Consider the following 57,671-nt stretch of genomic DNA (forward strand, 5'->3'; position numbering starts at 1 on the left):
TTGGTTTAGGGTGTCGTAACGTTTCAAAACTTTTTGTACCAAAAGGTTATAAATTTGATGGTTTCTTTGAAGCAATTTTCAAATATCAGGACGTTATTCATTATGAAAAATACGCTAATAATTATGATTATAATAAAGCTGTATTCTTAATGAGTAATTTCAAATTATTAGACAATGGTTTTCTAACTATTAAAGAAGATCCGAGTTATGCATCGCCTATTTCGAGTGTTTTTTATGAATTCTACGACAATATCGAAGATTTACAAACCCGTCTTGAAGCTGATGCTGAGCAAATTCAATGCATCGTTAGCAATGATTTAGTTAAAAATAGCACTTCTTTTGGGCAAACCCAAAATCCTCGTTTGTGGGATTATGCAGATAACGTAGATACTATAACGTTTTTGTTAACAACAAAGTAAAAAAATGTTCAATTATTTCGAATAATTTATCGCTTTTTCGGGTCCTATTGCCGAAATTTGCGTCTTTAAAATTTTCGACTATTAACAACAACCATGAAAAAACACAACTACAGCGCAGGACCAAGTATCTTACCTCAAGAAGTTTTTGAGAAAGCATCAAAAGCAATTTTAGATTTTAATGATTCAGGACTTTCTATTCTGGAAATTTCGCACCGAAGCAAAGATTTCGTTGCAGTTATGGATGAAGCGCGATCCCTTGCTTTAGAATTATTAGGCCTTGAAGGAAAAGGATATCAAGCCTTATTTTTACAAGGTGGAGCAAGTACAGCATTCTTAATGGCTCCGTATAATTTATTGAAAGAAGGCGGAAAAGCTGCTTACCTAGATTCCGGAACCTGGGCAACTGCTGCTATAAAAGAAGCAAAAAACTTTGGAGAAACTGTTGTTGTAGCTTCTTCAAAAGAAGAAAATTACAACCATATTCCAAAAGGTTACACAATTCCTAGTGATGCTGATTATTTTCACTGCACTAGTAACAATACTATTTTTGGAACTCAAATGAAAGATTTCCCAGCAACTAATGTTCCAGTTGTTTGCGATATGAGTTCTGATATTTTTTCACGTGATTTAGATTTCTCTAAATTTGATTTAATCTATGCCGGAGCTCAAAAAAATATGGGGCCTGCAGGAACTACTTTAGTAGTTGTTAAGGAAGAAATCTTAGAGAAATCAGGAAGAACTATTCCAAGTATGTTAGATTACGCTAAACATATTAAAGCAGAAAGTATGTACAATACTCCTCCTGTTTTTGCAGTTTATGTTTCGTTATTGACTTTACAATGGATCAAAGCTAAAGGCGGAGTTGCTGCTGTTGAGAAATTAAACGACGCAAAAGCCGATTTACTTTATGCTGAAATCGACAGAAACCCATTATTCAAAGGTGCTGCAGCGGTTGAAGATCGTTCTAAAATGAATGTTACTTTCTTATTAAACAACGCTGATCATACAGCTACGTTTGACGCTTTATGGAAAGAAGCAGGAATTTCAGGATTGCCAGGACACCGTTCTGTGGGTGGTTACAGAGCTTCTATTTACAACGCTATGCCTATCGAAAGTGTTCAGGTATTGGTTGATGTAATGAAAGCTTTGGAATCTAAAGTTTAGTTTTCAGTTTTCAGTCTCAGTTTTCAGTAAACGTGAGACTAAAAACTGAGACTGAGTACTAAAGTCCTAGCCCCGATAGAAGTGGAAATCCTTTTTTGTTTTTCCTTTAAAAACAAAAAAGATTGCAACGAATAGTGGGATTAGCTCCAAAACAAAAAAAAAGAAAAAATTATAATATATGTTTATCATCTGATCTATACGATTAACCGATTAAACAAATAAACACATAAACTATAATGAAAGTATTAGCAAATGACGGAATTTCTAAAAGTGGAATTCTAGCCTTAGAAAAAGGTGGATTTGAAGTTATAACTACAAAAGTAGCTCAGGAACAAGTGGCTAATTTTGTGAATGAAAATAATGTTGACGTAGTTTTAGTTCGTTCTGCAACTAAAGTTCGTAAAGATATTATCGATGCTTGCCCGGGACTTAAAATTATTGGTCGTGGTGGTGTTGGTATGGATAATATCGATGTTGATTATGCAAAAAGCAAAGGAATTCACGTAATTAATACGCCGGCTTCATCATCAGAATCTGTTGCTGAATTGGTATTTGGACACTTGTTTTCTGGTGTTCGTTTCTTACATGATTCAAACAGAAATATGCCTCTTGAAGGGGATTCAAACTTTGATGGTTTGAAAAAAGCTTACGCAAACGGAACTGAATTAAGAGGCAAAACTTTAGGTATTGTTGGTATTGGTCGTATCGGGCAAGCTACAGCAAAAATGGCTCTTGGTTTAGGTATGAAAGTTATCGCTGCAGATAGTTTTATTCCGCAAGTAGATGTAAAAGTTGAGTTTTTTGATGGTCAGTCTATCACAACTACAATTGTTTCTCAATCATTAGAATCTTTATTTAAAGAAGCTGATTTTATTACATTACACGTTCCTGCTCAGGATGGTTACATCATTGGAGAAAAAGAATTGGCGATCATGAAAGATGGTGTTGGAATCGTAAACTGTGCTCGTGGTGGTGTTATTGACGAAGTTGCTTTAGTAAAAGCTTTAGACTCAGGAAAAGTTGCTTTTGCTGGTTTAGACGTTTTTGAAAGCGAGCCAAAACCAGAAATGGCGATCTTAATGCATACTAAAATTTCGTTGACTCCACACATTGGAGCTGCAACTGGAGAAGCACAAGACAGAATTGGAACAGAATTAGCGTCACAAATTATTACTTTGTTGAGCTAAGAAACAATAGATTAAATTTGATTAAAGGGATTTACTACGTACCTGTAGTAAATCCCTTTCTTTTTCATACTTTCGCAAGCTCTTAAAAGTATGATATGAATATGAACAAAAAAAGTTCTAGACGTAAGTGGATCATTCGACTGATTCTATTCACAATTGTAATTACTTTATGTTGTACCTCTATCTTTGGTAATATATTTTCGCTTATTATCGAAAAAGAATATTTTATTCCTGAGCAATCTTCCATTTTTACTTTTAATGAAACTGTTGGCAATGAAGGCTCAAGCGATGTTTGGAGATATGGAGAAGATTATAGCAACTATTATTTCAATCTGAGCACATTTAGTAATGATGTTCTGTTTTTTCCTAAAAAGAACATTGATAATTGTCCCGGATTTAATCCCGAAGACATTACTACTTGGTGCAAAGTAAGAGTGCCAAAATACTAAATCTTAACATTGGCTTTAATTTAAAGTCACATAAATAAAGTTTTGTATAATTTCTCGAATTTGTCGAACCGAGTAATTAAAAAATAGATTAACTTTAGAGGTATTTATTATTATTTTGTAGTAAATACCTTTCTTTTTTTAGTAATTTTGTCGTTTAATCTAAATCTAAAAATCATGTTTGAACAATTAACACAATTAGTACAACAATACGGAGGCGATGCTGTTGTGAACAACTCTGCTATTCCAAATGAGCACAATGAAGCTGTAATCAGCGAAACGAGTTCTTCAATTTTTGCAGGATTGCAAAAAATTGCTTCAGAAGGTGGTGGCGAACAACTTGCAAGTTTATTTAGCGGAACATCATCGATAGACAGTTCTAATCCGGTTGTGCAGCAAATAACACAACAAGTGACAGGAAATCTTGGAGAGAAATTTGGATTAAGCAGCGAAGCTTCTTCTGGTGTTGCAGCAAGCATGATTCCGCAGATTTTAAGTTCATTAGTAAACAAAGCCAAAGATCCAAATGACAGTAGTTTCAATATTTCGGATATTATTGGAGCTATTTCCGGAAACGGCGGACAAGCTTCGGGAATTATGGATACAATAAACAAATACGGAATGCAATTTGGTTTGGATCAAAACGCTGACGGAAAAGTAGATGTAGCAGACGCAATGGCGCTAACAAAAAGTGGCGGATTAAGCGGTTTGCTTGGGAAATTATTTGGAAAATAGGTTTCTTTTAAGACACTAAGGTTCTTAGGTACTAAGTCGCTAAGATTTTGAACCTTAAAATATAAATTATATTAAAAAAGCTATTTACTTAAATTGTAAATGGCTTTTTTTTATAAAAATCCAAAATGGCAAAGGTTTTGATATTCTAACTTTTAAATAAACTTAAATCTGTAAATCACGAATTACAAAGTGCTGTTAAATAACATTATAATTGGCTGATTTATTCGTAAATTTAAGCTTGAAACTAAAAAATCATGAAAAATTACGCTTATATAGTAGTTCTCTTATTTACGATTGTTGCGTGTTCGACGACTTCAAAAAATAATATTGCATCTAATAACAATCCTGGACATACTCCAAAAGTTGCGGTAAACGATACTGTGCGAATTGCCAATGATTCTCTTGAATACGAAGTTATTATTATTGACAATGGTTTTAGCACGTGGCTAGCTTCAACAGCACTTCCAAGAAATTATTATTCATTATCTTATCTGGAAATCAAAAATAGATTGTATGTAACTGAGTGGAATATCAGAGCTTCTCAACCCCAAAGATATAACCCGAATCTGTATGAAATGACGATCGATTACCGACCTGAAATTCATTACGGATATGAAGTAAATTACCTGATTTACAATTATATGATTTATTTTCAAAATACTTACAAACAAAAGCTTTCGGGTTACGTTCCAATGCGATAATCTTGCTATATTTGTAATTGTTATAAATAAAGCATGAATAGATTAAAGAAACGTTGGGGAATTACCTCAAATCTACAAGCCATTATCATTCTTATCGTTTTTGCCATTACTGGATCGGCATCTGCGTATTTGTCCAAACCTTTTTGCGTATGGCTTGGTATCACCAAAGAAGACTTTGGCGGTTGGTTTACTTTAATCCGTTTATTGATTATTTTTCCTATTTATCAGGTTTTATTAGTTGTAATAGGAACCATTTTCGGGCAATTTCGTTTTTTTTGGAATTTCGAAAAGAAAATGCTGAAAAATATGGGACTTGGATTTCTCTTCAAAAACTAAATATCCCTATCTGATTTCTGAAAGTAATACGTATAAATCCACGTTAATGTAAAAGACGGAATTATATCTGTAAAAGGCAATATCTCCTCAACAAAAGTCAAAATACCTGCCACTTTCCCTACTCGACCTTTATACATTCTGGTCATAATAAAAGCTGCAATTGGAGCCCAAATTATATCTCCAAATTCGGCAAATCCCAAAACAGAATAAGTTAACATTCCTATTCCGTCCAAAAGCAAACCTAGAATAAGTTTTCTGGTTCTTCCCTCACTTGTTATTCCTAAATCTTGCATCTTCTTCTATTTAGATATTATTCGAATTTAAACAGAATTAATTAAAGTAATTTATTTTTAAAGTTGTTTTTCTTGTTTAATTTCAACATCCTTAAAAGATTAACTTTAACTAATTTCCTTTTTTCTTTTTCTCCATTACTGCAAATAATACGCCAAAATTTCCATCAGTCTGAATCCAATTTTCTGACGGAACATATGCTCTTGACACAAATCCATCGAGATACAATGCATTTTTACATCCCAAGCTTTTAAAATAATTGGCGAAATCGTAGAAATTGATTTCTTTTTTAGACAATACAAATACTACTTTTCCGTCTGGTAAAATTCCAACTCCATTTCTAATATTCAAATTAGCCGACCCTTTCTTAAAATCAGGATGAATTTCACCATCAATCACCAACATTGGTCCGGATTGTGTCGCGTATTCTATTTTACCGTTATTTTTAAATTTTTCAGTTGTAGAAATTTCAGCCATTTTTCCGGTTGTTAAATAAAATACTCCGTTAGGTTTCAAATAGAAATTTCCTTCGGCTTTAGTTGTATCTAATGGAGATAAAACCTTCTTTTTTTCGATATAAAGACCTTGTGGAGAATTGTCCTTTTTATACATTCCTCCATTCATCGCAAAACTTAGTGATAAATTATTCTTTTCTGTCCAATTTTTCAGATTTAGAATACTTCCAAAATTTTGTCCGTTCTCATTTTTCCAATACAATTTCAAATCTTGCTTTTTAAGATCTACTTTATAGACTACAAATTGATCTTGAGTATATAGTTTTGCATTGACAAAAATTGCAAGCACAACTATTGCTAATACCAGAATTCCAAGTTTTAATTTCATTCTTTATATAGTTTATTATAAATCTAAAATAAAAAACCTAATAATCATTTATATCAATCTCTTCTTAAAATTCTGTTAGATGACATTTTTATATCGGGAGAATCTTTGTTTCTTTGTAGAAACAGTTTCAAAATGATACACGCAAAAAATATACATAAATTCTACGACCAACTTGAAGTTCTTAAAGGAGTTGATTTGCATATTAAAAAAGGAGAAATTGTTTCTATCGTTGGTGCTTCTGGTGCCGGAAAAACGACTTTATTACATATTTTAGGTACACTTGACAAACCTTCGAAAGCTGACACAGATAGTTCTTTGACTATAAATGGTCAAAATGTTTTGGGTTTCAATGATAAAGCGTTATCAAAATTCCGAAATTTAAATCTAGGTTTCATTTTTCAGTTTCACCAGCTTTTACCTGAGTTTACAGCTTTAGAAAATGTTTGTATTCCAGCTTATATTGCAGGAAAAAAACCGTCAGAAACAGAAGCTGAAGCTAAAAAATTATTGACTTTCTTAGGATTATCACATCGAATCGATCATAAACCAAACGAACTTTCCGGCGGAGAACAACAACGTGTTGCCGTTGCAAGAGCGCTAATTAATAAACCGGACGTTATTTTTGCCGATGAACCTTCCGGGAATCTCGACACACATTCTGCCGAAAATTTACATCAATTGTTCTTTCAGCTTCGTGACGAATTTGGACAGACTTTTGTCATCGTAACTCACAACGAAGAACTTGCAAATATGGCCGATAGAAAATTGGTAATGGTTGATGGTTTAATTAGTAATTAGGAGCTATTTCCTGCTATCCGCTCTATCTTTTCCTTGCTAAAGAAGCAAGAAAAAGGATGCCGCTTTTATCAGGGCTAGGCTTTACAATAATAATTACCTTTTATTAAATTATGACTAAAAAAGAACTTAAAGAATTTCTCGACGAAAAAGTCATTCAATATAACAATCAGGATTTCATTGAAAGTGATCCTGTACAAATTCCGCATTTATTTTCTCAAAAAGAAGACATTGAAATCGCAGGTTTCTTAAGCGCTACAATCGCTTGGGGAAATCGTAAAATGATTATCAAAAACTCTCATCAAATGATGGAATTAATGGGAAACACGCCTTACGATTTTGTCATGTCTCATTCTGATGAAGATTTAGAAAGACTAGAAAGCTTTGTTCATCGCACCTTTAACGGGAAAGATTTTGGAGGTTTCATAAAAGGTTTACAACACATTTACAAAAACCATAACGGTTTGGAAGCTGTTTTTGCTAAGAATCAGGAAAAAGATAGTTTGCAAAAAAGTATCAGCGAATTCAAAAAAATCTTTTTTGAAATTGATCATTTACCACGAACTCAAAAACACATTTCAGATCCTTTAAACAATTCTGCGGCAAAAAGAATCAATATGTATTTGCGATGGATGGTTCGTCAGGACACAAAAGGCGTTGATTTAGGAATCTGGAAAACCATTTCTCCTTCTGCATTATCTTGTCCGCTAGATGTGCATTCCGGAAATGTTGCCAGAAAATTAGATTTGCTTTCGCGAAAGCAAAATGACGGGAAAGCTTTGGCCGAATTAGATTTAAAATTGCGAGAAATGGATGCAAAAGATCCTGTTAAATATGATTTTGCCCTTTTTGGATTAGGAGTTTTTGAAGGATTTTAGCCTCAAAACCAATAGATTTCATTAGTTTTTTTGCTTTTTTTTTCGTAATATTACCATACAAAAGCCTTTTTGTATGGAACATTTTATTTTCGATTTAAAATATTACATCATTCCGTCTTTCTTAATTGTAACCTTATCTTTAGCTGTTATTCTAGTATTGAATAGAGTCTATTATCAATATAATTTGCCTTCCAGACATCTTATTATTCGCAAATCCGAAAAATTTCTGACCGAAATTACCTTATCGAGACCGGACAAAAATATTTTAAAATACAAAATCGCCAAATTCAAATCTGAAATCCCGATACATCGTACGTGGTGCAAAGAAATGCTCATTGACGATATGATCAGAATGAAAAGTAATCTAAAAGGACAAACTGCCAAAAATATTCTGATTATTTACAAACAACTCAATTTAAACCATTACTCAGCAAGTTTAATTAGGGATTTTAGAAAATATAAAAAGCGCGAAGGAATTTATCATTTTCAATCTTTGGGATACAAACCCGGAATTTCATTAATAAAAAAGTATTTACAACATCCCAATAAAGTTATTCGGTCCAATGCCAATATTGCTTATCTGGCTTTAACAAAAGGCGATTGGCAGGCAATTGATAATATTCCCGTTAAGGTTTCGATCATCACGACAATAAAAGTCATGGATGTTTTACATTCAGAAAAAATACCAATTCCGCCACAAATAGATCTTTGGATAGAATCAGAAAACCCTACTATTCTAAAGTTGGCGATTATGACAATGGTTTTTTATAATTACACCAACAAATCTGCCCAAATAATAAAGTTGCTTCATCATGAAGATAAAGCACTAAAAATCGATGTTATTACTGCAATTCAAGATCTATTTTTAGAAGAAGCCGAAGACGAATTGATTAAAATTTTCCCATCCGAATCTATCGAAATTCAAATAGAAGTTCTAGACGCTCTTTCTGTAGTAGGTTCGAAAAAAACGATTGCTTTTCTCAAAAATGAAATCGAAAAACAAGAGATAAAAGATATAAAATTAAAAATGGTATTTTGCCTAAACAAGCTTGATCCAAAAGGTCTTGACACTTTAGGCGCGCACGATCCTGACACGCAAAAAATGATTAATCACACTAGAAAATTACATCTATGATACATGATTTTCTATATTATCTTATTCGTGTTTATGATATTTTTGTAGCCTGTTTTTCGATTGGTTACATTTCATTTTATATATTTCTTTCTATTTTATCGTATTGGGCGATTATAAAACATTTAAAATATCAAAAATATCTCGAAGAAGAAGTTCTCATTCGGTCCAATCACATATTAGGCGTTTCTATTGTGGCTCCGGCGTTTAATGAAGGTGTAAACATCGTATATAATGTAAAATCACTTCTTTCGCTGACCTATCCAAAATTTGAAATCATTATCGTAAATGATGGAAGTTCTGATAATACACTCGAAAAATTAATAACCGAATTTGATCTCGTTAAAATTGACTTTTATTATCAGGAAAAAATCGTAACGCAACCTGTTCGCGGACATTATAAATCGACAAATCCGGTTTATTCAAGATTATTAATAGTAGACAAAATAAACGGAAAAAGTAAAGCCGACGCTTCAAATGCCGGAATAAATTCTTCGCAATATCCTTTGTTTTTATGCACTGATGTTGATTGTATTTTAAAAAGCAATACAATTTTAAAGCTTGCAAAACCGTTCATGGAAAACGAAACTCGTGTTATTGCAACCGGAGCAGGAATTAGAATTTCAAATTCATGCGACATCAAAGAAGGCTTTTTATATAAAGTACATTATCCTAAAGAATGGTATCCGCGTTTTCAGGAACTCGAATATGTACGATCTTTTTTATTTGGGCGAATGGCTTGGAGCCAAATAAACGGATTATTATTGGTCTCAGGCGGACTTGGAATGTTTGACAAAGATATAGTTATAAAAGCCGGCGGATATTGGCATCAGTCTTTAGGCGAAGACATGGAACTTATAACGCGCATGAGAAAATACATGCATGATACAAAAGAAAATTTTTTGATAAAATACATTCCGGAATCGCTTTGCTGGACAGAAGTTCCAAGCACGAGAGAAATATTCTTAAGGCAACGCATTCGTTGGGCACGAGGATTGGTTCAAACCTTGTATTTGCATCGAAAAATGTTTTTAAATCCAAAATATGGACGAACAGCATTCGTGGTTTTACCGTTCTTTTTTAGCTTTGAATTCTTGGTTCCAATTATCGAATTTACTGGTATAATTACCTTAATTGCAAGTTTTGTCTTTGGTATAATAAACTTTCAATTTCTATTTCTTATTAGTTTCTTAGTGTATCTTTTTTATTTGTCAATAACCATAATATCGATCTTAATTGACGAAATACTTTATAAGAGTTATGCCAGTTATAAAGAACTCATTACGCTTATTGGAATGGCAATTATTGAGCCTTTTGTCTATCATCCTATTACGATTTATGCTTCGCTAAAAGGATATTGGCATTTTTTTAGAAAAAAAGAACAAAAATGGGGCGTCATGGTTCGCAAAGGTTTTGAGTCACCCGCTAAAAAATAATTTGATTATGAAAAATAGTAAACTCTTAAATATAACCAAGCTGCTTTTTTGTTTGTTTTTACTTTCGAATCAAACTATTAAAGCACAAAAAATTGATACCGACAGTCTTTTAACGGTTGTAATAAAAGACATGAAAAGCGCACATCCTGATTATAAACTCAATATTCAAAGAGCTTTATTAGGAAAAAAACTTGCGCCGGATTATATAGATTTTTCTTTGGCGTTAGGTCGGAATTATGATTTAACAAAGCAAAAAGACAGCGCAAGATTCTACTACAACTATGTAATTGATAAAAACCCGAGATACGAAGACGCTTTTCTTTATCTGATAAACATGGATCTGGAAGATGAAAAATATGACGAAGCTCTAACCACAACTTACAAAGCAATTGATTTATATCCTGACAACAAAAATTTCAGACTTAAGAGAATTGAGCTTTATTCATTGCAAAATGATACCAAAAATGAAGCAAAATATCTTAAATCCATCAGGGCAAAATTCCCTCATGATCCGGACATAGAACAGCGACTTTTTGATTTATATTCTAAAACCAATATCGATCGCGTAGGCGCTTATTATAATCTGACCACAATTGATCGTGACGGAGTTGGTCCGTGGCATTTGTTCAGCGCAGATTATATGCATCAACGCACTTGGGGAAGTCTGATTGGCAGAGTTAGTTATGCCAAAAGACTTTCGTCAGATTTAGTTATGGCAAGCGGACTTCAGTTTGAGGCAGAATCTTATCTCTTTGCTAAAAAAAATAGTTACCAATATATTGATGTTGCTTACAGCAAAGACAGCGCTTTTCCGGAATGGAGATTGGGTTATTCGTATTTTCAGAATTTCAAAAAAGGCTGGGAAGCTGATCTGGGAGTTCGATATATTGTAATGCAGGATAATAGCGATTTAAAAACATTAAATATAGGAATAGGCAAATATTTTGGTTCTTATTGGCTAAATTTAAGATCATACATTCAAAAAGATAGTCCATCATTTATCTTAACGTCCCGTTATTATTACAAAACAAAATATGATTATGTGACTTTAATTGCAGGTTATGGAACTTCGCCAGACGATAGAACAAGAGCCGCAGAATATGATAGGAGAAAATCTTTAAACTCATATCGATTAAGTGCAGGATTTTATAAATTAATTCAGAACCACTATGTTTTTGGTTTTCTAATTACTGATAATGAACAGGAATACACCAAAAATAAATACCAAACCGAACTTGATTTTGCAGTTTTATTACAATATAAATTTTAAACATCATGAAGAAAAAGTATCACGTATATCTACAGTTTCTCTTTTTTTTCATGTTTACCTTCAATATGATGGCACAATCTGAAATCATTATAACCGAAAAAAACAAAATTATTGCTGCTTCTGAAAACACACAGCAAGCAGCAAAAATTTTGAAAACATATCTGGATAAAGCCTTCAAAAAATCTTTTGAAATTTCATCTGAAAATAAAAAAGACAATACTTCATCAGAAATATTTTTAGAAATTTCGAATACTGAAAAACTTAATCCAAATGAATTTATCCTAAAAAGTGACTCGAAATCAATTTATTTAATTGCTCAAAATCAAAAATACCTTCGTTATGCCGTTTACAGTTTACTTGAAATTTGGGAGTTTAGAAAGTTTACTTCCTCAGAAACTTATATTCCGAATTTAACGCAAGTTGCTTTTACAAAAAATACAAGCAAGATCGAAAAACCTTCTTTTGATTACAGAGCGATTTTTTATCCGGATTGTTATGATGAAGATTTTAGAGATTGGCACAAACTTGATTGGCAAGTTGATGATTTTGGTATTTGGGGACATTCTTTTAGCATGCTTGTTCCGGCAAAAGAATATTTTAAAACTAATCCGAAGCTTTTTGCTTTATACGAAGGGGAACGAAATACAGAATCATTATGTATGACAAATGATACAGTTGTCGATTTGGTTGAGAAAAAAATGGCGAAAATTATTGCTGAAACTCCAAATGCGCAATTCTATTCTATAAGTCAAAACGACGATGTTGTTTATTGTGAATGCACAGAATGCCGAAAAATAAACCAGAAATATGGCGGTCCTCAAGGTTCATTATATTACTTTTTAAATAAAATTGCCGCTCATTTCCCTAAAACAAAAATTACAACGCTCGCCTATCTTCACACGCTAAAACCGCCTGTAAATTTAAAAATTGAACCTAATATTTATACTATTTTCTGCCCAATTGAGCTAAACAGAGGAAAAGCACTTACGGCTCAAAACGCACCGACATTTGTAAAAACACTTGAAAACTGGAGCGCAACTTCTCCGCATTTATTTCTTTGGGATTATACCGTGCAATTTTCAAATTATATTTCGCCATTTCCGAATTTAGAACCTTTTCAGAGCAATTATAAACTCTTCAAAAAGAATAAAGTCAAAGGAATATTTGCTCAGGGATATGCAGATGTACCAGGAGATTTCTCAGAATTAAGACAATATCTTTTAGCCAAATTAATGTGGAATACTGACATTAATATCGAAGCTACAACTGCCGATTTTTTACGAGGTTTTTATGGCAAAGCCGCGCCATTTGTAAACAAGTACATAAATCTTTTGGCAGAATATCAAAATAAAAGCAATGCTAATTTAGACATTTATTCTGGTCCGGTTCAAGCCCGAAATACGTTTCTAACGCCCGAAGCAATGGATCAATATGATCAATTATTAGAGCAAGCTTCAAATGCTGTAGAAACAGATTCAGTTTTAAGTATGCGCATTCAAAAATTAAGATTAGCACTTGAATTTGCCTTTTTTGAGCAATCTAAGTTTTATGGAAAAAACCAACACGGAATGTTTGTCGTAAATAATAAAGGAGAAAAAATAGTTCGTGAAGGACTAAGTGAAAGAGTTTTGAAGTTCTCGAAATCCTGTAATGATTTTGGAATTTACGAACTGAGCGAAGGAGGACTTTCTCCTGATAATTATTATAAAGAATGGCTGGAAATCTGTAAAAACACTACAAATCACTTAGGCGAAGATTTAAAAGTAAATTTTATTACACAACCTTCAAATGAGTTTAAAGGAAAAGGAAGTTACAGTTTAGTGGATGGAAATCGAGGTTTTAAAGATTTCAATATCAACTGGATTGGCTGGTACGAAAACAATCCGGAATTTGAAATTGAAACAAAAAACTTAAACTTTAATACTTTAAAATTAAATTTCCTGAACGATCAGAGACATTGGATTTTTCTACCAAAAAAAATAAAAGTCTATGGTTTTAAGAATCAAAAATGGAATCTCTTACAAGAATTGAGTGGTGAAATTTTAACAGAAACCAACGAAATTACAACAAAATCATGGGAAACTAAAAATCAAGACTTTAGTAGTTTTGCCAAGATAAAAGTGATTGTAGAAAACCAAACAGAAATACCCGTTTGGAGAAAACGAAAAAACAAAAAGCCAATGGTAATGTTAGACGAAGTAGAATTGTATAAAAAATAAACTTTAGAAATGGACACCGGTGAAAAAAAAATTATGATTATTGAGAATGATGAAATGACAATTGAAATTCTAAAATTCATTTTCAAAAAAGAAGGCTATAAAATAAGTATCGCAAAAGATGGCATCAATGCCATAGAGCGCATGGCGACAATTATGCCGAATCTTGTTATAACAACGATAACAATTCCGTTAAAATCCGGACTGGAAATTATCAGTTATATCAAAAAAAATTTCAAGGACATTCGTGTTGTTGCACTTTCGTCACTTGGCGAAGAAGAAAATACTGTCGAAGAAGCTTTTGAATTGGGAGTTGATGATTTTATTGCTAAACCGTTTAATCCAAACGAACTTTTATTGCGAATAAAACGTTTTTTATAGCATTTAAAACTCTATTTTTGAGAAATACGAATGCCCCAAGCTTTCGTAATTTCTAAGAAGTATCGATTTTTCAGCTATTTATAGCTATCTTTGCACAAAATTTAATGCAAATGAGCACTTTCGAAAAATTCAATCTTCCAAAATCAGTACAAAAAGCAATCGACGAATTAGGATTTGTTACGCCTACTCCTATTCAGGAAAAATCTTTTTCAGTTATTATGTCTGGTCGGGATATGATGGGAATTGCGCAAACCGGTACCGGAAAAACATTTGCTTATTTATTACCCCTTTTAAAATTATACAAATTTACCCCAACCAATACGCCTAAAATTGTAATTCTGGTTCCAACTCGTGAATTAGTAGTTCAGGTTGTTGAAGAAGTTGAAAAACTTACCAAATACATGTCTGTTAAAACGCTTGGTATTTTTGGTGGAGTAAATATTAATACACAAAAAAAAGCTGTTTACGAAGGTGTTGACATTTTAGTTGGAACGCCTGGTAGAACAATGGACTTAGCTTTGGATGCGGTAATTCGTTTTGATGAAACTCAAAAATTAGTAATTGATGAGTTTGACGAAATGCTGAATCTTGGTTTCCGTACACAATTAACAGCGCTTTTAGCGATGATGAAAACCAAACGTCAAAACATTTTATTCTCTGCAACAATGACTGATGAAGTTGATGCTGTTTTGAATGACTTTTTTGATTTTCCTGAAGAAGTAACACTTGCTGCGTCAGGAACTCCGTTGGAAAACATTACTCAAATTACTTATAATGTTCCAAACTTTAATACTAAAGTAAATCTGTTGAAACATTTATTAGAAACAAACGAAAGCATGGAACGTGTTTTGGTTTTTGTAAATAATAAAAAGATCTCGGATATGCTTCATACCCGAATCGAAGAACATTTCGAAGGTCAGTTTGGAGTAATTCACTCGAATAAATCTCAGAATTATCGTTTGAGCACAATGGCTGAATTCCAGGAAGGAAATCTTCGCGGACTAATTACTACAGATATTATGGCGAGAGGTTTGGATATTTCGAATATCTCTCACGTTATTAACTTCGAACTTCCTGAATTTCCTGAGTTGTATATGCACCGAATTGGTCGTACAGGTCGTGCAGATGCTACAGGAACCGCAATTAGCTTTATCACGCCTCGTGAAGAAGAGTTTAAAGTTGAAGTTGAAGTTTTAATGAATCAGGAACTTGAAATAGCAGAATTTCCAGAAGAAGTAGAAATTTCATCTAAGCTAATTGAACCTGAAAAAGACAAACAACCAATTAAATTTTTAATGAAAAAGCAAACCCTAAAAGGTGAAGGTGCTTTTCATGAAAAAGATAAAAAGAATAAGAAAGTCAACTTAGGCGGGCCTTCAAAAACAAAAAAGAAAACCCACGGATCTGTCAATCGAAACATGTTGAAAACGAGAGATAAGAAAAGAAAAGATAAGGATAAATAGGTCTTTTTAAGGTTCTGAGGTACTAAGGTACTGAGATTCTAAGGCTAAAAAAAGCGGAATTAAGTTATTTCTTAATTCCGCTTTTTTTTAGCTTTTTTTATTTTAAACTTAGAACCTTAGCAACTTAGTACCTTAGAACCTTTAGATTAAATTTTCGTAAAAACCAACCCAACCGGAGAACACAATTCTATTTTTTTTCCGGTATCAGTTATTTTTCCTGTTGCTTTGTCTCTTTTGAATATTATAATATCGTTTGTGTATTGATGTCCTACTAAAAGATAATTTCCTATTGGATCAATCGCGAAATCTCTTGGACCTTTTCCTAAAGTACTAACCTGTTCAACTAAGTTAATCGCTCCATTTTTAAGTATTTTGTAAACTGAAATTGAATTTGCATCTACACGATCTGAAACATATAAAAAGTTTCCGTCAGGCGAAATTTTTATTGCAGCGGCACCAGTTCCTCCGGTAAAGCCTTTTGGTAAAATACTTGTTTCAGCAATCTTTTTTAAACTTCCTGATTTATCATAACTAAAAGTCGTCAAAGTAGCGTCTAATTCCTGAATCAAGTAAACAAATTTGCCGTCTTTGCTAAAAGTTAAATGTCTTGGACCACTTCCTGGTTTTACATCAACACTTCCTTTTAAAGTCAACATTTCGTTTGCCGAATTTGGATTGTATTTGTAGACAAAAACTTTATCCAAACCTAAATCATTAGACAAAACAAACTTTTTATCCGGTGAAAAAACAGCCATGTGTACGTGCGCTTTTTCCTGACGCGCAGCATTTGGTCCTTTTCCTTCATGCTGAATTAATTGTTGTACTTCGGTAATACTTCCATCTGTTTTTTTCTTAAAAACAACAAGGCTTCCACCAGAATAATTAGAAACAATTACATTTTTATCATCATTTATTATATGACAAGGATCAGCGCCTAAAGCATCGTTTTTATTTAAAAAACTAACTTTTCCTGATTTTGAATCATATTTAAAAGCACTTACCGCACTTTCCTTTCCGTTTTCGTTTACGGCATATATAAATTTATTATCTGCAGAAACCGATAAATAACTTGGACTAATTACATTTTCAGATGAATTCTTTAATTTAAAATTTCCTGTTGAAGCATCAAATTCATAAACGTAAATTCCGTTGCTTTGACAAGTATTCGTATAAGTTCCTACCAATAAATTGAATTTGTTCTGCGCTTGTAAGTTTGTAAAAGCAAAAACCGCAAAAAGCAGTATATATAATCTTCTCATATTTTTAATTTGTTTTTTTGAATATGCTAAAATACTCAATAATATCTTTCGCAAACCCATTATTTATTACAAAAGAATTCTCAAAAGTTACATTTTTCAAACTACTGGACTCAAAAAATTAAACCATATAAGTGATATAAGTCCATTTAACTTTTGCGCAAATAAAACTCTACTTATAATATCTTACATTACTTATATGGTTTAAATAATATTACCTGTAAGGTTTGACTAAAAATTTGTATTTTTGACCAGCATCTACAAAACGTAGTGAAATAAATCTAAGCCGGAATGCATTTTAAACACCCCGAGATTCTATACTTTCTGTTTTTATTGATTGTTCCAATTTTGGTACATTTATTTCAATTACGACGTTTCAAAATCTCGTATTTCACCAATGTTCGCTTCTTAAAAGAACTTGCTGTACAAACTCGAAAAAGTTCAAAAATCAAAAAAAGACTTTTATTAGCAACTCGTTTATTGTTGATAACGTGTATTATTTTGGCTTTTGCCCAACCTTTTTTTGAAGCCAAAGACAGTAAAAATGCTTCAAACGAAATGTATATCATTCTGGATAATTCGTTTAGTATGCAAGCCAAAGGAAAAAAAGGTGAATTATTAAAACGTGCGGTTCAGGAATTATTAGAAAACACGCCAGAAACTACACAATTCTCCTTGTTAACCAACACAGAAAATTACTGGAATACAGATATAAAATCTTCTAAAAGTGCTTTACAAAATCTAAATTATAGCGCAACTCCTTTTGAACTTCCGTCAATTATGGCGAAGATTAAAGCGCATAAATCGGCACATAAAAAAGATATTATTATTATTACAGATGCTATTGGTTTGGCTGAAAAAGATGTAAAAAATATTGATAGCGGTGAGAAACCATATTTTATCATTCCTGAAGCGGAACAAAAAAATAACATTGCAATTGACAGTGTTTTTATCAATCAGACTTTAGAAAATTTCTATGAAATAGGCGTTAATTTATCTGCTTATGGAGAAGATTTCAAACCCGTTTCGATGGCATTATATAATAAGGATAAATTAATTGCTAAAACGATTATCAAGTTTGACACGAAGAAAAAGAAAATCAATTTTACAATTCCAAAAGAAGCTTTTCATGGATATGTAACAATTGAAGATAATGGTTTGACTTATGATAACAAACTATATTTCAGCATTTCAAAAACTAAAAAAACGAATGTTATTAGTATAGGAGAACCTGAAAAAAGCAATTTCTTGTCCCGAATTTATACTTCACAAGAGTTTAATTACAACAATTATTCGATAAGTAATTTAGATTATAACAGTCTGGACAAACAAAATACAATTATCCTAAATGAATTGACTGAAATTCCTCAGGCATTGCAAACTACTTTAAAAGCTTTTGTTACCAAAGGTGGAAATCTGGTTGTAATTCCTTCTGAAAAAAGTTCGGTTTCAAATCTAAATACTTTTTTAGCCAATTTCGGAAAAGTCCAATTTGAATCTCTTGAAAATAAAAGCAAATTAATTACCAAAATAAACTTCGATCATCCTTTGTTTTCGGGTGTTTTTGAGAATAAAATTACCAATTTTCAATATCCAAAAACAACTAATTCATTTGTCATTTCGAGTCCATATCCGGCTGTTTTGTCTTATGAAGATCAAAGTGTATTTGTAACTGCGATTCAAAATCCAGTTTCAGGAATTACCATTTTTTCGGCACCAATAAATACGACAAATTCTAATTTTCAGCAATCTCCTTTAATTGTTCCTTTATTTTATAAAATGGGACAAAACAACCAAAAAACGGGTGTAAATGCCTTAACAATTGGCAACAATCAGCCTTATTTTGTGGATGTTTTATTGACAAAAGATGCTATTCTGGAAGTAAAAGGAAACGAAGATTCTTTTATTCCGATTCAGCAAATATTGAATAACAAAGTCAAATTAACGTTCAATGATTTCCCTGAAACAGCTGGAAATTACAGTATTTTTGATAAAAAAGAATGGGTTGAAAACCTGAGTTTCAACTACAAAAGAAGTGAAAGCGATTTAAGTCAAATCAACACAAATGTAGTTTCAGATTTTAAAACTGCTGATACTATTTCGACCATTTTTAATACACTACAAACTGAGCGAACAGACAGCCAAATTTGGAAATGGTTTGTTATCTTTGCACTGTTATTTTTAGCATTAGAAATGGCGATCATCAAATTTGTAAAGTAATTTTCGAGTTTACTTTTTAACCATTTTACTTTTTACAAAAATCATTTTACGATTTCAGTACAAAATAAATTTATCTACATATGAAAATAATCATCAGAAGCGCCAAAATTATCGATTCAAAAAGTCCGTTTCACAATCAGACAGTTGATCTTTTAATTTCAGATGGTTTAATAGAAAAAATAGGATCTTCACTTCCTGAAAACAAGGAAGCAACTGAGGTAAAATTTGATAATTTACATCTTTCACAAGGTTGGTTCGATAGCAGTGTTTCTCTTGGAGAACCAGGTTATGAAGACAGAGAAACAATCGCAAACGGATTAAATGTTGCCGCAAAAAGTGGTTTTACGGCAATTGCTTTACAACCCAACTCGTTCCCTATTATTGACAATCAATCGCAGGTAAATTTTGTAAAAAATAAAGCAAATGGCTTTGCAACCGAACTTTTCCCAATTGGAGCTTTAACAAAAGCCAGCGAAGGAAAAGATATGGCAGAATTATTTGACATGAAAAAAGCCGGAGCAGTTGCTTTTGGAGATTACAATAAAAGTATCGACAACGCTAATCTTTTAAAAATCGCTTTACAATATGTACAGGATTTTGATGGTTTAGTAATCACATATACACAAGATGCTAATCTAAAAGGAAATGGCGTTGCAAATGAAGGAATCGTTTCTACAAAATTAGGACTGAAAGGAATCCCAACTTTAGCAGAAGAATTACAAGTAGCGAGAAACTTATTTCTTTTAGAATATACCGGAGGAAAACTTCACATTCCGACAATTTCGACAGCAAAATCTGTTGAATTAATCAAAGAAGCAAAAGCAAAAGGATTAAATGTAACGACAAGTGTATCTGTACATCATTTGGTTTTAACCGATGAAAAATTAGAAGGTTTTGATACTCGTTTTAAAGTTACACCTCCGTTAAGAACTGAAAACGACAGACAAGCTTTATTAAACGGAGTTAAAGACGGAACAATTGATCTGATCACGTCTGATCATAACCCAATTGATATTGAATTCAAAAAAATGGAATTTGATACCGCAAAAAATGGAACTATTGGCTTAGAAAGTGCTTTTGGAGCTTTACTTACTGTTTTACCTCTTGAAACTATAATCGAAAAATTAACTTTAGGAAAAGCAATTTTCGGAATCGAAAACAACTCAATTGCCGAAGGTTTTAAAGCTAACTTCACTTTCTTTACTCCGGAAGGGAAATCAACTTTTACAAAAGAAAATATCCTTTCAAAATCTAAAAATTCTGCCTTTTTAGGAACTGAAATAAATGGTTCTGTCTACGGAATTTTAAACCAAAACCAACTTGTTACATCTAAATAATTAAAATGAATAATTCAATAGAAGAGGGAAAATCAATTGCAATTACCAGTTATATTTTGATTATTGGTGTTTTGATCGCGATGTCTATGAACTCTGAAAATAAAAATAGTTTTGCTTCTTTTCATATTCGCCAAGCTTTGGGATTGTCGCTTACTTTTATTTCTTTTGGAGCAATTATAAGCAACTTTGACAGCTTTATGATTACTTTTCCAATGTGGATTTGTATTTCTATATTATGGACTTATGGAATTTTTAGCGCTATTCAAGGGCAAATGAGACCTATTCCTTTAGTTGGAAATCTTTTTCAAAAATGGTTTAAAAGTATCGGATAGTAAAATTTTCCGTTTTTTAAATTCCAAAAAGAAATCCGTTAAAATCTGCGTTTTTGCTTGCAAATTCGTGTCATCCGTGTTCAAAATTTATACGCCGATAAAACGGATTCGCTAAAGCGAAAACGCGGATAAAAACAGATTTTATTATAACAATCTCAATAAGCTTTGTCAAAGTTTTAAACTTTGACAAAGCTGAAGACTTGAAACTGATACCGTCAACTTACATTTCACAACTCACATTTCACAAAATTCACAATTAAAAATGAATCTATCTTTAGAATATAAAATACAAGAACCAAAAGTTATCTTAGACAAAAATCCTGTTTTACTTTTATTACATGGATATGGCAGCAACGAAGAAGATTTGTTTTCGTTTGCAACTGAACTTCCAGATAATTATTATATCATTTCGGCAAGAGCACCTTATGATTTGCAATATGGAGCTTATGCTTGGTATGCGATCAATTTTGATGCTGATCAGAATAAATTTTCGGATAATGAACAAGCAAAAACTTCACGTGATTTAATCGCTACATTTATTGACGAACTGGTTTCTAATTATCCTATTGATGCTAATAACGTGACTTTAGTTGGCTTTAGCCAAGGTTCTATTTTGAGTTATTCTGTAGCGCTTTCTTATCCTGAAAAAGTTCAGAGAGTTGTGGCTATGAGCGGTTATTTTAATCACGAAATTATCAATGAAGGTTTTGAGAAAAATGATTTCAAAAACCTAAAATTCTTCGCATCGCATGGAACTGTAGATCAAGTAATTCCTATTGATTGGGCAAGAAAAACACCTGCAATTTTAGAAAAACTAAATATTCCTGTTACTTACAAAGAATATCCTGTTGGTCACGGTGTGGCTCCGCAAAACTTCTTTGATTTTAAGAATTGGCTGGCTTTATAGTATTCAGTTTTCAGTCGCAGTTTTCAGTTTGCATTTTCAAAAATTTCCAAAATTTAAAACTTTTAAAATTATGAATGTATCAAAACTTGATAATCCAGCATTAATATTAATAGATATTCAAAAAGGATTCAATAATATTGCGTATTGGGGCGGAGACCGAAATAATACAAATGCTGAAGAAAAAGCAGCAGAACTTCTTGAAATTTGGAGGGCTAAAAAATTACCTCTTTTTCATATTCAACATTGTTCTTCTATTCCAAATTCAATTTTGAACGAAGCAAATTCGGGAAATGAATTTCAGGATATTGTAAAACCTCTTGAGTTTGAAACTATCATCAAAAAGAACGTAAACAGTGCTTTTATCGGAACAAACTTAAAAGAGTTACTTGATGATGCAAAAATTACAACCGTTGTCATTGTAGGATTAACAACTGATCATTGCGTTTCTACAACTACAAGAATGGCAGGAAATTATGGTTATACTACTTATTTAATTTCTGATGCAACGGCAACTTTTAATAAAAAAGGTATAAATGGAGAGAATTTTTCTGCTGAAATGATTCACCAAACTACTTTAGCAAGTCTAAATGATGAATTTGCTCAGGTTGTTACTTCTGATTTTATCAAAAAAATCGTTTAAGCAATACAATATAAATCTTCTGATTTACTTTAGAAGATTCCCCCAAAAAAAAACCTAAAGATGAGAGAAATGCTTCTTACATCTTTAGGTCTTTTTTATTATTTTAAAAATTATAGAATTCTAAAATTATTGTCCGGTATAAATAATCTTACCTCCTTTTTTCAGGACATAACCTTTCCAGGGAATTAATTCATAATCGTCTTTTGTCCAGGAATCACCTTCTCCTTTTCTTTCTAAGATGATGGATTCTTTTTGCGTATCCAGAAAAAGTTCTGCTTTATTTCCGTCAAAAATTACGTAAGCAGCTGTTGTGTAAGATTTTCCGGTTTCTTCGGCGTGAGATAGTTTTGTACCTTCAAAAATACGAACACATTCTTTTTTAAGCGTTGACCACGTATAACCTGCCGAAGCTTTACATCCATGTGCGTCAGAATCTCCTCCAACAACAACTGGTTTTTCTTCTACTTTTTTATCCGGAGTTTTATTCTCTTCTGAAACTTTTTTTCCGCAAGAAAACGAAAGACCAACTAGAATGGAAAACAAAAATATCTTTTTCATAAGCTCTATTTTTTTATTTGATTATTCTAAAAACAGAACTTATTTGATTCTATTTTTGATATAACCAAGTCTGATTTACTTCAAAAGTAATCTTTTCATCTTGATCAACAAAATATTTTAACAAGACTTCTCCCCATAATTCGCCATTACTGTAATCTGCAATGATCCATCTGTGGTTTAAAATTTTTATTTTATTGATGATAAATTTGTTTGGACCTATTTTATCTTGTCCTGTATAAGGATTCCCATTTGGATTTGAATTCAGGTCTAATAATTTTTCGGTTACAACCGGAATCAATTTTTCGAATAAAATAACTTTCCCGCCTGAAGCACTATTATCAAAATAATTTTGTGCATTTTCATTGTGTTCTAACGAAAAATAATCTGCATCTGCCAGTTTTGTTGACACTAAATTGATACTATCTCTCAGCTTTTTGGTCGTTTTATCATATCTATCCTGCTCAAATTTTACTTCTCGGCTGTAAAACATATAAGTAAAAACATTCATTAATATCGCAAGGATAAAAAGGTAAAGCATTAAGGATTTTTTCATTTTTGTGTTATAATTAAATTGTAATTTCTAAATTGTCGTATGCCAGAAAAACGTTTTTAGGAAGTTGTTTCTGTACTTCTTCATGGAAACCTAAAACGTGGCTAATATGTGTTAAATAAGCAATTTCCGGCTGCACCAAATTTATAAAATCAAGTGCTTCCTGCAAATTAAAATGTGTATCGTGTGGTTCTACTCTTAAAGCATTTACAACCAAAACCTTAAGGTTTTTTAATTTCTCAACTTCTTCTTCTGCAATGGTCTTAACATCTGTTAAATAAGCAAAATCGTCTATGCGATATCCAAAAACCTGCAAATCTCCGTGCATTACATTTATAGGAATTGCCATTTTATCACCAACTGCAAATGGTTCGTTATTCACCACTTCAATGGTTTTAACACTTGGAGCGCCGGGATATTTGTTTACGGTTTCGAAAACATAATCAAAACGGCGTTTCAAATTATCAATTACCCTTTGATGTGCATAAACGGGGATTTCGCCCTGACGAAAATTAAACGGACGAATATCATCTAAACCTGCAGTATGGTCTGCATGTTCGTGTGTAAATAATATTGCATCTAATTTTTGACAGCCGCATGAGAGCATTTGCTGCCTGAAATCAGGACCGCAATCGATGACATATGAATGCTCGTTCCATGTAATCCAAATGGCTACTCTGAGCCTTTTATCCTTAGCATCAGTGCTTTTACAAACGGGATGATCGACTCCGATAATCGGAATACCTTGTGATGTACCAGTACCTAAAAAATATACCTTCAATTGAACTTATTTTTTTTACAAAAATAGGATTATTTCTCTTTCATTAGAAGCCTAATTTGCTAACTTTGTAACAAATCTATTTAAAATAAAATGGGTACAGAAATAAAACTCAAAGGTGACAAGGTCATCGAACAGATTCCTTCTATAAAAGACAAAGCTTTACGCATAAATTTAAACGAAAATATCTACGGAACATTTGCTGAAATTGGCGCTGGACAAGAAACAGTGAGACACTTTTTCAGATCCGGAGGTTCTTCCGGAACAATTGCAAAAGCGATGTCTGCCTATGACAAAGATTTTAGTGATGCGATTTACGGAATTGAAACTGACGGTCGCTACGTAACCGAAGAGCGTTTAAAAAAGATGCTGACTCTCGAAGGGCAGATCATCGAAGAACGTTTAAGCAGAGAAAAACATCCTACTAAACTTTTCTTTAGTTATGCCAATACGGTTGCAACTATAGATTTTGCAAAACAATTTAAAGGTCACGGTTGGGTTGGAATTCGATACCAAATTGAACCTGACGAGGCTTATAACGAAATTATCCTGCACATTCGTTTTAAAGAAACTGATGCAAGACTACAACAGGAAACGCTTGGAATTTTAGGTGTAAACTTAATTTATGGCGCTTTTTACAAATACAATGATCCTAAAAGATTACTACGCTATTTGTACGATCACTTGGATAAAGACCAATTAGAAATTGACACAATTAACTTCTCAGGACCTCGTTTTGCTGATGTTGATAACCGTTTAATGAGTTTACAATTGGTTAAAAACGGAATGACGGATGCCGTAATGTTTAACCCTGAAGGGAAAAATATTTTACCTGCTGCCATTTTATACAAAAAGAATCTTCTTGCTTTAAGAGGAAGTTTCCGTCCGGTTACGAAGGTAAACATGGACATGTACGAGAAATCGCTAAAAATGTTCCTTGACGAAAACAAGGTTGAAAAAGATAATACTTTGGTTGTTTTTGAAATTACACTTTCGAATTTACGTTCTGATGGTGAAATTGACGAACGCGATTTCATGGACAGAGCCGAATTACTTTGTTCGTTAGGTCAAACTGTTATGATCTCGAATTTCCAGGAGTATTATAAAGTTGTTGAATATTTTGCTAATTACACTAAGGCCAGAATGGGATTAGCAATGGGTGTAAACAACTTAGTAGATATTTTTGATGAGAAATATTATCGCCATTTAAGTGGTGGAATTCTGGAAGCTTTTGGAAAACTATTCTACAGAGATATGAAAGTTTTCTTGTATCCAATGTTAGATGAAAATGGAGTTCTAATGAATTCAACTAACTTAAAAGTACATCCTAGAATGAAAGAGTTATACAAATTCTTTAAATTCAATGGAAAAGTAGTTGATATTGCCGATTACGATCCGCATAATCTTGAAGTTTTCTCTCGCGAGGTTTTGAAAATGATCAATCAGGGAAAAACGGGTTGGGAACATATGCTTCCTTCCGGTATTGCCGAAATTATAAAAGAACATCACCTTTTTGGATATCATCCGCAGAAGGAATTAGAACAAAATACTTAGAAAGAAAGTCCCTTAATTGGGACTTTTTTTTGTTTTAGATTGAATGAAAATTTTACAGCAAAGTGCGCAAAGTTTTTTTGTTTTGGATTCTGGTTTGTAAAGAGAAAGTTCGCTAAGCTTTATGCTGATTAGGCTTAGCTGATTTTTTGGTGTGACAAATGGCACGCGGATTATACGGATTCGCTTTGCGAAAACGCGGATTTGTGCGGATTTTTCATCTTGTAAACTCAGGTTTTACGTTTTGATTTGAATAAAATTTTTACCGCAAAGTGCGCAAAGTTTTTTTTTGTTGTGGATTTTAGCTTGTAAAGGGAAAGTTCGCTAAGCTTTATGCTGACTAAGCTTTGCTGAGTTTCTGGTGTTATAAATAGTACGCGGATGACACGGATTCGCTTTGCGAAAACGCTGATTTGTACGGATTTTAATTGTTTTTACTTAAGTAACCATATAGTATGTCATTTCGAAGAATGAGAAATCTTCGCAAGAAACTCGACAAAGATTGGCGAGTTTGATTGTGGTAAATGGAACGCGGATGACACGGATTCGCTTTGCGAAGACGCGTATTTGTGCGGATTTTTTATTTAGCGAAGCCGGGTTGTATATTGCGAACTGGATCTAAATTTTACCGCAAAGTACGCAAAGTTTTTTGTTCTGGATTTCTGGTTAGTAAACACAAAGTTCGCAAAGCTTAATCAATACAAAGCTTTGCGAACTTTACAGTTTTATAAAATCACGCATAGAAAAAAACTTTGCGCACTTTGCGGTAAAATTACGCGTCAAGATTGTAACCTGAAACAAAAAACTATTTCAAGATTTGTGCTGCGTGTTCTTTTGTTTTTACTTTTTCAATAACCTCATCGATAATTCCGTTTTCGTTGATTACGAATGTTGTTCTGTGGATTCCGTCGTATTCTTTTCCCATGAATTTTTTAGGTCCCCAAACGCCAAATGCATTGATTACTGATTTGTCTTCGTCGGCTAATAATGGGAAAGGAAGTTCATATTTATCTTTGAATTTTTCTTGTGCTTTTTGACTATCGGCACTTACGCCAAGAAGCTCGTAATTATTGGCTTTGAAACGTTCAAAATTATCTCTTAAATCACAAGCTTCTGCCGTACAACCTGGTGTACTTGCTTTTGGATAAAAGAAAACTACTAGTTTTTTTCCAGCGTAATCTGCCAGTTTATGCGCTTTTCCTTCTTGATCTACTCCTGAAAAATTTGGTGCTTTATCACCTGCTTTTAATGTTGTCATATTGATATTTTAAATTTTAGATTGTTGATTTTAGATTTTAGATATCTTAAATTGGATTAAACTTGAGAGTTTAACTATAAAAATAATTCATAATTCATAATTCATAATTATCATGCCCCAGATTATCTCACTTAATATTTATTTTAATTGGTGTTCGATGAACATAAATGTTTGAAGTAAAAACCCCGGAGTTGTGGTAGTTTACATTTTTTGTATTTAAAAAGCGACCAGCGGAAGCTCTTTTAAATACTTAAAAATGTTACTAACACAATGAGGAGTTGTAACAGAAAGCTGGATTAGGCACATCATTAAAATTATGCTATTTTTACAGGATTAAAAATACGGAAATGAATAAAGAAGCTCGAGTAACATTTGTTATAAATACGTTAAAAGAACTCTACCCTACAATACCCGTTCCATTAGACCATAAAGATCCTTATACATTGTTGATTGCTGTTTTGCTTTCGGCGCAATGTACAGATGTTCGTGTGAATCAGATCACACCTTTACTTTTTGCAAAGGCTGATAATCCGTATGATATGATTAAAATGTCTGTGGAAGAAATTAAAGAAATCATTCGTCCTTGTGGTTTATCGCCTATGAAATCAAAGGGAATTCATGGTTTGTCGCATATTTTGATTGATAAACATAATGGTCAGGTTCCGCAGAGTTTTGAGGCGCTTGAAGAATTACCTGCTGTTGGACACAAAACGGCAAGTGTGGTGATGTCACAAGCTTTTGGCGTTCCTGCTTTTCCGGTTGATACGCATATTCACAGGTTAATGTACAGATGGAATCTTTCGAATGGAAAAAATGTTACACAAACTGAAAAAGATGCTAAAAGATTATTTCCAAGGGAATTATGGAACGATTTACATCTTCAGATTATTTGGTACGGACGTGAATATTCGCCTGCAAGAGGCTGGAGTCTGGACAAAGATATTATTACAAAAACGATTGGAAAAAAATCTATAATTGAAGAAGCTGCTAAAAAATAATTCTTAGCAGCTTCTTTTTATTTTTTACATACTACTTTTGAGTGTATTGTATTCATTTGTCATATCCAACGATCTGTAAACTCCTAATAGCGTTTTTGTTGCATCTGCATTTTTAGGCTCAATTGTAAGCACTTTTTTAAGATACGGAATCGCACTACGGGCAACATCATCTTTTCTGGCATTTAACTTATCGTATTTTTGCATTTCGGCAGCAGAAGTTCCCAACGTTGCAATTTCGTCAGATAAATCTTTTTTCATCTGCAACTTTAGATAAGCCATGTTGATGTAAGCATCAACATAATTAGGATCTAATTCTAAAACATAATTATAGGTTGACTCTGCTTTTGTGTAATCTTTCTTTTCCATATAAGAATATGCCAGATTGCTGTTAACTTCAATTTTTTTAGAAGGAACTGACTCTGTTCTTGGCTTTTCATATGCTCCTTGTAAAATAGCTGATTCTCTTGCTTTTGGCGAAACAAAAAGATCTTCTTCTTTTGTTTTTTTGTTTGTAGCAAGATACAGAACTCCTTTTCCTGAGAAATTGATCTTTTTTAAGGCTTCATAATACTTAATTGCTGAGTCATAATCTTTAGCATTTACCGAGGAAGCTGCAGCATTATAAAGGTTTAATGTATCTTTTTTATCAAATAAATAAACTTTATAACTTTTTTCTGCACTTTCCTTGAACTTATTGGCATTAAAATCAGCCATTGCTCCATTAACAAGACTCGATTTCATTTCTTTTAAAGCCATATTTGCCTTGACAGTAAATTTGAATTTTCCGGATTCATTTTCATACAAAAATACGTCCTGATAAGACTGCGATGCTAACGTAAAATTGTTTGCAGCATCTATATTTTTTACGGCTAAATCTTTTAATACATTTCCTTTTAAAAAATAAAAATCAGATTTATCTTCATCAGGCGCATTAAGGATAAGATATTCTGTTTTATTTAAAATTACTAAAGATTCTTCACTTTTTCCTTTATCAAATAAAGTTTGTGCCTCTTTAATCTGGTCTTTTTGAGCAAATGCTCCAATGTTTATCAATAGTAGGCATGATAACATTATTAGGTTATTTTTCATTTTTTTCGATTTTGCTGAGTGATTAGATAGTTTTGGAACAAATAATATTTAAGACGCAGAACAAAATCTCTCTTTTTTGTCTACAATAAATATTTCGTATAAAAACGCTATTAGTCTTTATACTTTTTTAGGTAACGTGGTCACGCTCAACAAATAAAACAAAATAAATTAGTGTAATTTTTCTTCATAGATCATCTGGTTATTGGTTAAAAATTTGGTTTTGGCTTTATTATTGGTATTTTATTATAAATTCAAACTTTTTAATACGAAAAATTCCTCAATTAAGCATTTTACTTGAATAAAAAATTATTTTTTAACCAAAATAAAACTAATTATTGAATAAATAAACAAAATGCAAACAAAATATTAAATTTTAACATATGCGCCATAAAAAAAGAACTTAATAATCAAGTAATCAAACCAATAGAGGATTGTTTTTCTTTTTAAATATTGTCAATTGTTTCAGTCATTGTAACGCGATCTGTTTATAATGATCTATCTCTCCCAAGGTTGAAACCTTGGGTTATGATTGAAATATGAATTTGTTTTGTTAGTAAAAGAGAAATATAGATTTGTTATTATTCAGATTAGCTTTTTTTTTATGCAAATCTCCAGTATTGAACAGAAAAATAAAAAAACGGATCAATACGAAAACCTGCGGAGCTATAAAAATTAAGGATGAATTTAACCGCAAAGGCGCAAAGTTTTTTTTATTATAGAGTACGCGCATTAAACGCAAAGTTCGCAAAGCTTTATCAATATAGCTTTGCGAACTTTGCGTTTATATAAAACCTTCGAAATAAAAAATCTTTGCGTGCTTTGCGGTTAAAATAATTAGTCAATACAAAATATTTTATGTTTCTCCACAGGTTTTTTTTTTGATACAAAAAAACCATAAGATTACTGCATAAAAAAAACTCACTACCTGTATTTGCATACAAATAGTGAGCTTTCAACCAAAACGACCATTTGGTTTTTCTTTCGAAATAAACATCCGACCAAAGTAGTGGGCTGTTTAATTAGCTATAATTTCAAAACTTTTATCTTCAATTTTCACAATTGTTAATGCTTGTGAATAACTAAGTAAAAAAGAAACAACTTCTTTTTTAGGTTTTAAATCTTTAGAAGCTAATGCCTTTTTCGAGTAAATTTTCGCCATACTATGAAAATGTTTTATAATAGTATAACGAGCTAATATTCAAAATAGTATTAGTTGGTCAAAATAATTTGATGTTTGTCGATTATTTTTCTCAAATTCATTAATGCATAACGCATTCTTCCTAATGCTGTATTAATACTAACATCTGTTAATTCTGAGATTTCTTTGAAGCTCATATCCTGATACATACGCATCACTAATACTTCTTTTTGATCATCAGGTAATTCTTCGATTAACTTTTTTAAGTCAATTTCGACCTGATCTACAATCATTTTACCTTCTATTGTCAATGAATCATCAGACATTATAGAAAAGATCGAAAACTCTTCTGTCTCTCTGTACATTGGCATTTTTTTGGTTTTACGAAAGTGATCTACAATTAAATTGTGAGATATACGCATTACCCAAGGCAAAAATTTACCTTCTTCGTTATAGGAATTACTTTTTAAGGTTTTGATTACCTTAATGAAAGTATCTTGAAAAATATCGTTTGAAATATCTCTATCAGCGATCTTAGAATATATAAAACCATATATTTTAGATTCGTGTCTCTTTATTAATGTTCCAAGTGCAGATTCGTTGCCTTCGACATAATTTTTTACCAATAGAGCGTCTGGAATATGCAGATCAGCCATAATACTACCTTTTTAGTTTTTGTATAAAATTTTTAAGTAATTTTTTCTAAAAAGTAGTTTTATTGTATAGGCGTATCTTTTTTTGAGTTATGTTAATATTGTGACCAAATTTAACAAATAAATGTTTTAAAAAGCAAATAAAAGAAATAATAATTAAAAGAAAACGTTAAGTTTTATAAAAGAAACTTAAATTTTGCTTTCAAATGGTTCAGAATGCGCAAAATCAGAGGTGTTTTTAACAGTTAAAAAACAGATGTAAATAACTTACATTTAAACACTTAAGCGTTTTACACCTGTTCTAAACTACAACATTTCAAACTATTATTTTATTATTGATAAACACGTACATAATCGATGTAATATTTCTGTGGAAGGACTTTATCATCCACTTCAGGACCTCCAAAATTTCCCCCTATGGCCAAATTTAGAATAATATAGAACGGTTTATCAAATGGCCAGGTATCTTCGTTTTTAACTTGCGGATTGAAGGTATAGACTAAACTTTTGTCTACAAAAAAATCAATTTTATCCTTTGTCCATTCAATTGCGTATACATGAAATCCTTCTTCTATTTTAGGAAAAGAGGTTCTTTTTGTATTAATTGTATTTCCATGACTGTCTTGTGTATGCAAAGTGGTATAAACCATATGTGGATCTCTGCCAATATATTCCAAGATGTCTATTTCTCCTGCTTTAGGCCATTTTACGGCATCAATATTGGCGCCCAACATCCAGAAAGCCGGCCATAAACCGTGACCAACTGGTAATTTTGCTCTGGCTTCTATTCGGCCGTATAAAAATTCTTTTTTACCTTTTGTGGTTATTTTTGTTGATGTGTATTTTTCACCTTCTTTTCGGGCTTCGATAACTAAATTTCCATCTTTGAATTCGTGATTTGTTTTGGTGTAAATCTGCCTTTCGTTATTTCCGAAACCACAAAGATCAGGACATCCATCTCCGATTTCAAAATTCCAATCTGATTCGTTTACTTCCTTTTTATTAAAATTTTCTTCCCAGACAAGCTTTCGTTTTACTTCCTGAGCAAAACCAAGACTGGTAATCAATAATAATACAATTACTTTTTGCATAATATCGTTTTTAAATTGCTAAAAATTAAGAAGGCCAGCCTTAAACTGACCTTCTTACTTCATTCTTACTAATTAATTGTATTCTATTGATATACTCGTACATAATCAACCTCCATCGAAGATTGTGTAAAAGCAGCATCAATATTACCGCCCAGATTACCTCCCATTGCGACATTCAAAATTAAGAAGAAGTCACTATTAAACGGAAGAGAACCGTCATTAGGAACTGAATGAATCATTGTGTCATCTACAAAAGTTTTGACTGATGATGCTGTCCAGATTGTTTTATAAACATGAAACTCTGTTGAAACATTTGGTATTGTTTTAGAGCCTGTATTTCCTTGTCCACCTGAATGTCCGGGATAATGAAGTGTGCTCAAAATAACATTTTGATTGTTTCCTACATGTTCCATCATATCTATTTCGCCACAGGCTGGCCAAGGTTTGGTTGCATAATTTTGTCCTAACATCCATAATGCTGGCCATGTTCCTGCTCCTATTGGAAGTTTAGCTTTTATCTCCAGTTTTCCATAAGTGAAGGAGAATTTACCATCTGTTTTTAATCGCGCCGAAGAATAATCTGCTCCGCCTGAAGCTTCTTTTTTAGCCGTGATTTTAAGGTTTCCGCCCTGAACGATTACATTCGTAGCCGAGTTGGTATAATTCTGTTTTTCATTATTTCCCCAACCGTTAGTTCCTTTTCCTAAATCATAAACCCATTTTGTTGCGTCCGGAGCTCCATCAACATTGAATTCATCAGAAAAAACCAGATTTGTAAAATCAGGATCAGGAGTTTGATTTGGCGGCGTTGTTGTAAAAGTATGATACCATGCCAATGAAGGATCTCCGCCCATAATAGCTCTAACAACCATTCTGTTTGCTGTAATAGATAATATCTCATAAGAACTTTGACCAATATAATACCCCATAAATCCTCCGTCAGAGAAGTTTAGCATTGTACCTCTGGTTTGTGTTGCATGATCTGGATTTTTGGTTACAACAGATTCTGAAGGACTTAATGAAACTGTTTTAACTCCCGTAGCATCATAAGTTAAACAAGCATCTCCAGATCCGCTTCCGCCTGCTACACTTTTGAATGATGCATTAAAGAATGTTGCTCCTCCGTTGTTTAATTCAAATTTCAATTGTCCATCGACAAGTGAGAACGTCAATACGTTTTCGTATAAACAACTACTTGTTGGTGATCCTGCTTTTTCAAAAGGTGTTGCAGAATAATAGTTTGGATAAAAGTTTTTAGCAGCATCTCCATCATTTTGTCCTACTCCTAAATGTCCAGGTTCTGAAGCTGACCAATACCATTTTTGAGAACTTCCGTTGGTCAGGAAGTGAACAGCTTCGTCGTCGCTAAAATTACTTAGCACAGTAACTTCTACCGTAGTATTTGACGCAACTCCTCCTTTTCCGTTTGCGATTATTGTTACTGTATAAGTGTTTACACCTGTTTTGGTAAAACGCTTAGTAAATACTCCGCTTGGAGAATTTTGTGAGGTTCCGTCGCTAAATACATATTTGTACGATACAGCATTATCTGCCGTTGCTACCAATTTTACCATTCCTGAACCGTCTCCGTCCGGAGCATCGGCAGCTTTTCCAATAATTTGAGCTGTTACTTTAAGATTCGATGGTGCTGACAAATCGCCAAATGCATAATCATCTTTCTGGCAACTTACTGTCAAGAATATTGACAGTAATGCTATTATATTTATAATTATCTTTTTACTCATGATTACGTTTTTTTAATTGGATTGTTTAATGTCATCAAAATAATAGGTTTTCCCCGTGCCGTTAACTCCAAAGTCAAAGAACACTACTAATCGCTGAAATTGATTGGCTGTTGTAGCTCCGGTGAAATCAAAAGTGAGCTCTTCCCATCCATTTGCAACAGTTGTGGTTGCGTCTATTTCTTTATTGATTGTACTGTCTGACATGTTTTCAAACTTCATTTTAACGACAATTCCAGCTTGTGGCGACCATACTTTCATTTTGATCTTTTTGAAAGTAGAAAAATTAAGCGGACTTGCTAATTCGATGAAAGATCCAGCCCAAACTTCAGAACCGCTTCCTTTTGTCAAAGCTCCTACTTTTGTAGAAGTATTGATTCCTGTTTTATCCGGATTATTGGCTACTACTGAATTTGCTCCTCCAAAATTGTTAAATGTATAAGTCAACACAGAAGACTCAAAAGTCAATGGCAATTTTACCGTTTCTACGCCTGCAGTCAATTCAATATCATCAAAATAATAATCCACTCCGGTTCCATTATTTCCAAAATCAAAAAACAATACCACTCTTTGATAATTCTTAGTATTATCTACTGCTGAGAAATCAAAAGTCAATTCTTCCCAACCGTTAGCGATTGTATTAGTTACATCAACTTCTGTATTAATATTAGAATCGGCTAAGTTTTCTAATTTCATTTTAACCACGATTCCTGCTTTTGGAGACCACGCTTTAATTTTGATTTTTTTCAATGTAGAAAAATCAATTGGTGTTCCTAATTCCAAAAATGAACCCGCCCAAACTTCAGAACCCGCACTTTTATTTAGTTTAGCTACTTTTGCGCTTGGATTATCTTCGTTTACACTTGGATTATTAGCCACAGTTGTAGTTGCTCCACCAAAATTATTAAAGGCATAATTAAGCGTTGCAGACTCAAAATCAACCGGTAATAAAATAGGATTAGAAATCGTAATTGATTCTTCGTAAGTTGTAGTTGCTACACCTCCGCTCAACGCTATTACTTTGACATTATACACACCTACATTTGCATACGTATGTTTAATAGTTTGACCTTCCATGAATTCTACAGGAACTTCGTCTGCAGTTTCTCCAAAATATACCTTAAAGAATGTTTCAAGATCTGCTTTTGCTGTAACTGAAGCTGATAAATTATCTCCGATTACATGCGCCAACGTTACTTTTAGATTCGTTGGAGCCAAAAACGAAACGGTTACTTCCTGATCTACTTCAGTTACTTTTCCGTTGATTCCCATTGCTTTAATTTTTGCATGGTAAACTCCTTCCGGATATGTATGTGTTACGGTTCCGCCAGACCCAAAATAATCCGATTCAGGAGTTCCGTCTCCATAATTTATTTTGTATTGCGTAACGCCTTCTCCTTTAGGCAAGAAAGTAACTTTACCACTATTATCCTGCGTTACGGTGGTCAAAGCAGATATGTTTTTCGGCGCGCTTACGCCATCTATATCAATATTGCTATTATCGTCATTTGAACAACCCAGAAGTATTGTCAAAACGAAAAGACTTATAATAAAATGTAATTTTTTCATAATAATGTTTTTTTAATATCCAGGGTTTTGCTTCCAATTTCCACTTGCGAATTGAATTTCTTCAATTGGCAGCGGAAATAACTCGTTTTTATTTGCTGTAAAACCTGGTATTTTTCCAACTGCTTTTCCAGTTCTTACTAAATCAAAGAAACGCTGTCCTTCTCCAAAAAGTTCCGATCTTCTCTCTGCCCAGATAAAATCTGTAAGTGCTGCTCCAGAAACTGATATATCATGATTGTTATCTCCAAAAGCACGTCTTCTAACCTCGTTTAAATAAGTTCTTGCTTTTGCATCGTCAATTCCGCCACGGTTATAAGCTTCTGCAGCCATTAATAAAACATCTGCATAACGAATTGCTCTGTAATTATTTGGGTTCGTTAAATTCAAATCTCCCTGAGCATTATCGCTTCTTTTTCTTGGCAAATATTTTCTGTTGAAATAACCGGTGTCTTCGTTTCCTTTTCCAAACGTAACTCCTTTTCCATTATCATAACTTTTATTTGCTGCTGCCCAAGCTTCAATATCAAGTATGGCAACATTTTTACGTTTATCACCTGCTTCAAAAGAATTTGCAGCTTCTGCAGTAGGAACATTAAAACTAAATCCTGAAGAAAAAAGTGGTCCTGAATAATTTCTTACTCCGCTAAAACCAACCGCTACGTTTCCTTCACTACATTGCAAACAAGTAAAACCTGCTCCTTCAACATCTGTATATTGTACTTCAAAAACAGATTCCGGTCCGTTTTCTCCAGCCATTTCAAACATTGAATCATAATCTGTAACCAAACTGTATTTTCCAGAAGTGATTACGTTATTAAGAGAAGCTGCGGCTTGTGCATATTTATTTTGATATAAATAAGCTTTTCCTAATAATGCTTCTGCTGCACCTTTTGTTACACGTCCTTTTTGAGATGCAATTGAAGATAAATTAGCGGTAGCAAAAATCAAATCAGCTTCTATAGAAGCATACACTTCTGCAACTGATGAGCGTGGTACTGTTTTTTCATCTCCAACTTTAAATCTCGCATCTCCTTTCATCGGGATTCCGCCAAACCATTTAACTAACTCAAACTGGTAATATGCTCTTAGAAAACGTGTTTCTGCAAGTAGCTGGGTTTTTCCCTCAAAATCGGTTTTATCTTTAAATTCAAGAATATAATTAGCTCTTTGAACTCCTGCAAACATCCAATTCCAGATATCTCTTAAATTGCTGTTTACCGGTGTATGAATCATATCGTCTACTTGCTGCCAGCCAATTACGTCTGTTGGACTTTCTCCTCCTGCCAAAGTATTATCAGAAGCAATTTCTCCTAATAAAGCATTTGCATAAGTAGATTGCAGCAAATCGTAAGCGGCAACTAAAGCGTCGTTATAATCTTCTTTTGAATTGAAATAATTTTCAGAATCAATAGAATATTTAGGCTTTGGACTTACAAATTCATCCGAACAAGAAATACTTATTGTCGAGAAAAGTGTAAGTGTTATAATGGATGTAATTAAATACTTTTTCATTTTTATTGAAATTAAAAATTAATGTTTAAACCCAATAAATAGGTTCTTGGAACTGGGTAAAACCCGTAATCAATTCCGGCACCAATTGGTGATTGAGAAACTCCATCTTTGTTTGTTGGTCCAAATGAAGCGCCTGGATCAAAACCTTTATATTTTGTAAAAGTGTATAGATTATTTACTCCTGTATAAAGTCTTAGTTTAGTAATTCCTGCTTTTTGAGTTACTTTAGGATCAAGTGTATATCCTAATTGTATGTTTTGAATTCTGAAATACGAAGCGTCTTCAACAAAATAATCAGAAAGTACATTGTTTGCAGTTGCTCCCGTCGTTACTCTTGGTACAGAATTACTTGTTCCCGGACCTGTCCATCTGTCTAAAACATAATCTAATCTATTAGCATCAGAAAGTACACGCTCGTAGTTACGAACCATATCATTGCCTATTGAAGCAAAGCTGTAAAGTGCAAAATCAAGGCTTTTATAACTCATCTGAATATTGAAACCCATTGTAGCATCTGGAATTGGATCTCCAATATTGGTTTTATCCTTAGTATCAATTACACCATCGCCATTTACATCGACAAAACGAATATCTCCCGGTGAAGCATTTGCTCCTAAAGCCAATTGCGATGGATGTGCATCAACTTCTGCCTGATTTTGAAAAATTCCGTCGGTTTTATAACCGTAGAAATATCCAATTGGTTGTCCGGCTTGCATGCGAGATGCTGCTGGCTGTCCAACTCCAAAACTACCAAGCTCGATAATTCCGGTTCCGTTGTTTACTTCTAATACTTCGTTCTTGATAAAAGTTACATTATAACCGACGCTCAAGCTAAAATTATCCCCAAATTTCTCTTTGTAATCTATTGCAAACTCAACTCCTGAATTTCTAACTGTACCAGCATTCAAAGTTGGAGCACTTGCGCCCGGAGCACCAACTCCTGTAATTCCCGAAACTGGAATATCCGGTATCAATAAATCTTTTCTGGTATCAATAAAATAATCTGCTACGATAGAAACTTTATCGTTTAATACTCTAAGGTCTAAACCAACATCAAACTTCTTTGCTTGTTCCCATTTCAACTTTGGATTAGGAATTTGTCCTGTTGCAACTCCGCTTACTAAATTGCCATCAAACACATAAGTAGCTTCTCCGTTTAAAAGGCTTAAGAAACCATTATTCGGGATTTGATCGTTTCCTAATGTACCATAACTGGCTCTTAATTTTAAGAAATTAAATGTTTTTGATTCTCCAAAGAAACCTTCGTCAGAAATTACCCAACCTCCGGTAAATGATGGAAAATATGCCACTTTATTATCCGGACCAAATTTTGTTGATGCGTCACGTCTAATCATTGCAGACAATAGATATTTTCCTTTATAATCGTATTGTGCTCTTCCAAAGTAAGAAAGTCTTCTTTGATCATAAACATAACCTCCGGTATTCAAAGCCGTTGGAACTCCTTTTGTCAAAGATAAATCTGCATAATCCCATGAATTATTAGGAACATCAAAACCGGTTCCTGAAGCTGAATTTCCCCATTGTTTAAAAATGGTATTTCCTAATGTTGCCGTGATATTATGGTTCTCCCCTATTTTTGTAACATACGTTGCATAAAGGTCAAACGAGTAATCATTATCGTTTGTCGCAGTTTGAGTTACAGAACTTCTTTGTACATCAAAAACTTTTCCGCCATAACTTATTTTCTTTCCAAATGATTTTCCTTCACTATTTGAAGTATTAAATCCTATAGAACTAGAAAGCGTAAATCCTTTGAAAATCTTATAATCCAAACCAAAATTTCCGTTCAGTTTTTTATAATTGTAATCATTGTAAGTATTTGCAATTTGAGCCAACGGATTTATAATTTCGTTACCTAAACCAGTTGTGTTTGGCACTAAAGTAAAATCGCCGTTTGCCGCATAAGGAGTTAAAGTTGCAGGAACGTTTAACGCATTAAACAATACAGATCCTAATCCGTTTTCGTTAATGGTTTTTCTATCAAAATACGTATAGATTACGTTTGTTTTTACTTTGAATTTATCGCTCAAATCAGCTCCTAAAGCTAATCTTGCCGTGTTTCTTAAAAATCCTGATTTATCTGAACCTACAATTCCTTCCTGATCCAGGTGAGAACCACTAATAGAATAGGTGATTTTATCAGAACCTCCAGAGATTGTTATATCACTATTTAATAAAGGAACACTTTTTCCCAGAACTTGTTTTTGCCAATCGGTTCCACTTCCTAAACCACTTGCATTTGGATAAGGAAGCGCTTTTCCGCCATTTGCATAACTTTCATTCAATAATAAAGCATATTCAGTAGCATTTAACATTGGTAATTTTCTAGATGCTTCCTGAAATCCGGTATAACTATTAAAAGAAACTTTAGTTTTAGAATTCTTTTTACCCATTTTAGTGGTAATCAAGATGATTCCGTTTGCTGCGATTGTTCCGTAAATAGCAGCTTGAGCATCTTTTAAAACTGTAATAGTTTCAATATCATTTGGATTAAGCAAACTCAAATCTCCAACATAACCATCAATGATTGCCTGTGGTCCGTTTTCACCATTAGTTGCAATACCACGAATTCTAATGTCTAATTTTGCTCCCGGTGCACCAGATTGTGTGGTAACATTTACTCCGGAAACAGTTCCTTGCAACGCTTGTTCAACCTTTATCGGTTTTAAGATGTCAAGCGTTTTGCTGTCAATTACAGAAACAGCTCCTGTTACTTCTCTTTTCTTTTGAGATCCGTATCCAATCACGACAACTTCATCAAGTGATCTGGTATCATCGCTCAACTTTACAGTAATCTTTGGTGCCGTAACCACAACTTCTTGTGTTCGAAAACCTATATAACTGAAAACAATTGTCGTTCCTTTTGGAACTCCTAATAATTTAAAAGATCCGTCAAAGTCTGTGGTTGTACTTTGTGACGAAGTTTTAACTTTTACATTCACGCCAGGCAATGATAAACCTGTGCCATCTAGTACCGTTCCGCTTACATCAAAAGACTGCGAGAACGCATACGATGAAAACAGTAATAGTACGGTTAGTAATAATTTAGATTTCATAATTAGTTAGTTTTTATTGAAAGATAAAATTATCGTATCCTCTTAAGAATACGTTAAAATTAACCTCAACAAAAAACATACACAACAAAAAAAATCTATTAAAATTCCATATATCACAAAAAATACACCTATTTACATATAATTTCAGAATTGAAATTTCCTTAACATTCCCTTAACAAAAACACGGCAAATATCAAATGTTGTGGTAATGTATAGTTTTTTATCGCCGATTTTTTCCTTCCTATACAGCCAAAATATACTCAACTAAACCAACTTCATGCTGTAAATCCATTTTTTTACGCAAACGATATCTTTTAATTTCAACACTTCGAACCGAAATATTAAATAATGGAGCAATTTCTTTTGAAGAAAGATTTAATCGCAAATACGCACACAAACGCAGATCATTTGGCGTTAATAACGGATGCTGTTGTTTGATTCTTTTTAGAAAATCTTTATCGGCATTATCAAACGCTTCTTTAAAGACATTCCAGGAATCATCTTCCGTTATATTTTTATTTATCGTACTAATAACTGATTTGATATTATTACTGTCATTTTGGTTTGTTTTCTTTAAATCGTCTTTTATAAAAGCCAGCAATTCATTTTTACTATTTAAACTCATGGTCGAAACCGCCAATTCTCGATTTTTATTATCTACATCCTGCGACAATTGCTCGTTTCTGAGTTTCATTAATTGCTGTTCGTTTTCTAATTCTTTTATTTCCAGCAAAAGATTATTCTCTTCAATTAATTTCTCTTCTTGTTTTCGATAATAATTTCGATATGCTTTATTCACAAAATAAGCAAGAACAAGCATCAGCAGAAAATAAATAAACCACGCAAAATTGGTCAAATACCAAGGTTTTAAAACCACGAATGTATAAGTCGCCGTATTTTCTAAAATCGTATTCGCATATTTTGCCCTTACTTTAAACGTGTATTTTCCAGGCGAAAGATTCTTAAAATTAACTGTTGCTTTTGTACTCCATTCGCTCCATTCGTTCTGGAAACCTTCTAATAAATATTGATATTCTGAATTGATATATTTGTTGTATTCCGGAACCGTATAATTCAAAGTGATATTATTTTCGCTCGAGCGAAAGTTTCCTTCATCTTTAATTCCAACATTTTGTAAAGTTTCGTTTTGTTTATTGATCGAAATATCCGTTATAAAAACCGTATAGTTCTTAAAACTCAAATCATCGATATTCAACGTATAATATCCATCTGTCGTACCTATTAAATAGGTTGATTTTGAAATTTGCGTAATATTCTCAAAACCCAACATCGAATTGGTCAACGAAGACGGAATTGGAATTACATTCTGTTTTAACTGATTACTAAGTTTGCTTGCCGAGAAATAATGAATGTAATTTTTAGAAAACAACCAGATTTTATTCGAATTATCGACAATTAATTTACCCGAAGTATATTCGTCTTTCTCAAAAATAGAACTCAGCAAATTGTCTTTTTCGAATAGTTTTGTCGAAGGATTTAGTTTGAAAATTCCGCCTTTGTAAGCATAATAAATCTGATTATTGAATTTGGTCAAACTCGCATTTTTTCCTTTTTTAGGAGATTTATAAGTATAAAATCCATGCGTTTTTGAAAGTGTTTTGTCCAATTTAAGTCTGAAAATCCCTTTGTATTCGTGACTTACATAAACATCAAGATTGTTTGAGACTTCAAAATATCTCGAAGAATAATCAAAACCCTGAACTTTATTTCTAAAAATCCATTGATTGTTTACCTTTTCCAAAACCGAAATCCCATAATAATTTCCCTGAAACAGTTGATTTTTAGAATTAGGAACAGGCTCAAATTTCCAGGTTCCAGATCCCGAAAATATACTTCTTGCAGAATCATTGGTAATTATAAAAGTACCGGAATCATGACCGCAAAAAAGCGTATTATCATACACAAAAAGCGACCAAACCTGACCTTTTGTGCCGTTGATAAATTTAAACTCTGAATTGCTTTGCATATTCTTGCAAAACAAGCCCTGATTTGTTCCCACATACAGCAAACCATTAAAAGTTGCCGATGCATAAACCGTTCCCAAAACTCCCGTATCGTCCGTAAAACTATGCACAGGCGACTGAATATTGATGCAATTAATTCCATTATCAAGCCCAGCCCATAAATTCTGATCTTTATCTTCAAAAAGTGACAAAGCCGTATTATTGCTCAAACCTTTGCTTTGCGAAATATGATACTTAAGTTTCCCTGTATCCGATAAAATAAAAATTCCGTTAGAAACCGTTCCCAAGGCAAAACTTCCGTCCTGAAGATGTTGACTGCTGTATACAAAACTCGATTTTAATTCGGCATCAACATCTGTAGAAAAACGCGTCAGAGTATTTCCATTCAATTTATAAATCCCATCCAATTGCGTCTGAATCAACAAACCGTCGTCCATTGCAAAAACATTGACAATCGTGAATTTTTTAAGAATAGGATTATCCGAAACCAACTTTGCTTTTCCGCTTTCGATTTCAAAAAGTCCTTCTTTTATCGTCTGGAAATAAATCGCGTTTTTGGGAGCAAACGACTTTACAACACCGTTTTTTGGCGCAATAATCTTGAATGTTCCGGTTTTTGTATCATATATATAGATTCGGTTCAAGGACTGAAATAAAATCCATTGATCATATTTTAAAATATTCCAAAACTGTTCGTCATCTAATATTTTACTTTTAATAGTATCGCTAAGCGAAGTGTATTTTAGTTTACCATTAGCTTGTCTGGTCCAATAACCAAAATTCATATAACAACCCGTGTATATCTTATTCCCGATCACTTTTACAGATCGAATAATCGTTTCATTTGGCGCGGGATACAATTGCCAGTTTGTTCCGTTATATTCTAAAAGTCCATCATTATTGGCAAAATACAAATAGTTCTGATCGTCCTGAGAAATCATCCAACTTTGATTTCCTGCTCCGTAAACAGACGATGAATATTTGACAATTGGCGGAAACTCCTGTGCAAACAGAAAGAAACTCATCAAAAAAAGCAGTATAGACAGTTTAGTTTTCAAATCGGTTGTTGTATTAATTTAATGTAAAAACAGTCCTAAAATAGTGTTTTTTTGTCACTCCCGATAGCTATCGGGATTCACAGATTAAAATGATTAATTCTGTAAATATTTTTTTGCCACGAATTACACTAATTAACACAAATTAAACTGGCGGAAATATGTGTATTGCTTCGCTTGTTCACTATCGCACAAATCGCGATGAAAAAAATCTTTTTAATCCTTTTAATCTGTGGCAAAAAAAGAATTAGCGAGAATTCGTGAAATTCGTGGCAAAAAAAAACATTTTAATCCGTATAATCTGCGGCAAGAAAATTAGTTAAGATTTGGAACAATCTGATTAACAAAACTCCAATCTAAATTGATTACTTTTGTAGAAATTGACTTTTTTTATGCAAATCGATCTTTCGACACTCGACCCAAAACATAATATTATAATTAAAGGAGCACAAGTACATAATTTAAAAAATGTAGATGTGGTGATTCCCCGAAACAAACTTGTTGTAATTACAGGACTTTCAGGATCAGGAAAATCAAGTTTAGCATTTGACACTTTATATGCCGAAGGACAACGTCGTTATGTAGAAAGTTTGTCCTCATATGCGCGTCAGTTTTTGGGGCGTTTAGACAAACCAAAAGTGGAATATATAAAAGGTATTGCGCCTGCAATTGCAATTGAGCAAAAGGTAAATACAACAAATGCGCGTTCGACTGTTGGAACTTCTACTGAAATCTATGATTATATAAAACTTTTGTTTGCCAGAATTGGACGAACTTATTCGCCGATTTCAGGTTTGGAGGTTAAAAAAAATACCGTTACAGATGTTGTTTCTGATGTAAAAAATCTGGAATTAGACAGTAAATGGCTTTTGCTTGCTCCTATTCATCTTGAAGAAGGGCGACAACTAGAAGACAAACTAAAAGTACTTTTACAGCAAGGTTTTGCCCGTGTTTTAGTCGATAACGAAACAATGCGTCTCGATGAATTTACGCCAACAGAACTTCACAAATTAGACAATAAAGATATTTTACTGATTATTGACAGAATCGTTGTTAAAGACGAAGAAGAATTCTATAATCGTCTTGCAGATGCTGTACAAACTGCTTTCTTTGAAGGAAAAGGAATCTGTTATTTACAGGAAGTAAACTCTGATAAAAGATTCACTTATTCGAATAATTTTGAGCTTGACGGAATTACATTTTTAGAGCCAAACGTACATTTATTCAGCTTCAATAATCCTTACGGAGCTTGTCCGGTTTGTGAAGGTTACGGAAATATTATTGGTATTGATGCTGATTTGGTGGTTCCAAATACCTCTTTATCCGTTTTTGAAAGCGCTATTTATCCTTGGCGAGGCGATAGTATGAGTTGGTACAAAGACGAATTGGTTAAACACGCTTATAAGTTTGACTTCCCAATACACAAACCTTATTTTGAACTTTCAGATGAGCAAAAGGATTTAATCTGGAAAGGAAATCAATACTTTCAGGGTTTAAATGGATTCTTTAAAGAACTGGAAGAAAAAAATTATAAGATTCAAAACCGTGTAATGTTATCACGTTACCGCGGAAAAACGAAATGTCACGCTTGTCGCGGAAAACGCTTACGCGAAGAAGCATCTTATGTGAAAATTAATGGTAAAACAGTTTCTGATTTAGTTGATTTACCAATTAAACATTTGGTTACTTTTTTCGCAAATATCGATTTGAATGTTTACGAACAGCAAATTGCAAAACGTTTAATGGTCGAAATCAACAATCGTTTGTCATTTTTGACAGAAGTTGGTTTGGACTATCTTACCTTAAATAGAAACTCAGCAACACTTTCAGGAGGAGAATCGCAGCGTATTAATCTTGCGACTTCATTAGGAAGCAGTTTGGTGGGGTCTATGTATATTCTTGATGAACCGAGTATTGGTTTACACCCAAAAGATTCTGAACGTTTGATAAAAGTTTTGCTTTCGCTTCGTGATTTAGGAAACACCGTAATTGTAGTAGAGCACGATGAAGATATCATGAAAGCTGCAGATATGATTATCGATATTGGTCCTGAAGCCGGAACTTTTGGTGGTCATTTAGTAGCGCAGGGAACTTATGAAGAAATATTAAAATCGGATTCGCTTACGGCAAAATATCTAAATGGTGATTTGGAAATTTCTGTACCAAAGAAAAGAAGAAAGTTCAAAAATCACATTGATATTGTTGGCGCCAGAGAAAACAACTTAAAAAATATAAACGTTACATTTCCGCTGGATGTTTTAACTGTAATTACAGGAGTTTCAGGAAGTGGAAAAAGTACGCTGATCAAGAAAATTTTATTTCCTGCAATGCAGAAAAAACTGGAAAATGCAGCCGAAAAAGCAGGTCAGTTTAGTGAAATAAAAGGTTCTTTTTCACAAATCAAACATATTGAGTACGTTGATCAAAACCCAATTGGTAGAAGTTCAAGATCAAATCCTGTAACGTATATTAAAGCTTATGATGATATTCGTGATTTGTATGCCAAAGAAAAACTATCCAAAATAAGAGGTTATCAGGCCAAACATTTTTCTTTTAATGTCGACGGCGGACGTTGCGAAACTTGTAAAGGCGAAGGTTCTATTAACGTCGAAATGGTCTTTATGGCAGACGTTTCTTTGCCTTGTGAAACTTGCGGCGGAAAACGATTCAAAAAAGAGGTTCTGGAAATTACTTTCGACAATCAAAACATCAACGACATTCTAACGATGACTATTGATGATGCAATTGCTTTTTTCGAAAAAAATAAACAAAGTAAAATTACTCAAAAATTACAGCCTCTTCAGGATGTAGGTTTGGGATATGTACAATTAGGACAATCTTCTTCGACGCTTTCCGGTGGTGAAGCACAACGTATTAAACTTGCTTCGTTTTTGGTAAAAGGCGCAACAAAAGACAAAGCTTTATTTGTTTTTGACGAACCTACAACGGGTTTACATTTTCATGATATCAAAAAATTATTAGCTTCATTTGACGCTTTAATAGATAAAGGACATTCGATAATTGTAATTGAGCACAATCTTGACTTAATAAAATGTGCCGACTGGATTATTGATTTAGGCCCTGAAGGCGGAGAAAATGGAGGACATTTATTAGCCGTTGGAACTCCGGAAGAAGTTGCAAAAGAAAAGAAATCAGTTACAGGAGTTTATTTAAAGGATAAACTTTTTTAAAAAAGGTTCTGAGGTTTTTACTCTCCAGATGCATAATAGCATACATACATTGCGGTAGAATCTGTTTTTTTTTACCGTAGAGACGCACAGCAGTGCGTCTAATATACAGATAACAAAACGGAAAGCTCTATAATAATAAAGCCCTAAATTCAATTGTAGGTTTTGAATTTAGGGCTTTACTATTTTTGATTTAATAATTCTACTAGGCAACTAAGCATTTTTCCTCAAATGGAAAACCATCTTCATCAATAGCAACTAATATCTTTTTTTGTTTTGACGCCTCAAAAGTAAGATATAGCCATGCAAATGACCATAATCCTAAGGTTAAACAAAAAATCGTAAAGTTTAGACCGTGATTGACAACTTTTCCACCTTTTGAAAGAACCGCAAAAAGAAATTCATCATTTCTTTCTTCAAGAGTAAATCCATTATGAACTTTGTTTGATATCATATTAGAAAATACTTGTATGCTTTGTTCCTGACTGAGCTGATTGTTCTTCATAATTAATTACATAAAATTAATCCAAATTCTACCACATCGATTTTATCCGTTTTTCCTTTTACAAATTTCTGTAAAATTATCAATCTAAAAAAACTCCAATATTCACTTTTTGTGATTTAAAACGTGTTAAAATCAACTGCATAAAAAGCAATATTCAATTTTGAAACATAAATTTAATTTTAAAAAATTAAACTACAAAGTAAAGTACTGTTAAATTGTTAAAAAAATTAACTAATTATCAATATGTTAACTTTTATTTTTGATATTAAAAGTTGGTGATTCATAATCTTTATTCAAATAATTCTCAGGAATTGTTGTTGTATTTCCATCACGTAATGCATTATAATGCGGAGACATAATTTCGATTCCCGCAGCATTAAATGAATCCTGAATGTTTTGATGCAATGACGAATAAATAAGAGGTTGCTTTGTAGGATGCTTCGTGTAAACATTAATTTGATATGCAACGTAAAAATCCTCTAAACCGGTTTGCAAAACAAATGGTGGCGGCGTTTGCTCAATCATATCTGTTTTTAAAGCGGCATCTATTAGAGCTTTATGAATCGCTGCCCAAGGCACATCGTATCCAATTGTAACTGTAGTATGAATAAGCAAACCATTGTTAACTTGCTTTGTGTTTGAAGAATAATTGGTTGAAGTACTCGATAAAACAGTTGAATTTGGGATTGTGATATCTTCAAATTTCGGAGTTCTGATACGTGTTACCAAAGCTGTTTTTTCGATCACTTCTCCGCTTACATCGCCAATTTTTATAAAATCGCCAATTTTAAACGGACGCATATAAGTAATCACTAATCCCGCAACCATATTAGCAATAGCATTTGATGAACCTAATGAAAATAAAACACCTACAAATACCGAAACTCCTTTGAAAATAGGTGAATCTGATCCGGGCAAGTAAGGAAAAATAATCACTACCATAAAAGCCAACAATAAAAACCTGATAATATTGAATGTTGGCATTGCCCAATCACTATAAAAACCGTCAATTTTTATGTTTTCCTTTTTGATTTCGTCAAAAAAGAATTTGATTACCTTAATTGCATATTTAAAAATGAAAAAAATAACGACGATAGTTACAAAGTTTGGCAGAAAGTCAACAAAACCCATAATAGCCGATTTTGCAGGCGTCAGTATCCAACGTAATAAAGTTGTCGTATAAGCTTCTGTTGCGGGGAAAATACTAAACAGTAAAGGCAGCGAAAGATAAACGATAAGAACTAATGTAATGCCTTTAATCAAACTATACAATTTCATCAATAGAGATTGTTGTTTTTGTGGCGAAAGAATATTGATGTTATTATAATTAAATCCTTTAAAATACCTGTCGCTGTTTTTTAAGATGTATAATTTTATTCGGTTAAAAATCTTCCCTACAAAATATAAAACAATTCCAATAATAAGAATAAGCAATGCTGTATATCCAAGCCTTTTTGGGAGCATTGAATAATTTTCATTTTGATAAATAATCGCTCTCTTTATCAAATTGAGATTTCTTTTGGCGATATAAGCTGCTGTTTGATTTTCGGCTTTTGCATCATTATCCAAAATGGACATGATCACAAAATCATTTTTATAGATGATATCCTGCGAGATATCCGAAGGAGCTACAGTAATAGAATCTTTTTCGAAAAAAGAATCTTCATAAAGTTTTCTGATTTTCTCTGTGATTGCATTTGCTCTGCTTTCGGCAGAAAAAGAACCTACTTTGTTGTAGACATAAAAAAGCGTGTCTTTAAAAGGACTTACAGGATATCCTTTTGGTTTTAAATCAACAATAACTGTTTTTGAGTTTTTTAAACTATCGGCTTGAGCAAAACTCAGTGAAGAAAACAATACAACGAAGAACCCTAAAAAACAAAGTAATTTCTTTTTCATATTCTCTTAGAAATAAATTGGTTATCCTTTCTAACAAATATAAAAACAAAATAGCTTAGAATTTAAATTCCTTGTGGATTTCTCAATAAAATCGTGTTAATTTTTAATTCCTATCTTTTTCAAAATACCATCAATCACTTTATTAATATCTGAAGAAATATTAAACTTATAATTCAGATATACATATAAAATAGTAACCAGAACAGACTTTAAAGCAATACTTATTAATTGGTAAAAAGGAAATTCCCAGAAATAAAACAGTAGAAACAAAGCAAACGTAAGCAACATTGAATATATCGTTTGTTTTGTAAACGGATACAAATCCAATTTCTTTACAACAAAAAGCAGCTTTGCCAAACTATACAAAGTAACAGATAATAAGGTAGCGAACGCTGATCCTAAAATCCCTGCAATTGGAATAAAAATCATATTTAAGACAATCGTTAAAAACACTAAGAGCAATCCTAAGTACAATACCATTCTATAATATTTAGTATTAAAAATGATTGCATTATTGTTTCCTAAAATCAAATCAAAATATTTTGATAATCCAATCATAAATACAACGGTAATACCTCCGCTATACTCTTTTGGAACTAATTCGTACAATTGATTAATATTCACAAAAATGCACAACATCACAAAACCTCCAACCATTTGAAGATTAATTGAAGTTTTCTTGTACAATAAATTCAATTCGTCGTGTTTATTTTCATGCATTAATTTAGCTGTAATTGGATATACAATTTGATGCATCGCACGACTTGGAACTGAAATTACCAAAGCAATATAAGTCGCTACTGAATAGTAGGCAATATTCTCGATTTTCATGTACTGATTCAACATCAGTTTATCTCCATCCAAAAGTAAATTAGCAACACTTCCTGACAAAATAATGAAGAATGTATATTCCATTACGTCTCTTACGTTCTTGGGAATATTAATTTGAAATTTAGGTTTCTTAATATAGAAAGCGTAGAACATTGTTACTATAAAGGCTACGAAATAAATTGCTGCCGTTACATAAACAAACTGAATTAGTGTCATCCAATTAAAATATAAACCTACCAATGCAAAAGTCGAAAACAATCTCAGTCCAACTTCTTTAATGAAATTTCCAAAAACAGAATGCATGTGAACTCTCGCCCAAGCATAAAATATTTCGAAATATGCCATACAAATCCCAATGAACGGAATCAGAAGCATAAACTCTTTTACAACAGGGTTTTTCTTTGCTACAAATGCCGTAATATCATCAAAGAAAAAGATTCCAATAATACCCAACGGAATACACATTAATATTGGAAATAATGCCGTAAAAGACAGAAACTGTTCTCTTTCATCTTCGGTTTTATACTGTGAATAAAACTTGACTAATGTATTTTGCATCCCGATTGCGAACAAAGGCATAATTACGTTAGCAGCCGAAGTAATATAATTTGTCAGAGCATAATAAGTAGCTCCCAAATAAATTGGATATAGATAAAGCGTATTAATCGCGCCTATTGCAAAGCCTATATAAGTTATGATTGTATTTTTGAAAGACTGATTTAAAACAATACCCATGTTTTGATTGCAGAGTTTAGATTGTAGAGTTTAGATTTCTGATTTTCTGCTCTCTATAAGTTCTTAAAATTATTATTGCTTTTTTTTAATTAATCAGTTGTGCTAATTGCCTCGTAAGATTTTTTCTTGAATATTGTTGTAATCCAACGCCATATGATTGTAATTTCCCTTCCAAAAACTGATTATAAAAGTCCAAAATTACACTTTTTAATTTCGCTTTCTCAGAATAATCAAAAAATACTCCCGTATTTGTCTCTGTTATAATATCGGCAAAATCTGAACCTTGCGGTCCAATTGCAATTATTGGGCGATTTGAGACCATATATTCGAATAATTTACCCGGAATAATACTTTTGGTATCTTCTGAATTTATCTCTATCAAAAGTAAAACCTGTGACTTTTTTTGATGCGCAATTGCTTCATGATGCGAAACATAACCGAGAAGATTCAAATAATCATTCAAATTAAACTCTGTTATAGCATCCAGAACTTCCTGACTTACGGCTCCAATTAGTTTAATTTCTAAATGTGATTTAAAATCCGGAATTTCCTGTAACAATTCAACCAGACATTCCCATAAAAATCTTGGGTTTCTATCTGATAAAAATGATCCAATATGTGCTAAAGTAAATTTGGTATCTAAAGTTTGTTTTTCAACATTTTCGATATCATAACCATTTGTAATAACCGAAATTGGCTTGTTTGTAATGGCTTGAAATTCGGCTTTTGTAGTTTTACTCGTTACTATAATAGTATCTGCAGTATTAAGAACTTGATGTTCTAATTGTTTGTGTTTTTTATCTGCGTAAGATGATAAACGCAATGCTTTATGATATCCAATTGTTGTCCACGGATCGCGGAAATCAGCAAACCATTTTACGTTTAGTTTTTCTTTTAATTCTAATCCTATCAAATGTAAACTATGCGGTGGCCCGGAAGTTACAATAGTATCAATATTATTCTCTTTGATATATTTTTCAAGATAAGAAACAGAAGGCTTTACCCAAAAAACGCGCGCATCGGGAATAAAAAGATTTCCTCGAACCCAAAGAAAAGTTTTATCTAAAAATGTTTGCTTTTTTTTATGTGGAAAAATTCCGGAACTAATTTTCTTGGTTTTATTTTTCGAAAAAATAGAAGCCAATTGATAAGGTTCCCAAATTTTATTTTTCAGAACAATTACTTTATCTGATATTTCACTCACCAAACCTTCATCGATTATTGGATAAGTTGGATTCTCCGGAACATAAACAATAGGCTGAACACCAAATTCAGGCAGATATTTTACGAATTTTAACCAACGTTGTACGCCTGGTCCTCCAGCTGGTGGAAAATAATAGGTAATGATTAAGAGTTTTTTTTGTTCCAAGAAATCTTTGAGTTTATTGTTTTATAAAGTGCAAATTTAGAAGTTATTTAAAAACTTTGATTGTTTTTTAAATCGAATCCTATTAACCATCTTCAATGTATAAGACACTTCTATAATTATCATTAATCTTTCTAATCTTTCAAGATAAGAAAGTGACTTTATCTCGGCTATTCTCGCTTGTTCGATGTTATCTAAACTCAATTCCATTGTCTTATCGATGTCCATATGAGACTTTTATTTTCCTAAAAATTATAAATAAGACATACAACAAAAGTAACCCATTTAAAATCATCCAAAAATTGTAAAATCCCCAAACAATTTTATACTCTATTTTCATACTTGAAAAGCTAAAATATTCTCCCTGACTTTCATCATAGAAGTCATCATAACCCATCATAAAAACTCCGCAAAAAATAAATACTGCAATGTCTAAAAAGACAAAAAGAACTATTTTTAGAATTTTCAGAAGCATAATTTAGCTGAGACTGGAAATCAATTACTGATTACTTGTGACTTTTCTATTCTTTCTTTCGAAATAAACTCCACCAATCAAAAGTAATAGCATTCCAATGCAACTTACTAAAGTAATTGTTCCTCCAGTTTTTACAACCTGTGGCTCAAATTTAAACTCTATTGTATGTTTTCCTCCAGGAACTTCCATTGCTCTTAATACATAATCAACCGGGAAATGATCTGTTAACTGACCATCAATGTAAGCATTCCATCCGTTTTTATAATACATTTCAGAGAATACTGCTAAACCGTCTTTTCCGTTATCAGATTGGTATTTAATATAGTTTGGTTTATATTCTACAACTTTAATTGTTCCCGTTGTATCCCATTGTTTTTTCATTCGGGCATTTCTAAATTTACCTTCATGCTCACGAACGTTAAAAACAGCTACAGTTTTAGTATCAATATGATCTAAAGCTTTCATAACATCGTCTGGTTTATTCACCAATTTTACGGTACTTACAAACCAAGCGTTTCCGTTTGCATCAGGATTTACAACAGGAAATTCTTTACCTTCTTTATCAGTCTGAATAATGTATTTTACATTCAGCATATTCAGCACTTCAATATTGTTTTTTGCAATTTGATAATCAAATAACTGCTGCATTCTTCTAGGTTTTGCAGCATGATATCCTCCTATCGAATGATGGAAATAAGAAGCGCGTGCACTAGAAAGGTTTCCGTTTACTTCAAAAACTCTGTAATGTGAAGTATCTTTTAAAATTTGAGCATCAGAAGGTGTTTCCTGAAATGGAGCTGCAATTTCTGCAGGACTCACAAAATCTTTAGCCGAAACATATTTTTTATCCACAAAAAACAAATCGAAAATCATTAAAAGACCAACGATTATTAACGTAGTATTTTGAGCCAGTTTATTTTTTATAAACAACCATAAGATTCCAAAAGTTAATACAATAAAAAAGCCTGAACGTAATAAATCTGCTGAATACAAACTCATTCTGTCTTCTTTTAAAGCATCAACAAAAGCTGGTCCGTAGGTTTGCATGAAATAACTATCGCTGCTTCCTGTAAAATGAAACGCACTTTTAGCAATTACTAAAATCAAAATAACACCTAATCCAAAAACACCCGTTTGTACTAATGCTTTCTGTTGTTTTTTAGGTTCTTCTTTAGCTTTAAAAAAGGACTGTAATCCCATAATAGCCAAGACAGGAAAGCACAATTCAAGAATAACCTGAATCGATGATACTGCTCTAAACTTATCATACATTGGAACGTAATCAATAAAGAAGTCTGTTAGTAATCCGAAATTTTTTCCCCATGAAAGCACTAAAGAAACTAATGCTCCGGAAAGAAATACATATTTTATTTTTCGATCATCAATGAATAATGCTAAAACTCCCAAAAAGAAAACTACAACTCCAATATAAGCCGGAGCAGCAACAATAGGCTGATCTCCCCAATATGTTGGCATTCCTGATACAAAATCCTGAGCTTGCTCTGACGGAACTCCTTGTTCGATCATAAAAGAATACATTCGGCTATCAGTTCCAACATTTTCATGATTTGAACCTCCAAAAAGTCTTGGTACAATCAAGTTGAAACTTTCTGCAATTCCATAACTGTATTCTGTAATATATTCTCTGCTTAAAGCGTTTTCGTTTGTCTTTTTTGTTCCATCAGGATTGAAAGTCAATTCGCTGTTACTACGAGTACTAAATTTAGCGTATTCGCTTGTCGCCATTAAATTGGTAGCATTTGCACCAATCGCAAAAATTCCGGCTACAGCCAAAGTTCCTATTGCAATTAAGAGTGGCTTATATTCTTTTTCTTTGATAAATTGAAAAGCAAAATATCCTGAAAGTATCAATAAGAAAATCAATAAATAATAAGTCATTTGAAAGTGATTTGCATTCACTTCAAGTGCAACCGCAAACATTGTGAGCAAACCTCCCCAAATATATTTTTTCTGGAAAACCATTATAAATCCGGCAATAACCAATGGCATATAAGCAATTGCATGCGCTTTTGCATTATGACCAACACCAAGTATAATGATTAAATAGGTAGAAAAACCAAAGGCAATTGCTCCAATAAATGCTTTTAAAGGATCTGTTTTTAAGACTAATAATAAACCATAAAAACCTAAAAAGTATAAAAACAAATAATCTGCCGGACGAGGTAAAAAACGTAAAATATCGTCTACTTGTCCCACTAAATCATTAGGATAATTTGCTCCTAATTGATAAGTTGGCATCCCGCCAAATGCTGAATTTGTCCAATAGGGTTCAGAATGTTCTGCTGCTCTAAAGTCATTTTGCTCTTTTGCCATTCCGGTATATTGAGCAATATCCGATTGGAAAATTTGTTTTCCTTGTAAAACAGGATAAAAATAAATTAAAGAAACGAGAATAAACCCTAATATAACAAGGGCATGCGGATAGAACTTATTTACTATTTTCAATTTAGGCTGGTTTGGTTAAATGATGAATCCTACAACTTTTAGGACACAAACTTAATCTATTTCTTCGTAATCAACATAATCGCCAACCTTTTTGGTTTCGCGAGGATTCTTTGCATTGGCAGTATCAATGATTATCTCATCATTGTTTGTACGCGTTTTTTGCCATGTATTATCCTGACTATATTGTTGTTGTCTCTGAAAATTCTCTCCTGCTTTTTCCACGGCTTTCTTTACCAATACCGGTAAAAATATTCTAGCCAAAAACTTAAAAATATAATAAAATGCCACCATATAACATATGGCTTTTATTAAACCTGTAAAAGATGCTTCTTGCATAATCGTATAATTTTTTCCAAAATTAATAAATCAATCGTTTAAAATTAAAATATCAATCTTAAATAAATAATAAAATATAGTACATTTGAAATGCGTTATTACTTTTTAATCAAAAAATACATCTATGTTAAAAACTAAAAACTTATTTATTACAGCTCTTTTTTTTGTACCGCAAGTTTTTTTCGCACAATATACTGATATCATCAACTCCAATCGTCCAGGCGAAACAATGTCTGCATACGCAGTTGGAAAAACCGTATTTCAAGCAGAATTAGGTATTTACGGAATTAAAGAAAAACATGATTTACTAAGCTATGACTCGAATGGTTTTGGTACTGATTTAACGTTGCGTTATGGCGCATTTCTTGAAAAACTGGAATTTATTCTTGATCTTCAGTATCAAATGGAAAACTTTGATACTCCTTATACCACTTATAAAAAGAACAATTTCAGACAAACTGTTTTAGGAGCTAAATATTTGATTTATGATCCTTATAAAAATTACAAAAGAACCGATAACATATACAGTTACAAGGCTAATCGCAGTTTTGACTGGCATTCATTAATTCCGGCGGTTTCAATATTTGCAGGGGCAAATTTTGTTGGCGCTGATAATCCTTATTATTTCTCTCCTCAATCTGCAATTTCTCCAAAAGTTGCATTGATTACTCAAAATCTTTTTGGAGGCGGAAAATGGGTTTTTGTAACCAATATTATCGCTGATTACATTGGAACAGATTATCCTAGTTATGGTTACGTATTGACTTTAACACACGGATTTAACGACAGATGGTCTGGTTTTATCGAAAATCAAGGTTACAAAAGTGATTTCTACAGTGATGCTATTCTTCGTGGTGGAGCAGCTTATTTAATTAATCCAAATCTTCAGGTTGATGCTTCTATAAGTACCAATTTCAAAAATACACCTTCTATATTATACGGAGGAGTTGGTGTTTCATGGCGTTATGACGGTCGTTACAAAGAGAAAGAAATAGAATATAAAAGCAACGAAAAAGCTAAGAAAAACAAGGATAACGAATTAGAACAGAAAGAAATCGATTATCAGGAAAAAGAAAGAAAACGTAAGTCTAAATACGAATAAGAAATTAATATTCTCCAAAAGAACACATTATAATACCATTTGAATGATTACAATAAAAGAAGCCAAGTCTAAAAAAGAAATAACCGAGTATATAAAATTTCCTTTTTCATTATATAAAGACAATCCATATTGGGTTCCGCCTATAATTGCAGATGAATTAGAATCATTTGACAAAACAAAAAACCCTGCTTTTGATAGCGCCGAAGCTTATTTTTATCTGGCGTACAAAAACAATGAAATTGTTGGTAGAATTACAGCTATCATAAATTGGTCTGAAGTTAACAACCAGCATAAAAGAAAAGTTCGTTTTGGCTGGTTTGATGTTATTGACGATATTGAAGTTACAAAAGCTTTATTGGAAAAAGTTTATGAATTAGGAAAACAACACAATCTTGAACATGTTGAAGGCCCAATGGGATTCTCAAATCTGGATAAAGTTGGAGTTCTTACGGAAGGTTACGACCAAATGGGGACGATGATTACGTGGTATAATAACCCATATTATGTAACTCATTTTGAGCAATTAGGTTTTCAGCCAGAAAAAGAATATCTCGAAAGTATTTTTCCCTTCTCTAATGTTAAACCTGAGTTTTTCCTGAAAGCGCAAGAATTAATAAAGAAAAGATACGGTTTGCGCGCTCTGACTTTTACCAAAACAAAAGACATTATGCCACATGTTGACAAAATGTTTGATTTGTTTAATGAATCTTATGCCAATTTAGCTTCGTTTGTAGCTATTTCAGATATCCAGAAAGAGTATTTTAAAAAGAAATACATAAGTTTTATCAATCCGGAATATATCAAATTTGTAGTTGATAAAGAGGACAATTTGGTTGCTTTTAGTATTGTAATGCCAAGTTTTTCTGAAGCTTTACAAAAAGCAAAAGGAAAACTATTCCCATTTGGATTTATCCATTTATTGAAAGCTCGTAAAAAGAGTAAAGATGTTGTTTTTTACCTTATCGGAGTTCATCCCGATTACCAAAACAAAGGTGTTACAGCAATTATCTTTGATGAATATTTTAAAACTTTCTCTGAAAAAGGAATCCAAAATTGCATCAGAACTCCGGAATTAGCCGAAAATACAGCGATTCATTTATTATGGAAAAACTTTGATCCAAAAGTTCATTGCCGAAGAAAAACGTATTTGAAAAACCTTTAATCAACATCAAGCAAATTTTATCCTTTTAAGAAATTTAGAGTAACTATGACATGAAAAAAATATTTCTCATACTATCTCTGTTAACTTTGCTTTCATTTACTAAAGATGAAAATGATTTATTGTATCAAAATTACGCAAAAGCTGTAATCAATCATGGTGATACTTTTCAACTTCATCTGGTTATCAAAGTAAAAAACCTTGATAATAACGAGATAAGAGAAATATGCACACAAGCGAATTCTCTACAAAGTGCAATTCATCAAGAGTATAAAATTGATTATGATGACAAAGGACTAGAAAAGGCTCTGAAAATTGCATTAGAGAATAAAAGCAGATATTTCGAATTTAAAAACGATAGTGCATTATCTTATTTAGGCATTAAAGATTATTCCGAAAATGATTTAAAAGAATTAGAACGTAAAATTAATTTTGATTCTCTCGCTAAATCAATTAAAAAGAAACAGAGTTGGTCCAAATATTTAGAAGATAAAGAATTAATAATGTACGCACATGCATTGTTTAACAGAGGAATTCTAACGGGAGAAAACAATTGCCGTGGTGGAAAGCTCGTTTTTGTTGGTCCAAATACTCCTTGGTAAAATACATACAAAAATCCC

At 32.7% G+C, this 57,671-nt stretch carries 47 protein-coding genes and 1 pseudogene; 26 read left to right on the forward strand and 22 right to left on the reverse strand.

Annotated features, from left to right (window positions below):
- The 7 genes and pseudogenes from C8C83_RS00005 to C8C83_RS00035 all read left to right on the forward strand — a co-directional run.
- Positions 1 to 419 (forward strand): annotated as a pseudogene (locus C8C83_RS00005) (acyl-CoA reductase); the annotation flags it as partial.
- Positions 420 to 512: 93 nt separating this feature from the next.
- Positions 513 to 1,583, forward strand: a complete 1,071-nt coding sequence (gene serC / locus C8C83_RS00010) for a 3-phosphoserine/phosphohydroxythreonine transaminase (RefSeq protein ID WP_121325864.1) — start codon at positions 513 to 515, stop codon at positions 1,581 to 1,583.
- Between the two features lie 236 nt (positions 1,584 to 1,819).
- Entirely contained in the window at positions 1,820 to 2,770 is a 951-nt protein-coding gene (locus C8C83_RS00015; RefSeq protein WP_121325865.1) for a D-2-hydroxyacid dehydrogenase, read from the forward strand.
- 95 nt (positions 2,771 to 2,865) lie between these two features.
- Entirely contained in the window at positions 2,866 to 3,219 is a 354-nt protein-coding gene (locus tag C8C83_RS00020; protein ID WP_132011609.1) for a hypothetical protein, read from the forward strand.
- A 174-nt stretch (positions 3,220 to 3,393) separates the two neighbouring features.
- Positions 3,394 to 3,951: a hypothetical protein gene (locus tag C8C83_RS00025; RefSeq protein ID WP_121325867.1), complete on the forward strand. Its 558-nt coding sequence runs from the start codon at positions 3,394 to 3,396 to the stop codon at positions 3,949 to 3,951.
- A gap of 254 nt (positions 3,952 to 4,205) precedes the next feature.
- Positions 4,206 to 4,652, forward strand: a complete 447-nt coding sequence (locus C8C83_RS00030) for a DUF6146 family protein (protein ID WP_121325868.1) — start codon at positions 4,206 to 4,208, stop codon at positions 4,650 to 4,652.
- A gap of 33 nt (positions 4,653 to 4,685) precedes the next feature.
- A complete protein-coding gene (locus tag C8C83_RS00035; protein ID WP_132011610.1) occupies positions 4,686 to 4,988 on the forward strand; it encodes a DUF6787 family protein in 303 nt (100 codons plus the stop codon).
- Here the strand turns inward: C8C83_RS00035 and C8C83_RS00040 are convergent.
- A complete protein-coding gene (locus C8C83_RS00040; RefSeq protein ID WP_121325869.1) occupies positions 4,985 to 5,281 on the reverse strand; it encodes a hypothetical protein in 297 nt (98 codons plus the stop codon). The two genes, C8C83_RS00035 and C8C83_RS00040, sit on opposite strands and share 4 nt — an antisense overlap.
- Positions 5,282 to 5,390: 109 nt before the next feature.
- Entirely contained in the window at positions 5,391 to 6,122 is a 732-nt protein-coding gene (locus tag C8C83_RS00045; RefSeq protein ID WP_121325870.1) for a phosphodiester glycosidase family protein, read from the reverse strand.
- Positions 6,123 to 6,254: 132 nt separating this feature from the next.
- Between C8C83_RS00045 and C8C83_RS00050 the strand changes: the two genes are divergently transcribed.
- The 8 genes from C8C83_RS00050 to C8C83_RS00085 all read left to right on the forward strand — a co-directional run bounded on the left by C8C83_RS00050 (position 6,255) and on the right by C8C83_RS00085 (position 15,693).
- Positions 6,255 to 6,920, forward strand: coding sequence for an ABC transporter ATP-binding protein (locus tag C8C83_RS00050; RefSeq protein ID WP_121325871.1), 666 nt, complete (start codon positions 6,255 to 6,257; stop codon positions 6,918 to 6,920).
- Positions 6,921 to 7,030: 110 nt separating this feature from the next.
- Positions 7,031 to 7,795: a TIGR02757 family protein gene (locus tag C8C83_RS00055; RefSeq protein WP_121325872.1), complete on the forward strand. Its 765-nt coding sequence runs from the start codon at positions 7,031 to 7,033 to the stop codon at positions 7,793 to 7,795.
- 73 nt (positions 7,796 to 7,868) lie between these two features.
- Positions 7,869 to 8,930: a HEAT repeat domain-containing protein gene (locus C8C83_RS00060; protein WP_121325873.1), complete on the forward strand. Its 1,062-nt coding sequence runs from the start codon at positions 7,869 to 7,871 to the stop codon at positions 8,928 to 8,930.
- Positions 8,927 to 10,363 (forward strand): glycosyltransferase, encoded by a 1,437-nt coding sequence (locus C8C83_RS00065; protein WP_121325874.1) that lies wholly within the window; start codon positions 8,927 to 8,929, stop codon positions 10,361 to 10,363. The genes C8C83_RS00060 and C8C83_RS00065 overlap by 4 nt, the downstream gene beginning before the upstream one ends.
- A 7-nt stretch (positions 10,364 to 10,370) precedes the next feature.
- Positions 10,371 to 11,633, forward strand: a complete 1,263-nt coding sequence (locus C8C83_RS00070) for a YaiO family outer membrane beta-barrel protein (protein WP_121325875.1) — start codon at positions 10,371 to 10,373, stop codon at positions 11,631 to 11,633.
- 5 nt (positions 11,634 to 11,638) lie between these two features.
- Entirely contained in the window at positions 11,639 to 13,852 is a 2,214-nt protein-coding gene (locus C8C83_RS00075; RefSeq protein ID WP_233565964.1) for a DUF4838 domain-containing protein, read from the forward strand.
- A gap of 9 nt (positions 13,853 to 13,861) precedes the next feature.
- Positions 13,862 to 14,230, forward strand: coding sequence for a response regulator (locus C8C83_RS00080; RefSeq protein WP_121325877.1), 369 nt, complete (start codon positions 13,862 to 13,864; stop codon positions 14,228 to 14,230).
- Positions 14,231 to 14,340: 110 nt separating this feature from the next.
- Positions 14,341 to 15,693 carry a DEAD/DEAH box helicase gene (locus C8C83_RS00085; protein ID WP_121329893.1) on the forward strand — a complete coding sequence of 451 codons (1,353 nt, stop codon included), beginning with the start codon at positions 14,341 to 14,343 and terminating at the stop codon, positions 15,691 to 15,693.
- Positions 15,694 to 15,839: 146 nt separating this feature from the next.
- On the opposite strand, the gene C8C83_RS00090 is transcribed toward C8C83_RS00085, so the two are convergent.
- Positions 15,840 to 16,952, reverse strand: coding sequence for a lactonase family protein (locus tag C8C83_RS00090; protein ID WP_121329894.1), 1,113 nt, complete (start codon positions 16,950 to 16,952; stop codon positions 15,840 to 15,842).
- A gap of 288 nt (positions 16,953 to 17,240) precedes the next feature.
- On the opposite strand from C8C83_RS00090, the gene C8C83_RS00095 reads away from it, so the two are divergent.
- The 5 genes from C8C83_RS00095 (at position 17,241) to C8C83_RS00115 (ending at position 22,385) form a co-directional block, all read left to right on the forward strand.
- Entirely contained in the window at positions 17,241 to 19,169 is a 1,929-nt protein-coding gene (locus tag C8C83_RS00095) for a BatA domain-containing protein (protein ID WP_132011611.1), read from the forward strand.
- A gap of 80 nt (positions 19,170 to 19,249) precedes the next feature.
- Positions 19,250 to 20,506: a dihydroorotase gene (locus C8C83_RS00100; protein ID WP_132011612.1), complete on the forward strand. Its 1,257-nt coding sequence runs from the start codon at positions 19,250 to 19,252 to the stop codon at positions 20,504 to 20,506.
- A 5-nt stretch (positions 20,507 to 20,511) separates the two neighbouring features.
- Positions 20,512 to 20,838, forward strand: coding sequence for a hypothetical protein (locus C8C83_RS00105; protein ID WP_099711565.1), 327 nt, complete (start codon positions 20,512 to 20,514; stop codon positions 20,836 to 20,838).
- A 262-nt stretch (positions 20,839 to 21,100) separates the two neighbouring features.
- Positions 21,101 to 21,745: an alpha/beta fold hydrolase gene (locus tag C8C83_RS00110; RefSeq protein ID WP_121325878.1), complete on the forward strand. Its 645-nt coding sequence runs from the start codon at positions 21,101 to 21,103 to the stop codon at positions 21,743 to 21,745.
- Positions 21,746 to 21,815: 70 nt separating this feature from the next.
- Positions 21,816 to 22,385 (forward strand): cysteine hydrolase family protein, encoded by a 570-nt coding sequence (locus C8C83_RS00115; RefSeq protein ID WP_121329895.1) that lies wholly within the window; start codon positions 21,816 to 21,818, stop codon positions 22,383 to 22,385.
- Positions 22,386 to 22,511: 126 nt separating this feature from the next.
- Here C8C83_RS00115 and C8C83_RS00120 read toward each other — a convergent pair whose 3' ends face one another.
- Genes C8C83_RS00120 through C8C83_RS00130 form a run of 3 tightly spaced genes read right to left on the reverse strand, consistent with a single transcriptional unit; the run spans position 22,512 to position 24,274 of the window.
- Entirely contained in the window at positions 22,512 to 22,943 is a 432-nt protein-coding gene (locus C8C83_RS00120) for a hypothetical protein (protein WP_121325879.1), read from the reverse strand.
- Between the two features lie 49 nt (positions 22,944 to 22,992).
- Positions 22,993 to 23,496: a hypothetical protein gene (locus C8C83_RS00125; RefSeq protein WP_121325880.1), complete on the reverse strand. Its 504-nt coding sequence runs from the start codon at positions 23,494 to 23,496 to the stop codon at positions 22,993 to 22,995.
- A 13-nt stretch (positions 23,497 to 23,509) separates the two neighbouring features.
- Positions 23,510 to 24,274 (reverse strand): MBL fold metallo-hydrolase, encoded by a 765-nt coding sequence (locus tag C8C83_RS00130; RefSeq protein WP_121325881.1) that lies wholly within the window; start codon positions 24,272 to 24,274, stop codon positions 23,510 to 23,512.
- Positions 24,275 to 24,364: 90 nt separating this feature from the next.
- Here C8C83_RS00130 and C8C83_RS00135 point away from each other — a divergent pair, with 90 nt between their 5' ends.
- Complete coding sequence (locus tag C8C83_RS00135; protein WP_121325882.1) at positions 24,365 to 25,825, forward strand: TonB-dependent receptor; 1,461 nt, start codon at positions 24,365 to 24,367, stop codon at positions 25,823 to 25,825.
- 802 nt (positions 25,826 to 26,627) lie between these two features.
- Here C8C83_RS00135 and bcp read toward each other — a convergent pair.
- Positions 26,628 to 27,080 carry a thioredoxin-dependent thiol peroxidase gene (gene bcp / locus C8C83_RS00140; RefSeq protein ID WP_121325883.1) on the reverse strand — a complete coding sequence of 151 codons (453 nt, stop codon included), beginning with the start codon at positions 27,078 to 27,080 and terminating at the stop codon, positions 26,628 to 26,630.
- Positions 27,081 to 27,427: 347 nt separating this feature from the next.
- On the opposite strand from bcp, the gene nth reads away from it, so the two are divergent.
- Positions 27,428 to 28,078 carry an endonuclease III gene (nth, locus tag C8C83_RS00145; protein ID WP_121325884.1) on the forward strand — a complete coding sequence of 217 codons (651 nt, stop codon included), beginning with the start codon at positions 27,428 to 27,430 and terminating at the stop codon, positions 28,076 to 28,078.
- Between the two features lie 24 nt (positions 28,079 to 28,102).
- Here the strand turns inward: nth and C8C83_RS00150 are convergent, their stop codons facing one another.
- The 9 genes from C8C83_RS00150 to C8C83_RS00185 all read right to left on the reverse strand — a co-directional run bounded on the left by C8C83_RS00150 (position 28,103) and on the right by C8C83_RS00185 (position 42,992).
- Positions 28,103 to 29,167 (reverse strand): tetratricopeptide repeat protein, encoded by a 1,065-nt coding sequence (locus C8C83_RS00150; protein ID WP_121325885.1) that lies wholly within the window; start codon positions 29,165 to 29,167, stop codon positions 28,103 to 28,105.
- Positions 29,168 to 30,182: 1,015 nt separating this feature from the next.
- Entirely contained in the window at positions 30,183 to 30,326 is a 144-nt protein-coding gene (locus tag C8C83_RS27165) for a hypothetical protein (protein ID WP_165877215.1), read from the reverse strand.
- Between the two features lie 50 nt (positions 30,327 to 30,376).
- Positions 30,377 to 30,961, reverse strand: coding sequence for a sigma-70 family RNA polymerase sigma factor (locus tag C8C83_RS00155; protein ID WP_121325886.1), 585 nt, complete (start codon positions 30,959 to 30,961; stop codon positions 30,377 to 30,379).
- A gap of 329 nt (positions 30,962 to 31,290) precedes the next feature.
- A complete protein-coding gene (locus tag C8C83_RS00160) occupies positions 31,291 to 32,049 on the reverse strand; it encodes a glycoside hydrolase family 16 protein (protein WP_121325887.1) in 759 nt (252 codons plus the stop codon).
- Positions 32,050 to 32,132: 83 nt separating this feature from the next.
- The gene (locus C8C83_RS00165; RefSeq protein WP_121325888.1) at positions 32,133 to 33,794 is read right to left on the reverse strand and encodes a family 16 glycosylhydrolase; all 1,662 of its coding nucleotides are present in this window, start codon (positions 33,792 to 33,794) and stop codon (positions 32,133 to 32,135) included.
- A gap of 12 nt (positions 33,795 to 33,806) precedes the next feature.
- On the reverse strand, positions 33,807 to 35,360 hold the full coding sequence (locus C8C83_RS00170) for a hypothetical protein (protein ID WP_121325889.1): 1,554 nt from the start codon (positions 35,358 to 35,360) through the stop codon (positions 33,807 to 33,809).
- 12 nt (positions 35,361 to 35,372) lie between these two features.
- A complete protein-coding gene (locus tag C8C83_RS00175; protein ID WP_121325890.1) occupies positions 35,373 to 36,872 on the reverse strand; it encodes a RagB/SusD family nutrient uptake outer membrane protein in 1,500 nt (499 codons plus the stop codon).
- 11 nt (positions 36,873 to 36,883) lie between these two features.
- Positions 36,884 to 39,949: a TonB-dependent receptor gene (locus C8C83_RS00180; protein WP_121325891.1), complete on the reverse strand. Its 3,066-nt coding sequence runs from the start codon at positions 39,947 to 39,949 to the stop codon at positions 36,884 to 36,886.
- A 241-nt stretch (positions 39,950 to 40,190) separates the two neighbouring features.
- The gene (locus tag C8C83_RS00185; RefSeq protein WP_279388970.1) at positions 40,191 to 42,992 is read right to left on the reverse strand and encodes a triple tyrosine motif-containing protein; all 2,802 of its coding nucleotides are present in this window, start codon (positions 42,990 to 42,992) and stop codon (positions 40,191 to 40,193) included.
- Between the two features lie 389 nt (positions 42,993 to 43,381).
- Here C8C83_RS00185 and uvrA point away from each other — a divergent pair, with 389 nt between their 5' ends.
- On the forward strand, positions 43,382 to 46,180 hold the full coding sequence (uvrA, locus tag C8C83_RS00190; RefSeq protein WP_121325893.1) for an excinuclease ABC subunit UvrA: 2,799 nt from the start codon (positions 43,382 to 43,384) through the stop codon (positions 46,178 to 46,180).
- A gap of 202 nt (positions 46,181 to 46,382) precedes the next feature.
- Here the strand turns inward: uvrA and C8C83_RS00195 are convergent, their stop codons facing one another.
- The 6 genes from C8C83_RS00195 to C8C83_RS00225 form a co-directional block, all read right to left on the reverse strand.
- The gene (locus C8C83_RS00195) at positions 46,383 to 46,682 is read right to left on the reverse strand and encodes a hypothetical protein (protein WP_121325894.1); all 300 of its coding nucleotides are present in this window, start codon (positions 46,680 to 46,682) and stop codon (positions 46,383 to 46,385) included.
- Between the two features lie 246 nt (positions 46,683 to 46,928).
- Positions 46,929 to 48,581, reverse strand: coding sequence for a mechanosensitive ion channel domain-containing protein (locus tag C8C83_RS00200; protein ID WP_121325895.1), 1,653 nt, complete (start codon positions 48,579 to 48,581; stop codon positions 46,929 to 46,931).
- Between the two features lie 96 nt (positions 48,582 to 48,677).
- On the reverse strand, positions 48,678 to 50,147 hold the full coding sequence (locus C8C83_RS00205; protein ID WP_121325896.1) for an oligosaccharide flippase family protein: 1,470 nt from the start codon (positions 50,145 to 50,147) through the stop codon (positions 48,678 to 48,680).
- Between the two features lie 85 nt (positions 50,148 to 50,232).
- Positions 50,233 to 51,516 (reverse strand): glycosyltransferase family 4 protein, encoded by a 1,284-nt coding sequence (locus C8C83_RS00210; RefSeq protein ID WP_121325897.1) that lies wholly within the window; start codon positions 51,514 to 51,516, stop codon positions 50,233 to 50,235.
- A 496-nt stretch (positions 51,517 to 52,012) separates the two neighbouring features.
- On the reverse strand, positions 52,013 to 54,454 hold the full coding sequence (locus C8C83_RS00220; RefSeq protein ID WP_121325900.1) for a YfhO family protein: 2,442 nt from the start codon (positions 54,452 to 54,454) through the stop codon (positions 52,013 to 52,015).
- Positions 54,455 to 54,505: 51 nt separating this feature from the next.
- Positions 54,506 to 54,790, reverse strand: a complete 285-nt coding sequence (locus C8C83_RS00225; protein WP_121325901.1) for a DUF4834 family protein — start codon at positions 54,788 to 54,790, stop codon at positions 54,506 to 54,508.
- A 124-nt stretch (positions 54,791 to 54,914) separates the two neighbouring features.
- Here C8C83_RS00225 and C8C83_RS00230 point away from each other — a divergent pair, with 124 nt between their 5' ends.
- The 3 genes from C8C83_RS00230 to C8C83_RS00240 are packed head-to-tail and all read left to right on the forward strand — an operon-like array spanning position 54,915 to position 57,653.
- Entirely contained in the window at positions 54,915 to 55,892 is a 978-nt protein-coding gene (locus tag C8C83_RS00230; protein ID WP_132011613.1) for a transporter, read from the forward strand.
- 43 nt (positions 55,893 to 55,935) lie between these two features.
- Positions 55,936 to 57,054 (forward strand): GNAT family N-acetyltransferase, encoded by a 1,119-nt coding sequence (locus tag C8C83_RS00235; RefSeq protein WP_121325902.1) that lies wholly within the window; start codon positions 55,936 to 55,938, stop codon positions 57,052 to 57,054.
- A gap of 50 nt (positions 57,055 to 57,104) precedes the next feature.
- Positions 57,105 to 57,653 (forward strand): hypothetical protein, encoded by a 549-nt coding sequence (locus C8C83_RS00240; protein ID WP_121325903.1) that lies wholly within the window; start codon positions 57,105 to 57,107, stop codon positions 57,651 to 57,653.
- Positions 57,654 to 57,671: the final 18 nt, after the last annotated feature.

The sequence above is a fragment of the Flavobacterium sp. 90 genome, assembly GCF_004339525.1.
Lineage (GTDB): Bacteria > Bacteroidota > Bacteroidia > Flavobacteriales > Flavobacteriaceae > Flavobacterium.

What these genes read in the sequence shown, in the direction of transcription:
- serC (WP_121325864.1), top strand. Translation starts at nt 513, where the DNA reads ATGAAAAAACACAACTACAGCGCAGGACCAAGTATCTTACCTCAAGAA.
- C8C83_RS00035 (WP_132011610.1), top strand. Translation starts at nt 4,686, where the DNA reads ATGAATAGATTAAAGAAACGTTGGGGAATTACCTCAAATCTACAAGCC.
- C8C83_RS00075 (WP_233565964.1), top strand. Translation starts at nt 11,639, where the DNA reads ATGAAGAAAAAGTATCACGTATATCTACAGTTTCTCTTTTTTTTCATG.
- C8C83_RS00070 (WP_121325875.1), top strand. Translation starts at nt 10,371, where the DNA reads ATGAAAAATAGTAAACTCTTAAATATAACCAAGCTGCTTTTTTGTTTG.
- C8C83_RS00225 (WP_121325901.1), bottom strand. Translation starts at nt 54,790, where the DNA reads ATGCAAGAAGCATCTTTTACAGGTTTAATAAAAGCCATATGTTATATG.
- C8C83_RS00030 (WP_121325868.1), top strand. Translation starts at nt 4,206, where the DNA reads ATGAAAAATTACGCTTATATAGTAGTTCTCTTATTTACGATTGTTGCG.
- C8C83_RS00115 (WP_121329895.1), top strand. Translation starts at nt 21,816, where the DNA reads ATGAATGTATCAAAACTTGATAATCCAGCATTAATATTAATAGATATT.
- C8C83_RS00165 (WP_121325888.1), bottom strand. Translation starts at nt 33,794, where the DNA reads ATGAGTAAAAAGATAATTATAAATATAATAGCATTACTGTCAATATTC.
- uvrA (WP_121325893.1), top strand. Translation starts at nt 43,382, where the DNA reads ATGCAAATCGATCTTTCGACACTCGACCCAAAACATAATATTATAATT.
- C8C83_RS00050 (WP_121325871.1), top strand. Translation starts at nt 6,255, where the DNA reads ATGATACACGCAAAAAATATACATAAATTCTACGACCAACTTGAAGTT.
- C8C83_RS00170 (WP_121325889.1), bottom strand. Translation starts at nt 35,360, where the DNA reads ATGAAAAAATTACATTTTATTATAAGTCTTTTCGTTTTGACAATACTT.
- C8C83_RS00025 (WP_121325867.1), top strand. Translation starts at nt 3,394, where the DNA reads ATGTTTGAACAATTAACACAATTAGTACAACAATACGGAGGCGATGCT.
- C8C83_RS00020 (WP_132011609.1), top strand. Translation starts at nt 2,866, where the DNA reads ATGAATATGAACAAAAAAAGTTCTAGACGTAAGTGGATCATTCGACTG.
- C8C83_RS00045 (WP_121325870.1), bottom strand. Translation starts at nt 6,122, where the DNA reads ATGAAATTAAAACTTGGAATTCTGGTATTAGCAATAGTTGTGCTTGCA.
- C8C83_RS00195 (WP_121325894.1), bottom strand. Translation starts at nt 46,682, where the DNA reads ATGAAGAACAATCAGCTCAGTCAGGAACAAAGCATACAAGTATTTTCT.
- C8C83_RS00105 (WP_099711565.1), top strand. Translation starts at nt 20,512, where the DNA reads ATGAATAATTCAATAGAAGAGGGAAAATCAATTGCAATTACCAGTTAT.
- C8C83_RS00180 (WP_121325891.1), bottom strand. Translation starts at nt 39,949, where the DNA reads ATGAAATCTAAATTATTACTAACCGTACTATTACTGTTTTCATCGTAT.
- C8C83_RS00080 (WP_121325877.1), top strand. Translation starts at nt 13,862, where the DNA reads ATGGACACCGGTGAAAAAAAAATTATGATTATTGAGAATGATGAAATG.
- C8C83_RS00160 (WP_121325887.1), bottom strand. Translation starts at nt 32,049, where the DNA reads ATGCAAAAAGTAATTGTATTATTATTGATTACCAGTCTTGGTTTTGCT.
- C8C83_RS00040 (WP_121325869.1), bottom strand. Translation starts at nt 5,281, where the DNA reads ATGCAAGATTTAGGAATAACAAGTGAGGGAAGAACCAGAAAACTTATT.
- C8C83_RS00085 (WP_121329893.1), top strand. Translation starts at nt 14,341, where the DNA reads ATGAGCACTTTCGAAAAATTCAATCTTCCAAAATCAGTACAAAAAGCA.
- C8C83_RS00065 (WP_121325874.1), top strand. Translation starts at nt 8,927, where the DNA reads ATGATACATGATTTTCTATATTATCTTATTCGTGTTTATGATATTTTT.
- bcp (WP_121325883.1), bottom strand. Translation starts at nt 27,080, where the DNA reads ATGACAACATTAAAAGCAGGTGATAAAGCACCAAATTTTTCAGGAGTA.
- C8C83_RS00100 (WP_132011612.1), top strand. Translation starts at nt 19,250, where the DNA reads ATGAAAATAATCATCAGAAGCGCCAAAATTATCGATTCAAAAAGTCCG.
- C8C83_RS00015 (WP_121325865.1), top strand. Translation starts at nt 1,820, where the DNA reads ATGAAAGTATTAGCAAATGACGGAATTTCTAAAAGTGGAATTCTAGCC.
- C8C83_RS00110 (WP_121325878.1), top strand. Translation starts at nt 21,101, where the DNA reads ATGAATCTATCTTTAGAATATAAAATACAAGAACCAAAAGTTATCTTA.
- C8C83_RS00135 (WP_121325882.1), top strand. Translation starts at nt 24,365, where the DNA reads ATGGGTACAGAAATAAAACTCAAAGGTGACAAGGTCATCGAACAGATT.
- C8C83_RS00060 (WP_121325873.1), top strand. Translation starts at nt 7,869, where the DNA reads ATGGAACATTTTATTTTCGATTTAAAATATTACATCATTCCGTCTTTC.
- C8C83_RS00090 (WP_121329894.1), bottom strand. Translation starts at nt 16,952, where the DNA reads ATGAGAAGATTATATATACTGCTTTTTGCGGTTTTTGCTTTTACAAAC.
- nth (WP_121325884.1), top strand. Translation starts at nt 27,428, where the DNA reads ATGAATAAAGAAGCTCGAGTAACATTTGTTATAAATACGTTAAAAGAA.
- C8C83_RS00240 (WP_121325903.1), top strand. Translation starts at nt 57,105, where the DNA reads ATGAAAAAAATATTTCTCATACTATCTCTGTTAACTTTGCTTTCATTT.
- C8C83_RS00120 (WP_121325879.1), bottom strand. Translation starts at nt 22,943, where the DNA reads ATGAAAAAGATATTTTTGTTTTCCATTCTAGTTGGTCTTTCGTTTTCT.
- C8C83_RS00200 (WP_121325895.1), bottom strand. Translation starts at nt 48,581, where the DNA reads ATGAAAAAGAAATTACTTTGTTTTTTAGGGTTCTTCGTTGTATTGTTT.
- C8C83_RS00205 (WP_121325896.1), bottom strand. Translation starts at nt 50,147, where the DNA reads ATGGGTATTGTTTTAAATCAGTCTTTCAAAAATACAATCATAACTTAT.
- C8C83_RS00175 (WP_121325890.1), bottom strand. Translation starts at nt 36,872, where the DNA reads ATGAAAAAGTATTTAATTACATCCATTATAACACTTACACTTTTCTCG.
- C8C83_RS00055 (WP_121325872.1), top strand. Translation starts at nt 7,031, where the DNA reads ATGACTAAAAAAGAACTTAAAGAATTTCTCGACGAAAAAGTCATTCAA.
- C8C83_RS00125 (WP_121325880.1), bottom strand. Translation starts at nt 23,496, where the DNA reads ATGAAAAAATCCTTAATGCTTTACCTTTTTATCCTTGCGATATTAATG.
- C8C83_RS00230 (WP_132011613.1), top strand. Translation starts at nt 54,915, where the DNA reads ATGTTAAAAACTAAAAACTTATTTATTACAGCTCTTTTTTTTGTACCG.
- C8C83_RS00095 (WP_132011611.1), top strand. Translation starts at nt 17,241, where the DNA reads ATGCATTTTAAACACCCCGAGATTCTATACTTTCTGTTTTTATTGATT.
- C8C83_RS00235 (WP_121325902.1), top strand. Translation starts at nt 55,936, where the DNA reads ATGATTACAATAAAAGAAGCCAAGTCTAAAAAAGAAATAACCGAGTAT.
- C8C83_RS27165 (WP_165877215.1), bottom strand. Translation starts at nt 30,326, where the DNA reads ATGGCGAAAATTTACTCGAAAAAGGCATTAGCTTCTAAAGATTTAAAA.
- C8C83_RS00150 (WP_121325885.1), bottom strand. Translation starts at nt 29,167, where the DNA reads ATGAAAAATAACCTAATAATGTTATCATGCCTACTATTGATAAACATT.
- C8C83_RS00155 (WP_121325886.1), bottom strand. Translation starts at nt 30,961, where the DNA reads ATGGCTGATCTGCATATTCCAGACGCTCTATTGGTAAAAAATTATGTC.